General features: G+C 59.1%; 57 protein-coding genes (1 of these 57 running past the window's edge). 27 read left to right on the forward strand and 30 right to left on the reverse strand.

Annotated features, from left to right (window positions below; translation table 11 throughout):
• From BUA54_RS17460 to BUA54_RS17470, 3 genes are all read left to right on the forward strand, one after another.
• A partial coding sequence (locus BUA54_RS17460; protein WP_072858557.1) for a ParB/RepB/Spo0J family partition protein occupies positions 1-1,791 on the forward strand: 1,791 nt, incomplete at its 5' end.
• Positions 1,792-1,848: 57 nt separating this feature from the next.
• Positions 1,849-2,166 carry a hypothetical protein gene (locus BUA54_RS17465; RefSeq protein WP_072858558.1) on the forward strand — a complete coding sequence of 106 codons (318 nt, stop codon included), beginning with the start codon at positions 1,849-1,851 and terminating at the stop codon, positions 2,164-2,166.
• A 475-nt stretch (positions 2,167-2,641) separates the two neighbouring features.
• Positions 2,642-5,026: a hypothetical protein gene (locus BUA54_RS17470; protein ID WP_072858559.1), complete on the forward strand. Its 2,385-nt coding sequence runs from the start codon at positions 2,642-2,644 to the stop codon at positions 5,024-5,026.
• Positions 5,027-5,162: 136 nt separating this feature from the next.
• Here BUA54_RS17470 and BUA54_RS17475 read toward each other — a convergent pair whose 3' ends face one another.
• The 4 genes from BUA54_RS17475 to BUA54_RS17490 form a co-directional block, all read right to left on the reverse strand.
• Positions 5,163-5,573 (reverse strand): VOC family protein, encoded by a 411-nt coding sequence (locus BUA54_RS17475; RefSeq protein WP_072858560.1) that lies wholly within the window; start codon positions 5,571-5,573, stop codon positions 5,163-5,165.
• Positions 5,574-5,753: 180 nt separating this feature from the next.
• The gene (locus BUA54_RS17480) at positions 5,754-6,002 is read right to left on the reverse strand and encodes a hypothetical protein (protein WP_072858561.1); all 249 of its coding nucleotides are present in this window, start codon (positions 6,000-6,002) and stop codon (positions 5,754-5,756) included.
• A complete protein-coding gene (locus BUA54_RS17485; RefSeq protein ID WP_072858562.1) occupies positions 5,999-9,055 on the reverse strand; it encodes an efflux RND transporter permease subunit in 3,057 nt (1,018 codons plus the stop codon). The genes BUA54_RS17480 and BUA54_RS17485 overlap by 4 nt, the downstream gene beginning before the upstream one ends.
• Entirely contained in the window at positions 9,052-10,332 is a 1,281-nt protein-coding gene (locus BUA54_RS17490; protein ID WP_072858563.1) for an efflux RND transporter periplasmic adaptor subunit, read from the reverse strand. The genes BUA54_RS17485 and BUA54_RS17490 overlap by 4 nt, the downstream gene beginning before the upstream one ends.
• Before the next feature lie 146 nt (positions 10,333-10,478).
• Between BUA54_RS17490 and BUA54_RS17495 the strand changes: the two genes are divergently transcribed.
• From BUA54_RS17495 to BUA54_RS17505, 4 genes are all read left to right on the forward strand, one after another.
• Positions 10,479-10,937, forward strand: a complete 459-nt coding sequence (locus tag BUA54_RS17495) for a GbsR/MarR family transcriptional regulator (protein ID WP_072858564.1) — start codon at positions 10,479-10,481, stop codon at positions 10,935-10,937.
• 64 nt (positions 10,938-11,001) lie between these two features.
• On the forward strand, positions 11,002-11,748 hold the full coding sequence (locus BUA54_RS21580) for a TolC family protein (protein ID WP_245810761.1): 747 nt from the start codon (positions 11,002-11,004) through the stop codon (positions 11,746-11,748).
• Positions 11,749-11,837: 89 nt separating this feature from the next.
• The gene (locus BUA54_RS21585; protein WP_245810767.1) at positions 11,838-12,359 is read left to right on the forward strand and encodes a TolC family protein; all 522 of its coding nucleotides are present in this window, start codon (positions 11,838-11,840) and stop codon (positions 12,357-12,359) included.
• A gap of 80 nt (positions 12,360-12,439) precedes the next feature.
• The gene (locus BUA54_RS17505) at positions 12,440-12,904 is read left to right on the forward strand and encodes a GbsR/MarR family transcriptional regulator (RefSeq protein WP_072858565.1); all 465 of its coding nucleotides are present in this window, start codon (positions 12,440-12,442) and stop codon (positions 12,902-12,904) included.
• A 463-nt stretch (positions 12,905-13,367) separates the two neighbouring features.
• On the opposite strand, the gene BUA54_RS21285 is transcribed toward BUA54_RS17505, so the two are convergent.
• The 3 genes from BUA54_RS21285 to BUA54_RS17515 are packed head-to-tail and all read right to left on the reverse strand — an operon-like array spanning position 13,368 to position 14,437.
• On the reverse strand, positions 13,368-13,535 hold the full coding sequence (locus BUA54_RS21285; RefSeq protein WP_178352778.1) for a hypothetical protein: 168 nt from the start codon (positions 13,533-13,535) through the stop codon (positions 13,368-13,370).
• Entirely contained in the window at positions 13,526-13,912 is a 387-nt protein-coding gene (locus tag BUA54_RS17510) for a thermonuclease family protein (RefSeq protein WP_084114523.1), read from the reverse strand. Before BUA54_RS17510 ends, BUA54_RS21285 begins: the two co-directional genes overlap by 10 nt.
• A 3-nt stretch (positions 13,913-13,915) precedes the next feature.
• A complete protein-coding gene (locus tag BUA54_RS17515; RefSeq protein WP_072858566.1) occupies positions 13,916-14,437 on the reverse strand; it encodes a DUF2726 domain-containing protein in 522 nt (173 codons plus the stop codon).
• A 587-nt stretch (positions 14,438-15,024) separates the two neighbouring features.
• Here BUA54_RS17515 and BUA54_RS17520 point away from each other — a divergent pair.
• From BUA54_RS17520 to BUA54_RS17540, 5 genes are all read left to right on the forward strand, one after another.
• Entirely contained in the window at positions 15,025-15,276 is a 252-nt protein-coding gene (locus BUA54_RS17520; RefSeq protein ID WP_072858567.1) for a hypothetical protein, read from the forward strand.
• Positions 15,277-15,331: 55 nt separating this feature from the next.
• Positions 15,332-15,805 (forward strand): hypothetical protein, encoded by a 474-nt coding sequence (locus BUA54_RS17525; protein ID WP_072858568.1) that lies wholly within the window; start codon positions 15,332-15,334, stop codon positions 15,803-15,805.
• Positions 15,802-16,155, forward strand: coding sequence for a hypothetical protein (locus BUA54_RS17530; protein WP_072858569.1), 354 nt, complete (start codon positions 15,802-15,804; stop codon positions 16,153-16,155). The genes BUA54_RS17525 and BUA54_RS17530 overlap by 4 nt, the downstream gene beginning before the upstream one ends.
• A gap of 171 nt (positions 16,156-16,326) precedes the next feature.
• Positions 16,327-16,839 (forward strand): hypothetical protein, encoded by a 513-nt coding sequence (locus BUA54_RS17535; RefSeq protein WP_072858570.1) that lies wholly within the window; start codon positions 16,327-16,329, stop codon positions 16,837-16,839.
• A 66-nt stretch (positions 16,840-16,905) separates the two neighbouring features.
• Complete coding sequence (locus BUA54_RS17540; protein WP_143155482.1) at positions 16,906-17,163, forward strand: hypothetical protein; 258 nt, start codon at positions 16,906-16,908, stop codon at positions 17,161-17,163.
• Between the two features lie 409 nt (positions 17,164-17,572).
• On the opposite strand, the gene BUA54_RS17545 is transcribed toward BUA54_RS17540, so the two are convergent.
• Entirely contained in the window at positions 17,573-18,043 is a 471-nt protein-coding gene (locus tag BUA54_RS17545; RefSeq protein ID WP_072858572.1) for a hypothetical protein, read from the reverse strand.
• Positions 18,044-18,567: 524 nt separating this feature from the next.
• Here BUA54_RS17545 and BUA54_RS17550 point away from each other — a divergent pair.
• The 4 genes from BUA54_RS17550 to BUA54_RS17565 all read left to right on the forward strand — a co-directional run bounded on the left by BUA54_RS17550 (position 18,568) and on the right by BUA54_RS17565 (position 24,427).
• Positions 18,568-19,488: an ArdC family protein gene (locus tag BUA54_RS17550; RefSeq protein WP_072858573.1), complete on the forward strand. Its 921-nt coding sequence runs from the start codon at positions 18,568-18,570 to the stop codon at positions 19,486-19,488.
• Positions 19,489-20,861: 1,373 nt separating this feature from the next.
• Positions 20,862-22,064: a plasmid partitioning protein RepA gene (gene repA, locus BUA54_RS17555; protein WP_072858574.1), complete on the forward strand. Its 1,203-nt coding sequence runs from the start codon at positions 20,862-20,864 to the stop codon at positions 22,062-22,064.
• The gene (gene repB, locus BUA54_RS17560) at positions 22,054-23,007 is read left to right on the forward strand and encodes a plasmid partitioning protein RepB (protein WP_072858575.1); all 954 of its coding nucleotides are present in this window, start codon (positions 22,054-22,056) and stop codon (positions 23,005-23,007) included. Before repA ends, repB begins: the two co-directional genes overlap by 11 nt.
• Positions 23,008-23,242: 235 nt before the next feature.
• Complete coding sequence (locus BUA54_RS17565) at positions 23,243-24,427, forward strand: helix-turn-helix domain-containing protein (protein ID WP_084114527.1); 1,185 nt, start codon at positions 23,243-23,245, stop codon at positions 24,425-24,427.
• A 319-nt stretch (positions 24,428-24,746) separates the two neighbouring features.
• Here the strand turns inward: BUA54_RS17565 and BUA54_RS20915 are convergent, their stop codons facing one another.
• The gene (locus BUA54_RS20915; RefSeq protein WP_143155483.1) at positions 24,747-25,043 is read right to left on the reverse strand and encodes a hypothetical protein; all 297 of its coding nucleotides are present in this window, start codon (positions 25,041-25,043) and stop codon (positions 24,747-24,749) included.
• Positions 25,044-25,468: 425 nt separating this feature from the next.
• Between BUA54_RS20915 and BUA54_RS17570 the strand changes: the two genes are divergently transcribed.
• Positions 25,469-26,392 carry a nucleotidyltransferase family protein gene (locus BUA54_RS17570; RefSeq protein WP_245810776.1) on the forward strand — a complete coding sequence of 308 codons (924 nt, stop codon included), beginning with the start codon at positions 25,469-25,471 and terminating at the stop codon, positions 26,390-26,392.
• Positions 26,393-26,639: 247 nt separating this feature from the next.
• Here BUA54_RS17570 and BUA54_RS20920 read toward each other — a convergent pair whose 3' ends face one another.
• Together BUA54_RS20920 and BUA54_RS17580 are read right to left on the reverse strand one after the other, a co-directional pair.
• Positions 26,640-27,053: a hypothetical protein gene (locus tag BUA54_RS20920; protein WP_143155484.1), complete on the reverse strand. Its 414-nt coding sequence runs from the start codon at positions 27,051-27,053 to the stop codon at positions 26,640-26,642.
• Positions 27,046-27,825, reverse strand: a complete 780-nt coding sequence (locus BUA54_RS17580; RefSeq protein ID WP_178352779.1) for a ParA family protein — start codon at positions 27,823-27,825, stop codon at positions 27,046-27,048. The genes BUA54_RS20920 and BUA54_RS17580 overlap by 8 nt, the downstream gene beginning before the upstream one ends.
• 432 nt (positions 27,826-28,257) lie before the next feature.
• On the opposite strand from BUA54_RS17580, the gene BUA54_RS17585 reads away from it, so the two are divergent.
• From BUA54_RS17585 to BUA54_RS17605, 5 genes are all read left to right on the forward strand, one after another.
• Positions 28,258-28,809 (forward strand): hypothetical protein, encoded by a 552-nt coding sequence (locus BUA54_RS17585; RefSeq protein ID WP_072858580.1) that lies wholly within the window; start codon positions 28,258-28,260, stop codon positions 28,807-28,809.
• Positions 28,806-30,725 (forward strand): relaxase/mobilization nuclease domain-containing protein, encoded by a 1,920-nt coding sequence (locus BUA54_RS17590; protein WP_072858581.1) that lies wholly within the window; start codon positions 28,806-28,808, stop codon positions 30,723-30,725. Before BUA54_RS17585 ends, BUA54_RS17590 begins: the two co-directional genes overlap by 4 nt.
• 104 nt (positions 30,726-30,829) lie before the next feature.
• Positions 30,830-32,740 carry a type IV secretory system conjugative DNA transfer family protein gene (locus BUA54_RS17595; protein WP_178352780.1) on the forward strand — a complete coding sequence of 637 codons (1,911 nt, stop codon included), beginning with the start codon at positions 30,830-30,832 and terminating at the stop codon, positions 32,738-32,740.
• An 89-nt stretch (positions 32,741-32,829) separates the two neighbouring features.
• On the forward strand, positions 32,830-34,923 hold the full coding sequence (locus BUA54_RS17600) for a YecA/YgfB family protein (RefSeq protein WP_072858583.1): 2,094 nt from the start codon (positions 32,830-32,832) through the stop codon (positions 34,921-34,923).
• A gap of 273 nt (positions 34,924-35,196) precedes the next feature.
• Positions 35,197-36,591 (forward strand): sensor histidine kinase, encoded by a 1,395-nt coding sequence (locus BUA54_RS17605; protein ID WP_072858584.1) that lies wholly within the window; start codon positions 35,197-35,199, stop codon positions 36,589-36,591.
• Positions 36,592-36,683: 92 nt separating this feature from the next.
• On the opposite strand, the gene BUA54_RS17610 is transcribed toward BUA54_RS17605, so the two are convergent.
• On the reverse strand, positions 36,684-37,061 hold the full coding sequence (locus tag BUA54_RS17610) for a response regulator (protein ID WP_072858585.1): 378 nt from the start codon (positions 37,059-37,061) through the stop codon (positions 36,684-36,686).
• Between the two features lie 178 nt (positions 37,062-37,239).
• On the opposite strand from BUA54_RS17610, the gene BUA54_RS21405 reads away from it, so the two are divergent.
• Together BUA54_RS21405 and BUA54_RS21410 are read left to right on the forward strand one after the other, a co-directional pair.
• Complete coding sequence (locus BUA54_RS21405) at positions 37,240-37,374, forward strand: fasciclin domain-containing protein (protein WP_218588305.1); 135 nt, start codon at positions 37,240-37,242, stop codon at positions 37,372-37,374.
• Between the two features lie 175 nt (positions 37,375-37,549).
• Complete coding sequence (locus tag BUA54_RS21410; RefSeq protein WP_218588306.1) at positions 37,550-37,651, forward strand: hypothetical protein; 102 nt, start codon at positions 37,550-37,552, stop codon at positions 37,649-37,651.
• 157 nt (positions 37,652-37,808) lie between these two features.
• Here BUA54_RS21410 and BUA54_RS17620 read toward each other — a convergent pair whose 3' ends face one another.
• From BUA54_RS17620 to BUA54_RS17630, 3 genes are read right to left on the reverse strand one after another with little or no spacing between them, the layout of a single operon-like run.
• Positions 37,809-39,515: a bifunctional sulfate adenylyltransferase/adenylylsulfate kinase gene (locus tag BUA54_RS17620; RefSeq protein WP_072858586.1), complete on the reverse strand. Its 1,707-nt coding sequence runs from the start codon at positions 39,513-39,515 to the stop codon at positions 37,809-37,811.
• Positions 39,512-40,039, reverse strand: a complete 528-nt coding sequence (locus BUA54_RS17625) for a hypothetical protein (protein ID WP_072858587.1) — start codon at positions 40,037-40,039, stop codon at positions 39,512-39,514. The genes BUA54_RS17620 and BUA54_RS17625 overlap by 4 nt, the downstream gene beginning before the upstream one ends.
• A complete protein-coding gene (locus BUA54_RS17630) occupies positions 40,036-40,494 on the reverse strand; it encodes a MarR family winged helix-turn-helix transcriptional regulator (protein WP_072858588.1) in 459 nt (152 codons plus the stop codon). Before BUA54_RS17630 ends, BUA54_RS17625 begins: the two co-directional genes overlap by 4 nt.
• Before the next feature lie 470 nt (positions 40,495-40,964).
• Between BUA54_RS17630 and BUA54_RS21590 the strand changes: the two genes are divergently transcribed.
• Positions 40,965-41,063: a hypothetical protein gene (locus BUA54_RS21590; RefSeq protein ID WP_245810784.1), complete on the forward strand. Its 99-nt coding sequence runs from the start codon at positions 40,965-40,967 to the stop codon at positions 41,061-41,063.
• Positions 41,064-41,140: 77 nt separating this feature from the next.
• Positions 41,141-41,839: a 5-formyltetrahydrofolate cyclo-ligase gene (locus tag BUA54_RS17640; protein WP_342742735.1), complete on the forward strand. Its 699-nt coding sequence runs from the start codon at positions 41,141-41,143 to the stop codon at positions 41,837-41,839.
• A 173-nt stretch (positions 41,840-42,012) separates the two neighbouring features.
• Here BUA54_RS17640 and BUA54_RS17645 read toward each other — a convergent pair whose 3' ends face one another.
• From BUA54_RS17645 to BUA54_RS20940, 15 genes are all read right to left on the reverse strand, one after another.
• Positions 42,013-42,999, reverse strand: coding sequence for an ATPase, T2SS/T4P/T4SS family (locus tag BUA54_RS17645; RefSeq protein ID WP_072858589.1), 987 nt, complete (start codon positions 42,997-42,999; stop codon positions 42,013-42,015).
• Entirely contained in the window at positions 42,999-44,297 is a 1,299-nt protein-coding gene (locus BUA54_RS17650) for a TrbI/VirB10 family protein (protein ID WP_072858590.1), read from the reverse strand. The genes BUA54_RS17645 and BUA54_RS17650 overlap by 1 nt, the downstream gene beginning before the upstream one ends.
• 4 nt (positions 44,298-44,301) lie before the next feature.
• Positions 44,302-45,003, reverse strand: a complete 702-nt coding sequence (locus BUA54_RS17655) for a TrbG/VirB9 family P-type conjugative transfer protein (RefSeq protein ID WP_072858591.1) — start codon at positions 45,001-45,003, stop codon at positions 44,302-44,304.
• The gene (locus BUA54_RS17660; RefSeq protein WP_084114537.1) at positions 45,000-45,755 is read right to left on the reverse strand and encodes a VirB8 family type IV secretion system protein; all 756 of its coding nucleotides are present in this window, start codon (positions 45,753-45,755) and stop codon (positions 45,000-45,002) included. The genes BUA54_RS17655 and BUA54_RS17660 overlap by 4 nt, the downstream gene beginning before the upstream one ends.
• A gap of 33 nt (positions 45,756-45,788) precedes the next feature.
• Positions 45,789-46,865 (reverse strand): TrbL/VirB6 family protein, encoded by a 1,077-nt coding sequence (locus BUA54_RS17665; RefSeq protein ID WP_072858592.1) that lies wholly within the window; start codon positions 46,863-46,865, stop codon positions 45,789-45,791.
• 4 nt (positions 46,866-46,869) lie between these two features.
• The gene (locus BUA54_RS17670; RefSeq protein WP_072858593.1) at positions 46,870-47,427 is read right to left on the reverse strand and encodes a hypothetical protein; all 558 of its coding nucleotides are present in this window, start codon (positions 47,425-47,427) and stop codon (positions 46,870-46,872) included.
• Positions 47,428-47,444: 17 nt separating this feature from the next.
• On the reverse strand, positions 47,445-48,230 hold the full coding sequence (locus BUA54_RS17675; protein WP_072858594.1) for a type IV secretion system protein: 786 nt from the start codon (positions 48,228-48,230) through the stop codon (positions 47,445-47,447).
• The gene (locus BUA54_RS17680) at positions 48,227-49,330 is read right to left on the reverse strand and encodes a lytic transglycosylase domain-containing protein (RefSeq protein ID WP_143155486.1); all 1,104 of its coding nucleotides are present in this window, start codon (positions 49,328-49,330) and stop codon (positions 48,227-48,229) included. The genes BUA54_RS17675 and BUA54_RS17680 overlap by 4 nt, the downstream gene beginning before the upstream one ends.
• Positions 49,331-49,485: 155 nt before the next feature.
• Positions 49,486-51,819: a VirB4 family type IV secretion/conjugal transfer ATPase gene (locus tag BUA54_RS17685; RefSeq protein WP_072858595.1), complete on the reverse strand. Its 2,334-nt coding sequence runs from the start codon at positions 51,817-51,819 to the stop codon at positions 49,486-49,488.
• Positions 51,812-52,105 carry a VirB3 family type IV secretion system protein gene (locus BUA54_RS17690; RefSeq protein WP_072858596.1) on the reverse strand — a complete coding sequence of 98 codons (294 nt, stop codon included), beginning with the start codon at positions 52,103-52,105 and terminating at the stop codon, positions 51,812-51,814. The genes BUA54_RS17685 and BUA54_RS17690 overlap by 8 nt, the downstream gene beginning before the upstream one ends.
• A complete protein-coding gene (locus BUA54_RS17695) occupies positions 52,105-52,404 on the reverse strand; it encodes a TrbC/VirB2 family protein (protein WP_072858625.1) in 300 nt (99 codons plus the stop codon). The genes BUA54_RS17690 and BUA54_RS17695 overlap by 1 nt, the downstream gene beginning before the upstream one ends.
• Positions 52,405-52,415: 11 nt before the next feature.
• Positions 52,416-53,039, reverse strand: coding sequence for a lytic transglycosylase domain-containing protein (locus BUA54_RS21595; RefSeq protein WP_245810780.1), 624 nt, complete (start codon positions 53,037-53,039; stop codon positions 52,416-52,418).
• 34 nt (positions 53,040-53,073) lie between these two features.
• Positions 53,074-53,442 carry a hypothetical protein gene (locus tag BUA54_RS20935; protein WP_143155487.1) on the reverse strand — a complete coding sequence of 123 codons (369 nt, stop codon included), beginning with the start codon at positions 53,440-53,442 and terminating at the stop codon, positions 53,074-53,076.
• A gap of 173 nt (positions 53,443-53,615) precedes the next feature.
• Complete coding sequence (locus tag BUA54_RS17710) at positions 53,616-54,566, reverse strand: alpha/beta hydrolase (protein WP_072858599.1); 951 nt, start codon at positions 54,564-54,566, stop codon at positions 53,616-53,618.
• A 444-nt stretch (positions 54,567-55,010) separates the two neighbouring features.
• Positions 55,011-56,159 (reverse strand): hypothetical protein, encoded by a 1,149-nt coding sequence (locus tag BUA54_RS20940; RefSeq protein WP_143155488.1) that lies wholly within the window; start codon positions 56,157-56,159, stop codon positions 55,011-55,013.
• A gap of 283 nt (positions 56,160-56,442) precedes the next feature.
• Between BUA54_RS20940 and BUA54_RS20945 the strand changes: the two genes are divergently transcribed.
• Positions 56,443-56,447, forward strand: partial view of a hypothetical protein gene (locus BUA54_RS20945; RefSeq protein WP_143155489.1) — the 5' end (the start) only. The gene runs 196 nt beyond the window's last position; the window shows 5 of its 201 coding nt (coding positions 1-5); the start codon lies at positions 56,443-56,445; the stop codon falls past the right edge of the window.

A 56,447-nucleotide genomic window follows, 5' to 3' on the forward strand; every position in this document is an offset into this window, starting at 1 on the left:
CTCTACCTGTCCGACATCAACCCCCGCACCATCGTGAACGACGACGCCATTGTCGCCTTGGCCGCGAATATCCAAGAGCATGGCCTCATCCAAAGCCCGGCAGGCCTGCGCGATGCCACTGGTAAGGTCGGGATCGTGGCGGGCGGACGCCGCTACCGCGCCTTGGCCCTTTTGCAGGACGACCCCCGGTTTCAGATCGTCACCGTCCGCATGGCCCCCGATCAGGCGACCGCCGCGTTTTGGGCGACCAGCGAGAACGCGCAGTGCGAGGACTTGCACCCCGCAGACGAAATCCGCGACTTCGGCGCGATGGAGAAGCGCGGCGTGAAGGTCGCAGACATTGCCGTCGCCTATGGCGTCACCGAGAAGCACGTTTACCGCCGCTTGGCACTGTCCAATCTGCCCGCCCCGGTACTGGACGCTTTGCGGGAAGGCAGCGTGAGCCTGTCCCAAGCCGCCGCGTTTACGATCAGCTACGACGAGGCCCTGACCTTGGAGGTGCTGGCCCTTCACATGGAGCAAATCGCCAAAGGCTATGGCGGGTTGAACGACTACACCATCAAGACCCGCTTGAAACCCGGCAGCGTCAAAGGCACTGACCGCCGCGCCGTGTTTGTCGGTCTGGACGACTACAAGGCCGCAGGAGGCCGCATCGGTGGCGACCTGTTTGCCGACGTGACCACCTTTGACGACCCCGCTATTCTGGACGAGGTTTTTGCGGCCAAGCTGACCCAGACCGCAGCCGACTACCCCGCCGCGCATGGCTGGAAATGGGCCGAGGCGATCACCGAAAGCTACATCAGCTATCAATTCGATCAGGATCGCAAATTCGGCAAGGTCCATCCCGTCGAAGGCGAACTGACCGAGGCCGAGGCCGAGCGTTACGACGCACTGGCAGAACTGGCGAACGGCGATGCACTGGACGAAGAAGGCACAACTGAGCTGGACGCATTGCAGACCAAGAGGAACGGCGACTTTACCGCCGAGCAGCGGGCCACAGCCGGAGCCGTGATCTATGTCGCCAGCGACGGCAGCTTGAAGGTCGAGGCCGGTTTCTTCCGGGCCGAGGACAAGGCCGCAGCGGTCCAAGCGGGTATCTTGCAGCCGTCGCGCCATGCCTCGACCGAGGCCGCGCCGAAGTCGCCTATCTCTGACACCTTGCGCGGCGATCTGGACCGGATCGGCATAGGCGCACGGCAGAACGCGATGCTGGACGACCCGAAATTGGCGCTTCACCTTCTGGCCTTCCAGCTTTGCGGGAAGATGGGATACGACCGGGCCTTTGGCGTCCGCACCGACGAAGTGCCGAACGTCCCGACCACGGAAACAGGCTATGTGCTGGACAGGCGCCTGACCGTTTCTGACACCGACGACCGCAGCCCGTTCAATCGCGATCATGCCGCCGAATTTGCCAAGTTTCGCAAGCGGGGCGATGCAAAGATCATGGACCTGTTGAACCGTTATCTGGTCGCGCATCTGACCAGCAGCAGCCCTGACCTTGGTGCGATGATCGACAAGCTGACGAGCAAGCGCACCCGCGACACCTTCACACCGACCGCCGAAAACTTCTTCGGTCGCGTGAACGGCGCTTACCTTAATGACCTGTGGAGCGACCTTCTGGGACTGGCAGCAGACCACCCTACCGTGACCATGTTCGAGAAGTTAAAGAAGGGCGAGAAGGCCGCAAAGCTGGAAAGCCTGTTTGCAGACCCGGTGACACGCACAGCCCTTGGCCTGTCGGAAGATCAGACCTGTCGGATCAACGCATGGCTTCCCGAAGGTATGGCCTGACCAAAGCCGCAGGGCGGACACGCGCCCTGCCCCACCCATCCCGACCGGAGACAGACCATGTCAGTTAAGACCTACACCGTCGCCATGCGGAACGGCCCGCCCGTCACCCGCAGGGGCCATATCGTCACCTTTACCCGCGCCGGTCAGCCAGCCGTCGCCGTGGCGCTTTACAAGACACGCGGAGGCTACAACGCCGACCACCCCCGCACTGGCCGCTCGATCAGCACGTTCGACCAAGTGTGCCGGTTCGGAAAGGCCGTCACCTTGAAGGAGGCGAAAGACAGCCTTTTGATGATGCTAGACGAGTTGAAGGGCGACGAAGCATTGCGCCGCGTGGTAGACGGCTATGACGTGTTGAACCCAGATTTTCCGTAGGGCCGTGGCCGGTTCAAGACCGCCGATAGCGGTTGAACCGGCCCGCCCAACCTGCGACCGTTGACCCAGAGTTTCAGACTTTCCTTGTGGTGAGGAACGACCTGGCCCCGCATCGCGCTGACGCATTCCGTCCGGTGGGAGGCCTGAACAACCTGACCTGTCGCGCAACGCGCGGCAGGTTCTTGTATTTTAAGCGGATTTTCTGAAGGAATGAACAAGAAAAAGAGGCCGTAAATCCGAGATTTTTTTCTCGGACTGCCGCGTCAGCTGTGGCGGAGCGGAGGACTCCCTCCCACGTTGGAAAGTTTTCTGCTTCGTTTACAAACGATACAGCCAATATTCATTGACGACAAGCTTGACCCTCGCGCAACCGCGGGACTGCGGACGATTGTCCGTATCAACTTCAATTCATGCGGATTATCTGGTCTATGGTCGAAAACACCTTGGGGCAGAGCCGCGGAAATCCGGGGTTCTGATGGCAGGCTTGGCAACTTTTAACTTCAAGCTCTCGCAGCTCTATCCGGGCGCGGGGGAGCACCGCATCAACACTTGCGCAAACCCGGACTGTTCGAACTTCGGACAACCGTTGACCGCTCGCGCGAACCGTATTTCGAAGTGGAAAGAAAGGCGGCCGGACGCTACTCCCGAGCAGCTACATCTCGTCGAGACGCACGGGCCCGGGGCCTACAAGCTCGCTGGTGCCGACAAGAAGCACCGCCGAGTTTCTTGCGTGTTCGCCTATCAGGACGAGCCACATGTGTGGTCCGATCAGCGCACGGTCCGGTGCCTCGGCCAAACCCACGAAAGCAGAGTCTGCAACTCCGGCTTTTCGATCCTGTCGCCGGAGCACCTGGAAGAGGAGATTGAACGGCTTCGGAACTTCAATGGCGTTCTGGACGGACCCTCCTGCGGAGCCTGTGGCAAGCGGTTCTTGGATGATCCTGACGAGTTCGCGCTCGATGGCGTCCACGAGCGAACGAAAGACCACGAAGGAAATCCCCTTCATAGGAGGAAGACGCCCTCGTCTCTTCGCGTGCTTCACAAACCCTGCCGTGGGAAGAAAGGTGCGCGGTTTTCTGTTGCGCTGCCGCATGCTGGGCAAAAAACGACCGCCGACAATCTCAAGATACTCGGCGCAGTGCTGAACAGCGCAGGGATCGTCGATATCCAGCGGATAATCGGGACCGCCGCAACCGGCAAGAAGATTGGCATGTCCCGGATCTACGACAGGATCGAATGGCTCGAAGGGGTATTCCTGGCCTACGAGCGCGAGATGCTCCGGCGGTGGAAGAAGAAGGTCGAGCAAAGCGGTGAAGCGATCGAGCACCTACTCAGCCACGATGACATGGTCCTCACGGTAAACTGGGAGACCTCGACAGACCGGCGGAACACGCAACTTAACTGTGCGGTCACAGCTGACGCCCGAAGTGGCTTTGTCTACCGTCTCGATGTCGACTTCGATCCCAGTGCTACGCCTCTGGACATGTTTAACGCCACCTACCTCGATGAGGCCGGGATGCCGCAAAACCTCGAACAGCAATATCCCAACAGCGACGTGCAGACGGTTCCGAAGTTCTCCTGGCAACGGCCGACTGGGCGGTATCACGAACCGCAGTTCTTTGCCGCCTGCGTCAACGAAATCAAGGCATTCCAGAGCCGGGCGAGACGTCGAATGCCGAAGAAAGGCAAGCCCCAACGGACCGAGAGGGACGAGGTGATCGCCCGCACGAACGGCATGATCGCCAATATCCGGATGATCTCAGAGGGGTGGTTCGGCTTTCCGATCGACAAATCCGAGGAGCGTGGTTCTTTCAAGGGGGTCACGACCAAGGATATCTATACCAAGGCCGCCCATTTCGCGCTTCTGAAGGAGCTGCTCCCACGCGGGTCGATTGTCCTGACCACGGAACAGGAAGCGACCCTGCCGCTCCTGCTGCCGCATATCTTCGACGAAGAAATCCGGGAAGACCGCTTCGCGTGGCTGGCCATGACATTCAACAAAAAGGCCACGAAGCCGGAAAAACTCGGAAAGGTAAAAGAGTATCGCAAGGCGCGACGGCGCTTTCACAACGAGGGTATGTATGCCGGGCGCTTCGACCCCGGGACGGATGCGCAGATTGTAAGCGAGGCATTCATCGCTGACCGTATGGAGACAGCTCTCCGTGGCACCGCTGCGCACTATCAGATCTCGAACTTCCGGTCCAAGGCATTCCCATTGCTCTGGGTCCGATCCATGACTCAGGCAAGTGGAGAGATTGACAAGACCGTCGGTTTCCCGATCTTGCCACGCCACCTGCGCAGGAGGCTGAAGAAGGTGCCGTTCGACCAGGAAGACCTGAGCCAAGACCTGCGCGAAGAGCTCGCGCCTTGGGTCTACAAGGCCACGCTTCAGCCGGTCAGCTCCTTCATGAACTCTCTGCGCGAAAGGATGAGTGTCGCCGCCCGGGCTGGCAGTGGAGGTGCCCGCGTCGGCGGCTCTTACATCCAGGGCGCGATCTTCAATCCCAAGACGCTGATCGCGCTCCTGAACATCTACCGCGTTCACTACAACTTCTTCGAACCGCGGCCCTACGCATGTCCCTACGAGGAGATCGACGACATTATAGATCCACCAAAGCTGACACCGCGCGCCCTCAGGATACCTGGGACTGATGAGTTCGTGGATCTACCGCCACGGGCGCGGCGCTCGCGTGCGCGAATGACGCCAGCCATGCGACACGGGATGGATGCTTACACGAAGCGCAAGGATGGAACGCTGGACCCGCCCGACATCTATCGACTGCTGTATCGCCCATGGCTCTACATGGGAACCAAGATCGGGACCAGGTTCGAGCAATCTCGCAAAAGCACAGCGACTTAAGCCATGAGAGGTTTATAGCTCATCGCCAGCTTTCGAAAATCAGGGGACCATACAAAATGTATCAGGCAGCTATGCGGGACAAAGCTGCCGTTCACCTTCTCAAACGAATGTCATGTCAGCATAATGAGGCAGCCATTCAAGTTGCCTCGACGGATGTGATTTCCGCCATCTCGATCAACTGGATCAGATTGCCGCAGGTGTCGTTCAAAATGGCCATACGGACATTTCCTGCATCGAGCGGCTCCTGGACGAATATCACTCCCAATCCAGCCAGCCTCCGCCACTCTTGGTCCAAATTCTCCACTTGGAATGAATGCGCAGGAATGCCTTCGGACAACAGCGCATCCTTGTAGGGCTTCACAGCCGGATGATCGCTCGGCTCGAGAAGGAGTTCGGTCCCATCCAGAGCGTCGGGTGAGACCACGGTCAGCCAGCGATGATCGCCCAACGGAACGTTATTTTTCACCCTAAAATTTAAAATATCCGTGTAGAATTTTTCTGCCTTGTTCTGATCATCGACAAAGATGCTGGTGACATAGATCTTCATGATGCCTCCAACTCCTGTTGTTCACCTATCGGAGTGCGCTTCCGGAGTAAGCGCAAGATTTGGTCAAGAGCTGTCCAGGGTGCGGCCCGCAGACAACTCGCATTCGACCCGGGGGGAGGCCATTCCGGCGTCGGCCCCCCGACCTTGGCGCTGACCCTGCATTTGAAAGTTGTTCAGCAATCACAAGTTTTCAGCCAGCCGGTCCAGTGCGTCGGCGATCGCTTTATAGGAAGGATGCGTGTGCATCCGGGACATCCGACGATAGAAGCGCTTGTAATGTGGCAGACGGTAAAGCGGGTGGGCGACTCCGGAGCCGCGGGCAAAGTGCAGTCTGAAACTCACCCCTTCCACCCGTGCCATCACCTGCGGCGTGCCGTCTGGATCGCCGGCGATCTCCGCTGATACACTTGAAGGCTGTGCCAAGGTCATGTTGCCTTCTCCGGTGCGGGTTGGTTCGCGCCAAGCGTGTTGACCAGCATCCTGCGGGCCTTTGCCTTCAGACTGTCGATCACGCTGAACAGCGATGGCACGAAGAGCAACGACAACACGGTGGACAGGAGCAGACCACCAATGACGGCGATGGCCATCGGTGCACGGAACTCGCCACCGGTCCCGACGGCCAGGGCCGAGGGCACCATGCCTGCCGTCATTGCGATCGTCGTCATGATGATGGGACGGGCGCGCTTGTGGCAAGCGTCCAGCATGGCGGCAGACTTTTCGACACCACCGGACATCGCCTCCAGCGCGAACTCCACCAGCATGATCGCGTTCTTGGTCACGATCCCCATCAGCATCAGGAACCCGATGATGACCGACAAGCCAATGCCGGAGCCGTAGATGTAAAGCGCGAAGATTGCGCCACCGATGGCCAGCGGCAGGGACAGCAGAATGGTGATCGGTGTGACGAAGCTGGAGAAGAGCAGCACCAGCACGACGTAGACCAGCAGGATGCCCGCCCCCATCGCAATGGCGAACTGGCCGAAAATGTCGCCCATGACTTCGGCGTCGCCGGCGCTCTGGATCTGGGTGCCTTCGGGCATGTTCTGTGCGATGGGCAGCGCGTCGATGGCCGTTGTCGCCTGACCCAGCATCGCCCCACCCGACAGGTCAGCCTCGACGGAGGTGCGGAACTGGCGGTCATAGCGTTCGATGGAACTGGCGCCGGTCGCCAGCGCAACGTCAGCCACGGCACCCAGAGGGACCGGCGCACCGGTGGTGCTGGGCACGCGCAATCCGCCCATCAGAGTCAGATCGTTGCGCACGTTTTCCGACAAGCGCACGAGGATCGGCACCTGACGGGTGCCGGTGTTGAACTGCGCGACATTCGCTCCGCTGTCACCGATGGTGGCGACACGGATGGTATTGGCCAGTGCGGCGGCGGTGACACCCATTTCGGCGGCAAGCTCGGGCTTTGGCGTAATCTGGATTTCCGGCCGGGTCAGCGCGGAGGTGGTCGACGCACCGGAGACCTGCGGCAGATCGTTCATCGCTGCGGCCAGTTCTTTAGCCGCAGCGGCGGCGGCCTCTTCTGTATCACCCAGCACGCTCATTGCGATGTCACGCGCGCCGCTGTCGTTCAGCACCGTCAGACGCACGTCGGGGAAATCCGTCAGCATGGCGTCGATCTGATCCTGGATTACGAAAGACGTGCGGTCGCGGTCGCCCTTCTGGCCCAGATTGACGACGATATTGGCCTTGGTGTCTGAACTGCCGTCCACGAAGACATTGGTGACTTCGGGGATGTCGCGCACGATCGCGGTAACTGCACGGGCGGCGGCACGGGTATCGTCCATGCTGGACCCCGGCGGGAGCTCGAGCGAGATGTTGGTGCGGCCGGTATCCGCAGGCGGCACGAATTCCGTCGGCAGCAATGTGGCGGAAAAGATCGAGCCTGCGAAAATGCCGACGCCCAGCAGAAGGGTGATCGTGCGATTGCGCAGGGTCCAGCGCAGGATCGCCATGTAGCCGCGCATGATGAAGCCGTCCTTTTCCTCTTCCTCTGGTGCTACGCCATCGCGCAGGAAATAGGCGGCCATCATCGGTGTGATCAGGCGTGCGACGAGCAGCGAGAACAGGACCGCAACAGCGACCGTCAGGCCGAACTGCTTGAAGAACTGGCCTGCGATGCCGGACATGAAGCTGACGGGCGCGAAGACCGCGACGATGGTAAAGCTGATCGCAATGACCGTCGTGCCGATCTCCGAGGCGGCTTCCTCCGTCGCCTCGTAAGCCGGTTTACCCATGTGGATGTGTCTGACGATATTCTCGATTTCCACGATGGCGTCGTCGACAAGGATGCCGGTCACCAGCGTGATCCCCAGCAAAGATACAGTGTTGAGCGAAAATCCAAGATAGTTCATCACGATGAAGGTCGGGATGATCGACAGCGGCAAGGCGACAGCGGTGATGAGCGTTGCGCGCCAGTTCTTGAGGAAAATGAACACGACGATAATCGCGAGGGCCGCCCCTTCGTAAAGCGTGTCCATGGCCGAATGATAGTTGCCTTCGGTATAGATCGTGGCGTCGTCGATCAGCGAGAACGTGACACCGGGATAGGCGGCGGTCAGATCCTCAATGACGGCCTTGGCGTTGTCGGCAGCCACAAGATCGCTTTTGCCGGTTGCGCGAAACACACCAAAGGCCACGACCGGATTACCGTCGAACATGGCAAAGCTGGCGGCGTCGGACGATCCGTCGCTGACCTTGCCCAGATCGTCCAGACGCACGGTGCGGCCGGACCCGAGGGTAATGGGCGTTGCTGCCAGTTCCTCCAGCGTGGCCACGGCCCCCAATGCACGGATCGAGAATTGCTGACCCGCAAGGTCGCCTTCGCCACCGCCCATATCCACGTTGACCTGGCGCAGCTGCGTGTTCACGTCAGCCGCCGTCAGCCCCAGCGCCAGCAAGCGGTTGGCATCAAGATTGACCTCGATCGCCTGTTCGGCGCCACCGATGCGGGTGACCTTGCCAACGCCTTCGACAGCGCTGATCTCACGGGCGGCGACCTCATCGACAAAGTAAGAAAGCTCCTCGATGGACTTGGTGGTGTCGCTGACGGCATAGGTCAGGATCGCCTGCCCCGTGACATCGACGCGCTGCACCTGCGGTTCCTGTGCGCTGTCGGGCAGTTCGCCGCGCACAGATGCGACGGCATCTTTGGTATCATTCAAAGCGCGGTCGGTATCGGTTTCGATAGCAAATTCGATGGTGATGTTGGCGTAGCCATCGGTTGCGGTGGCCGTCACATGCTTGACGCCGGGCACATCCGACACTGCGCTTTCAATAGGCTTGACGATCTGGGTGGAAATTTCCGATGGGGCCGCACCGGGCTGACTGACGCCGACGGTGACAATGGGAATATCGATGTTGGGCATCTGCGTGACCGGCAGCGAGAAGAAGCTGACCATGCCAACGATGCACAGCACCAGGAAAAGAGCGAGCGAGGGGACGGGGCGACGGATCGCCCAGGTGGACATATTCATTGGTCATCACCTTTCACGGCGGTCACATTCGTGGCGTCGGCAGTCTGTGGTGTCGGCGTCGTCGCTGACGCGTCCGTGATCGCGTTCACTTCGTCCCCGTCGGAAAAGAAGGCACCGGCACGGGCGATAACCATATCGTCAGGTGAGAGACCTTCGACGATTTCGCGGTAGTCTTTCCAGATCAGGCCACCAACCACAGGGCGGCGTTCGACGATGCCATCAGCGACGCGCAGAACGTAGGTGTCGCCACTGTCGTTCAGAACGGCCGTTGTCGGCACCGTGAGGCTCTCGCGGCGGGCGGTCTCGATCGTGCCGCTGGCGAACAGACCTGGCCGCAGCCCGGTTTCGCCCGCGACTTCGACGGTCACGATGGCCAGACGGTTTGTCCGATCAACGGTGGGCGAGATGCGCGACACCGTCCCCGCGACCTGGCCGACACTTGCAATGTCGAGCGCAACGGGATCACCAAGCGACACGTCGCCAAGCGCGGATTCGATGATTTCAAGTTCGACATCGACGGCACCGTCCGTGATGATGCGATATATTGGTTCACCGCCCGAGGCGGCAATGGCCCCGATCTGCCCACTGCGCGCCGACACGATCCCATCGACGGGGGTCGTGATCGCGGCATGATCGAGGTTCAGCAAAGCCAGGTCGAGCTGCGCTTGCGCTTGATCCCGCTGCGCCTGCGCGACCGCCAGACCGTCCGTGGCAGATGCAAATCCGGCGCGGGCCGTATCGGCAGCCGCGGTGGCATCGTCCAGATTGGCCTGTGTCCCAGCCCCGCGATTTTTCAGCTGCTGCACGCGGGTCAACTGTCCCTCGGCCTGTGTCAGACCGGCCTGCGCCGTGTTGATTTGGCTTTCGGCCTGCCGGATAGATGCTTCCACCCGCGACACCTCTGCCCGCGCCTGCGTGACCTGCACCTCAAGATTGCGGGTCGCCAGAGTCGCCAACACATCACCTGCGGAGACAATATCGCCGACCTTCGCCGCCAGCGTGTTGATGGTGAAGCCACTGACTTGTGGATAGATCAGCACTTCCTCGCGCGCCACCAGCGTCCCTGACACGGACACCTGCCCGATCACCTCGGCTGTCGTCACAGGGGCCACGGTGACAGTCGGCACCTTCACTTCGGTCACGACGGCGGCTGCCGCAGTCTCGGACAGGACCGGTGTGGCAAAACTTGCAAGCGCCAATGCAACGACCATCGGGGTCAGCCGCAAGATCGATGTCCGTCCAGAGCGTTCACGCAGGGCCTGATCCAAGATGTGCATTCTATCTCTCCTGATGCGACCGCGCGGGACGCCTGATCCATAAAGTTAAAACCCGCTACACTGACGAACCAAACCGGTCAACCTGTTTGTTTAGTATTGACTGAACAGACAGGTAAAAGATAGGTGGCTTTGCAAAGGAGACAACCATGAATGATGCCACCTCAGCCCTGCGCCTCGAATTCATCGAAGCGATAGGCTTGAGACTGCAAGCCTTTGGCCTCCTGCGTGCGTCGGGCCGCATCCTGGGATTGCTGGTGTTCGACGGAACGGACATGTCGGCACCGGGCTTGGCGACCGCCCTCGGGATCAGCAAGGGCAGCGTCAACACGGGCTTGCAGGAACTTCAATCGCGGTCCGTCATTCGCAAGGTGTCACACCGCGCAGATCGGACGACCTACTATCAACTTTTGCCTGACCCCTACGCCGATCTGCTGCGGCAAGCCGCACAGCAATCCCGCACCTCGGCCTGCGTTGTGAACGACACCCACAACCAGATCGCTGCCCAAGAGGTCGAGCGCCGACAAAGGCTTTCGCAGTTCTCCGCATTCTACGCCGAGATCGCCACCGCGCTTGAAGCTGCGGGACTGCGTCTGGACGACCGCTGACCTTCGCCTGATCAAATCATCGACCACAGATAACACGACAGCGATGCTGTCGATCGGAGTTTCCATGCTAAAATCCATCCTGCTTTCCGGTGCTGCCCTTTGCACCCTGACGGCCTGCACCGTCGTTGGTCCTGACTATACTGTTCCGCAAACAGCGATGTCGGCGTCCTTTGTTGGCGGAGGGGCCGATGCCGGGAATGTCACGCAGGACGCATGGTGGAAGCGTCTGGACGATCGACAACTGAACGAACTTATCGCACGCGGTCTTGCGCAGAACATCGACATCGCCACGGCCGTGCAGCGCATCACCACGGCAGAAGCCGGCCTGCGCCAGACCGGAGCGACAGCACAGGTCTCCGGCGGGATCGACGCGCAGATCCAACGCGGGGGTGGAGAGGCTATCCCGACGACCACCACAGAACGCGGGACATTCGGGGCCAACTACATCCTTGATCTGTTTGGCGGTGTGCGACGCAACGAAGAGCAGGCCCTTGCAGGGGTGGCTGCGGCACAGTTCGATGTCGGCACGGTGCGTCTGGCGTTCCTTTCAGGGATCACCTCGAACTACATCGACGCGCGTTACTTTCAGCAAGCTCTCGCCCTGTCCCGCCAGAACATTGAAAGCCGCAGGCAAACCTTGTCACTGGTGCAAAGTCAGGTGGAATTCGGCGTCGTATCTGACTTGAACCTCGCCCAGGCGCAGGCGCAGGTCGATACCGCCGTCGCGGCGTTGCCACCGCTGGAGGCCGCTTTCGATGCGCGCGCGTTCGCCATCGCGACATTGCTGGCCGAGCCGGCTGGCCCCTGTTGAATACAATGCAAAAAGGTGCAGCGCAGCCCTATCCCGGCAAAGACGCAACCGCAGGCGTGCCCGCAAATCTGCTGCGCAATCGTCCTGACGTGCAGGCCGCCGAACGTCGGTTTGCCGCGGCCGTCGCCGGCATTGGCGTTGCCGAAGCACAGCTTTACCCTTCAATCACACTGGCCGGATCGGTCACGGCAGCGGATGCATCGACATGGTCATTCGGCCCCGCTCTGTCGTTTCCAGTCCTGAACCAGGGATCACTGCGGGCGCGCAGAGACGCTGCCGTTAGCACAGCCGCCACCGCACAACTGGACTGGCGGGCCCAGGTCTTGACTGCTGTGCAGGACGTGCAGACCGCGCAAGGCAATCTGTCACGCAAGCGCCGCGAAATCGTGGCCCTGCGCGCTGTGCAGGCCTCGAACGATCGTGTCTTATCGCTCAGCCGGACCAGTTTCGATCTTGGGGAATTGAGCCTGCTGGATCTGCTGGACGCTGAACGCGCCGCTGACGCGTCGCGCACATCGCTTGCGGCCGCGGTCCGAGATGCGGCCCAGTTCTGGACGGCATTGATGGTGGCAACAGGTCGGGGTTGGCTACCGGCAGCGGCACCCAGCTGACACAAGGGCTTGAAGTTCAGTCGATAACGAACGAATTATTGTAACAAGAAAATACATCCGATGCGATCAAAGGGTCTATTATGACATTGCGCGATCAGACTGAGGTCAGGGAAGAGTTCATCGAGAGGATCGGACTGATTTCCCAAAACGATGGCCTGCCGCGGATCGCCGGGCGTGTGCTTGGCATGTTCATGTTCGACGGCGGTGTCAGATCGTTCGGCGAGATCACCGAAGAACTCCAGGTCAGCAAAGCCAGCATCAGTTCTGCAACGCGCATCCTGGAAGAGCGGTCTTTGATCAAGCGGGTCGGACGGCCGGGGCAAAGACAGGATTTTTTCCAGCTCGTCGAGAACCCGTTTCCTGAAATGCTCGAAACGATCACGGTGGGTCTGAAAAAGGCGAAAGCAGAGGTCGATGAAAGTCTGGTTCAGATCGATCCTGCGAACGAAGGCGCCCTTGCCCGTGTCGGACACTATGTCAGGTTCTATGATACGCTTATTGCGCTGACCGAAGCCGCTGCCAAAGACCTGGCTGAAAATCGATAGTCTCGGCTGCTAAAGCTGCCCTTCGCTGCGGTTCACTATCGGGTAAGTCTGGACTCAAAGCAGACCTTTACCGTGGAGGGCACCATGGCTGGCAGTAAGGACATCGTTAGCGTATCAAAGCAATGAGCGATGATGTCCGGATGACGTCCGTCGGCCAAACCGTTGCGTTGGGCCTCAAATGAGCCAACACTAGTCGCGGACTACGAAAATCACAGAGATAAGGTCGTGCTCGCGAGAAGCACGGCCTTATAGGTTTCATTTTTAGCGACTTTGCACGCCTCCCACCGCGCGGAATGCGTCAGCATCGCGCGGGGCCTTTTTTCTATTCCCGCCCCACTTCCGGCAGAGGTCGAGTAATGCCCCTTCGGACCAGGACGACGCCCTGCCCCGAACGGCCCTGTGCTCTGCGCGCGGCACCCGCTGCCGCGGTGGGTTGCCGCTGAAAAAGAACGGACCTGCGATCCTACTTTTTCAGCACCCCGGCATCCCGCAGCAATTCATTCAGCCTGCCTTCTGCGAAGCGCGCCAGCGCCTCCGCATCGTTCGCGGCATCGACGGGATCACGCTTAAGAAGATCCAGCTTGGCTTGCGCCAACCAGTAAGATTCAGCGGGGTTCTGCATCACTTGCACCACCCCGATCTTTTTCCACCGTCATACCGACGTGCCAGCCGTTCGGAGACAAGCGTGTCAGCCACATCGACCTGTTGCACGATCAGCCGCGCCAAGCCGCGATCATACCGGTCACGGCCCGGCAGAACGACCAGATCGACCCGCTGCACCCCATCCAAAAGATTCCGCAGCCGCGAAGTCGCGGCGCGGCCGAGGGCCAGCTCGAAGTCGCACTTGGGCCGATAGGTTTCCGGCGTGTCGAAGCCGACAAGCCGGAAACGGTCGCCCTGCACGTCGATGGTGTCGCCGTCCACGACGTAAATCGAGGACGCGGGGATCAGTTCAGCAGTCGCGGCCACCGGCCAAAGAAGGACGCAGATAGCGAGGGTTTTCAGCATGGGTTACGCCTTTTCAAGTTCTGTAGCTGGGGCGGGGATCAGTGCGTCAAACAGTCGGGCCACATGATCGGGGCCGCAGTTCTTGGGAAGTTCAAAGAAATGGATACCGGCTTCAGTCGTCGCCGTGCGTTTGATCCTGTCGCTTTTTTCCGCCCGGTCGCGGCCCTGCCTTGAAGAACCATAGTGACCGCTGCCCTGATACTCGATCACGGCAACCACATCGGACCCGCCGTCCGTGATGATGAAATCCGCCCGCTTGGCGTTCACTGTCCAATATCGCTTGCGACTCTTGTTCGACAAAAACGAACCATAGGATACTTGACACATCACCACCCAACCCGCAGGCGCGGCTTTGACGAGCTGGCGATAGACCGCGCTTTCTGCCTTGTTCATCAGTGGCCGCAGTTTGAATTGTGGGCGCAGAGCCGCGCCCACAATGTTGAGCAGCAGGACCACGAAGATCAGACCGCCTAAAATCGCGATGCCACTCAGTGCTAGGAATGGCAGGTTTAGGTCTTGGGTCATGCGGTCGTTTTCCGGCTGAAGTGATGCTTGCGATTGGCGTATCATAGGCCACAGAAGATTGAATCCCCGGTAAGGCGTCATGGCCCCTGCCCCGCCCTTTGGGCGTGTCACCGCGCTCTAGGCTCCAGCCGGCGGACCGGCTTCCGCCCGCAACGTCCCGGCCCATCCTCCCTGTCCGAATGGCCCGCCCCCTGTCTCTCCGAGCCAGTGTGCGGGCCTTCGGCCATGGTCGTCCTGGTCCGTGCCGATGCGCCCTTGCGGGAAACGATCGCTGTGGCGCGGCGCGGGGTTCGGACTACGCCGAACGCCGCTGCACCGCCAAGAAAAGAAAGAAAGAAGGGGACCGCCGGTCCCCCACCACAACAGTAAAATACTGCGCGTCCTGCGGGGCCGTGTCCTCGCCTACGGCTGCGGGCCGCACCACCCCCTTGTCCGCTTGATTTTCCCATTGCGGCGGTTCCCCCCCAGCCCTCGCCGGGAGGCAAGGTTTCAGAAGAGGGGCGCGCTTCGCGCTTCCTCGTCTGACCCCTCGCCCGATTTTCGGCACCAGACCGGAAACGCGGCACCACCACAAAGGACTGAAGATCATGGCTTACCAGATTGTCACGAAAAGCGACGACGGCGAGACCGCAGTTTTCACGGATTGCCTGACGACATGGGCGACCGAGAACTACGCCGAAATCACCGGCACGTCCGCCAATCCCCGCACCCGCGCCGAGTTGCAGGGACACCCGACAATGGCGGGTTTTGTCGGCCCTTGCTGGGGCGGCTGGACCGCAACCGGCGATCCTATCCTGCGCTACGAGGATACCGCCGCCTACGCCGCGAATTGCATCTGATCCCCCCATTCAGCCCCGCCCACATAGGCGGGGCAACGCCACAGGAGCTTAAACCATGACCGCACGTCTTTTCACGCTGCACCTCGACTATGAAGGCCGCACTTTCCCGCAGGCTATTTATGGCACGAACGAATTTGCCTTGAGGATCGTCGGCCTCGATCACCACCGCGCAGCCCCTTCCAAGCCCAATCTGACCTTGAAAGACCCCGAAGGCGTGACCCTCGCCACGATGGACGTTTGGGCGACTGACTGGACCGAGAGCGTAGCGGTCAAGCGCACCACCGCCGCGCAGCCGACAGGCAGCCGCCGCAGCATCCACCACTTCGACAACGAAGCCGAGGCGATTCAATACCGCGAAGACCACGGAACGGGAGGCTGGATTTTCGTCTGCAACGACAAAGGCGAAGCAACAATTTTCCCATGGAACATGACGCCGAGCGACATTCTCAAAACCGGCATGACCAGCCAGTCAGGGGGGCGCTTTATCGGGGCGACCGGCAAGATCACCAAGACGGAGGATCTGGCATGACCAGCACCAAGAAAGCCGCCGTGTCGCTCATTAAGGGGCGGCACATTACCGCCGCCGACAAGCGCAACATCGTGGAGGGCATTGCGTATCTGCGGAAAGACTTTGCCCCCTACGTCGCAGCCATGCCCGCCCAGGTTCCCGACTATGGCGCTATCTGGATCAAGCGCGGCACATCGGCCAAGCGATACAGCATCGCGCCGACTGGCGACCTTGCCACCTATAGCGTCACGATCCGCGAGAACTACCGCACCGACGCGGGCGAAATCCGCCAGCGCGACATGGCCGTGATGGTTCAGATCGCAAACATCGAACCGCTTTACATGCCCGCAGCCGAAAGGGCCGCGTCATGAAAAGAGGCACGGATATCCCGACCAGATCTTGCGTGAAACACGTCCCCGGAAAAGGCCAAAACAGACCTCGATCTAAGGTTTTAAATCGCCTTAGACCCCTTATTTTATTGAGTGAACTCAGGCTTTGTGCTAGATTCAACCTACGGTAATTCAGCCAAAAAGGCCGCGCTCATGTCCCTTACTTCCACGTCCGTTCAAGCTGTCTGGCAGTCCACTGAGCTGTTGATTGCCTTCCATAAGAACAAGAACCAGACCAAGCGGGACGCACCCTTTTTCTGGCGTCCGAAGGAGGCATTTGCCCGCCTGCTGGCGAAGCCCGAGGATCAGGAGGCCGTCGTCGTCATGCGTGCCGCAGACGACAACGGCGCCGACGTTCAGATCAAGATGCACTCCGATAAAATCGTGGTCAGGCGCGACCGCGAGCTGGGCTGGTCAGGCGTCATTATTGACGAGCATCAGATTCAGATAAAAGTCGATGGTGCAATGATCCGCGTCGATGCGGACGGTAGCGTTGTCGTCGAGAGGGACTTTCAAAAGACCCACCTTGAAGGAACCGGCGAGATTTTCCGCTTCACACCCGATACCAAGATTGTCGTGTCCGCTGATGGCGGCCGCATGTCCCGAGAAACCGAGGCCACCTTTGACGGCTTTACACCAGACGGCGTTGTGTCGCGCCGCAAGTGACCGCCGAGGTTGGGCCGCCCCATGCGGCAGGCCTCACCCTTTTCTGATCCGATGGAGCCAGACGCCATGACCTCGATCTATCTCCGCGCGTATCTGCATGGTTATGCCCGGAAGCCAGCGCCGCGCTGGCTGCGCCGGTTCATCGCGCGATCCGAGATCCACCGCGCTTGGCTGGCGGGCTATCTTGGTTTCTTTGAAAGTGACGGCGTGGCCTACGGCCCCGCCTACCCTTACCCGCAGTTCCCCGACTATGACGCAGACGTGGACGCCGCCGCGCCGCAATCCTTTTACGAGGTCTTTCCCTATCATCCCGACCGCGCCTAGTCTTGTCGATCCTTGGCAAGTGACCAAGCGATGCGCAGTCCGTAAGCGTCCGACTTGACCCGCGCCCCACACTGCGCACATCGCGCCGCCCGTTTAACCTGCGCCACGGTGTGAAGGTTCTTTTCCTTCGCTACAGCAACCCGCACCGGCACGACATTGCCGCAGGTATATTCAAGCCAAAGGGTATGATCTGGGATTTGCATTAAGTCCGTCATGGTGGGAACAAATGGCAAACATTGGAGGCAATGGTAGGCCGTCGATTTAGACAGGACCTCGTCCAAGGTCATAGCACGAAAACGGCCGCGCGAGGCGCAGCGCATGCTTCCGAGGCGCGACCGCGCCCCGGCACCACGCCCATACTTCTTTGTTCCTTTGGCCCAAATTGCACCACTCGCACGGCCCGCGCAGATTAAAGCGCCAGTGCCACCAACGCCGCGGCAAACACCTTTGGGTCTAGGTCCACCGCCCATTGCAGTTGGGCCTTCAACTCCCCGGCAATCTCATTTTTTGCGAGGTTCGCAAGGATGCGTTGCGTCTCAAACGGACTGCCCAGCAGCGCCCTTGCGCTTCCAGTCGGCGTGTTGGCGGCGGCGACCATGAACGCGCTCAATATCTGCGTCCCTGTTTCCATCCACTTTCTTGTTCCTTGCTCACGAGCAACAAGATCCGTCGATCCGAAGGCGAGAGCTGCGCTTTGCAAGGCATCCTCAACGTCGGTTTCATCATCCAAGCCGCCAGCCAGACGCGCTTGAACGATCCACTGATCCATGCGGATTCGGAGGTCTTTCTTCAACATCGACAGCCTCTTTCTGCACTTTCTGCGTTCTTGGTTTTCTACCACGAAATCATTGATCCGTGAATCTGAAAGCGTGATGAACATGGCCCCTGCCCCGTCCTTTGGACGTGTCACCGCGCTTCTCAGGCTCCAGCCGGCAGACCGGCTTCCGCCCGCAATGGCCCGGCCCATCCTCCCTGTCCGAATGGCCCGCACCCTGTCTCTCTGAGCCAGCGTGCGGGCCTTCGGTCATGGTCGTACTGGTCTGTGCCGATGCGCCCTGACGGGTTCCGATCGCTGGGGCGCGGTGCGGGGTTCGGGCCAAGCGCATACGCTGCTGCACCGCTCAGAGAAGAAAGCAAGACGGGGACCGCCGGTCCCCCACCGCAACCCTGAAATACGGCACCCAAAGGGGTGTCCCCGTACTTCCTCCGCCTGCGGTTGCGTGCAGGCCGGGTGATCCCCCTCCCCTTTCGCTTCGATTTCAGCATTGCGGAGGTTCCCCCCCTGCCCTCGCCGGGAGGCAAGGTTTCAGAAGAGGGGCGCGCTGAAGCGCTTCCTCGTCTGACCCCTCGCCCGAGTTTCGGCACCAGACCGGACACGTGGCACCACCGCAAAGGATCGAAAAAATGGCTAAAGAGCGTTTGGACATTCACCAGCACGTCACCGACACAATCATCGCACAGATTGAGGCAGGCACCCCGCCGTGGCGCAAGCCGTGGACAGGTGGCGCAGTTGGCGCTTGCCTGCCCGTCCGTCACAATGGCGAAGCCTATCGCGGCATCAACGTCCTGATATTGTGGGCTGTCGCATCGGATCGTGGTTATGCGTCCGAACGCTGGATGACATTTAATAAGGCGCAGCAGCTTGGCGGCACCGTGAAGAAGGGCGAGAAATGCGCCCGCAGCGTTTTCTATGGCACCTTCGAGCAGAAGGACGACGGACAAAGCGACGGCAGCACCGAAGGCGAGAGCAAGGCCCGCATCGGCTTTGCGAAGGCAAACAACGTCTTTAACGCGGATCAGATCGAGGGCTTGCCCGCTGAATACTACGTTCAGCCCGATCCCGCCCGCGACCTTGGCACCGAGGCCGACCCGGCGCTTGAGGCATTTTTCGGCAGTATCGGGGCCGATATTGTCAGCACTACAGACCCCCGCGCCTACTATCGCCCCGCAACTGATCAGGTTCACATGCCGCCCGTTGGCACTTTCACCAATGCCGCCCGCTACTATGGCGTCTTGGCCCATGAAATCACGCACTGGACTGGCGGGGAAAAGCGGCTAGACCGGATCAAGAAGTTTGGCAACAAGGCCGCCTACGCTTTCGAGGAACTTGTGGCCGAGATTGGCGCTTGCCTGTTGGCCGTGCGCCTTGGCGTAGAGCCGGAATTCGACCAAAGCGCGGCCTACATCGAGGGATGGCTTGAAGCACTGAAAGCCGAAAAAGGGCTGATTTTCAAGGCCGCCGCAGAAGCACAAAAGGCGGTGGATTTTGTGCTGGCAGCAGCCGACGCCGAGACAATCGCAGAGGACGACCGCGCCGCCGCCTGACCTTATCCTGACAGTCTGCACCATCTTGAACCCCGGCTTAAATGGTCGGGGTTATTTGTTGCCGGCGTTGCAAGAGGTGACGCGGCAGTGCGACGTGCTACGCTCGCCCCCCTGCCCCGCCTTTTTTTAACGGGTTCCCCGTTGAAAAAAGCCAGCCTGACGGTCAGGACCTTCGCCCCCGCGTCAGGCGGAGTTGGATCACTTCAATGCAGCATTAAGAGAAGACAAAATTGCAAAGGGTTCGTCATTGTCCGTCATGAACAGTCTCAACAAAATGAAGGGCATAGCAACAGTGCGGGGCAGATTGAGTTCACATGAGCGGCGTCTGCCGCATTTGAACCTCAGGCGAAGTACTCTGCGTTTCAATGGCCACCGATTTCGCACCGGCTTCGTCAGCTCATGCAGCACGGAGGACATCGACAATAGGACATACGAACTCAGCTTTTGAACCGAACGAATCGGGTCTAAGCCCGAGATCACGCGCTGCCATAGAGACACAGCGCTGCAATCCACCCGGGAATCAGAAGGCCTGCATTACTCTTTCTCGTTCTTAGTAAGCCACATGCGGAAGTCGCTGACATCGGGCTTATCGATCGAGACGTAGGGGCCAGTCAGGTCGCCCTTTACCTTTCGCAACTGCCCGATCAATAACAAGTCGATCGGCTCCGCCGAACGAAAGCAGTAGCCTTCCTCTGCGATCTCGGCCGCAACCTCGCCGCCGCAGGACAGGCGCTCAAATGTACCGTAGATCTGGGCGACCTATTGCGTGGTAAACCGCAGCGTCTTGCCCAAAAGGTCCAAGGGTCGTTCTTCCCCCATTCATCATCCATATTTCTGACCTCATCACTCTTTCATGCCATAATCATTGCGACTCCATGCGAAAGCCGCGCCCATTTTTACGCAGTCATCTCGACATGCGTGCGCTTGCGTAACGCCAAGGCGCCTGAAGTCGTCGGAATTGAGCGGAGCCTTCCTGTGCGGTAAAGAATCGTGTTCACCGCAATCCAAAACCGGTTTCGTCCCAATCTATCGCCAAACGCGTTACTTGCTTGTACGGACGAACATTCAAGTCAAAGTACCAGAAATCGAACAAACGACGCCTGTGGACAACCTGTGGATAAAATTACCTTTTGAAATCAGCTTTGTGAGTTGCAAGGCTCATGTGCTGCATAAAGATAAATAGCTTGTTCTGACTGTTTTTTTCGAGATGAGCGGTATCGTGGCGTAACTTTTTTCTTGAGTTCATCAAGTTGGGCAGTCATAGCTGTAACGCAATACGACACAAAAATAAGTCCTACGCGTTTCTGGTGTCTAGCAAGATACTCTGTGGTTCAGTAACGCCGGTTGGGACACATTGAGCGGGGCCGACCATAATGCATTCAGTGCTGCACGATAAGTTGCGCGAAGACGCAGAGCGCCTTTCCGAAGCTTTGGAACACATGTCGAAGTTGTTCCTCGCCCCCAAAGAGCAAAAGTCTCTCCGGAGCTTTGCAACGCCTGAAGTGGCTGAACTGCTGCGCGTCAGTGACGGGTACCTTCGGAAAGCGCATTTCGATGATCGCATTCCAGAGGTCGAGCAGGGGGCTAACAACAAGCGCCTTTACACGGCAGAGAACATCATCGAGATCCGACACATCTTGGCGCAGAACGCGAAGGATCCTCTCCAGTTCCTCCCGGGCCGGCGGCCCGGTGATAAGCTTCAAATCTGGTCCACCGTGAATTTCAAAGGCGGTTCAAGCAAAACCACCACGACGATTAGTCTCGGCATGCGGCTCGCCATGCGCGGGTATCGTGTACTTTTGCTTGATAGTGATCCGCAAGCCTCCCTGACCACGTTCTTCGGCTATCAGCCGGAAATCGATTTTAGGAAGGGTGGTACTCTCTACGACGCAATTCGCTACAATGACGGTGACAGTGTGCGCGTCCCGATCGTTGATGTGCTCAAAAAGACCTATTTCCCCAATCTCGATATTGTCCCTGGCGGCATCATGCTGTCGGAGTTCGAGACAGAGACGCCGATGGCCCTTAGCCGCGGCGAGCAGCCTGTTTTCTTTAATCGGATCCGGGACTCGCTACGGCAGGTTGAAGACGATTACGATATCGTTCTGATCGACTGCCCGCCGCAACTCGGATACCTGACAATGTCGGCGGTGTGCGCGTCAACCTCACTTCTGATGACCATCATTCCCGAGCGTGTCGATCTGGCCTCTGCGAGCCAGTTCTTAACGATGGCCTCAGGCGTTCTCGAAGTGCTTCATACGAATGGCGGAATCGGCGCCTACGACAACTTCGCCTATCTTCTTACGCGGTTCGATACGGCCATCAGCACGCAGCAAGACTTATCAGAGTGGATGCGGGAACTTTTGGGCGACAGTGTTATCAAAACGCCGTTCGTCAAGTCTTCCGCGGTCAGTGAAGCCGGCCTCTCCCAGAAGACGATCTTCGAAGTTGATCTGTCGGCCGTCAAAAACCGCAAGACATACGAACGCGCATTGGAATCCGTCATCGGGTTTTCCAACGACATTGAAATCATGATTCAGAAATCATGGGGACGAGGAGTTAGCAATGAAACGTGATCTGCTGTCACGCAGCCTTGCGCAGATGGGGTCCAAGACCGCAGCTGCCCCTGAGCCGTCCGGAACGGATGAGGGTGCTCCGCGCGCGCTCAAAAGTATGTCGGATGTTCTGGCTCAGGTCTCTTCACAGTCGGCGCAGGACGTCAATGTCAACGACATTGCCGACTCCGATATCGCCGACCGCTTCGATGTCAGCGTCGAACTCGACGCCCTTGTCGAATCCATCAAGACATCGGGCCAGCAGCTCCCTGCCCTTCTGAGATACCGCCGAGGAGCAGGACCGCGCTACGAAGTTGTCTATGGTCGTCGCCGTATTGCGGCGTGCCGCAGGCTCGGTATTCAAGTCAAAGCCTTCATCAAAGAAATGGAGCCACGGGAAGCGCTGGTCTCCCAAGCCCTCGAGAATTCGGCCCGCCTCGAACGCAGTTTCATCGAGCAGGCCATCTTCTCCGTCAAACTTGAAGACCAAGGGTTTACGCGTGCTGAGATCTGCGACGTGTTGGCCGTGGACAAGGGGACGTTGAGCAAACTCATTGGCGTTGCCAAGGATGTTCCACAGGATGTCATCTACGGCATCGGCGCGGCCCATGACGTAGGCCGCAGGCAGTGGTTGGAACTCCGCCGTCTTTTCGGCTTAGAAGGCCGACCGACCGATGAAGATGCGATAGCGCTTCTTCCTACTGTGGGATCAGGCGCCGAAAAGATTGCCGCGATCATCAAACACATGCAGGCATCAGAACATACAGTATCTTTGCAGGCGCCCAAGAGTGTGGCTGTCCCCCCTGCCCCGCCACGAAAGATCGGTGACACACCCGTCGCATGCACTGCTATGGGGCGTCGCCTCACGATTGAAATAGCGGATAAAAAGGAACATGGCTTCATCGGCTTCGTCGAGGATAATCTCGAAAAGCTATATGCGGCCTGGAAGGATGAAAAACAGTGAACATGCGGAGTTTTACCCCGTAACCCATTGTTTTCATTTAGTTGGCCATGGCCAACTTCCCCAAACGAACAAGAAACCCAGTTAGAGGAGGCAGACACCACACAAAAAGAAACCCCCCGAAGGCGGTTAAGCGCTCCAGAGGGTCCCGATCTACTGCAATTCATTGGTACCCCCAAATTTTGAACGCTGCAACACCGATTTCGGTGACCGGTATCATTTTGTCGTCTGAAAATGTATGTACCACCATCCAGCAACGGCTCTTGAAGCCGGGGCACAGTCGATCTGTGCAGTAAATGAAAGCACCGCATTTGATGGTGTGGGAACGGTTGCGCAGCAGCCATATTTTCATCCTATCAGGCGCCGTGATCTGTTGGCCGCGGTCAATACCGCCGCGAAAGATCTTGGGTTGCGCCCAGCATCGGTTGTCGTCATCGACGCTCTTTTGAGCTGCCTACCGTGCAGGGATCCCAAAACGGGTATCGACAATCCAATTACGCCGCTGACACTGCTCACAGTCTACGCCGCCAACGCGACCCTTTGCTTCAGGGCGAAAGGCATCACTGACCGCCAGTTGCGTCGGCATTTGGAGACACTCGAAAATGTCGGCCTGATCTCAAGGAAAGACAGTGCCAACGGGAAACGATTTCCAATCCAACGATCTGGCAAGGTCATTGGTGCCTTCGGGATCGACCTGTCACCTCTTCTGGCGCGGTCGGCGGAAATTATCGACTTGGCGCAACAACGTCGCGACGACGCGGCCGAGCTGCGCGGGATGCGGTCCTGTATCCAGTCGCTTCGTATGGCCTGTCTCGATCTCGACGTCGACAAGGAAATCACAAGCTTTCTCGACAGCATTCGCAATGTCCTGCGTCGTGCTACAACGACTGTCATCGAAGCACGCGCCATCATCTTTAAACTCAAAGGCATCATCGCTGACACCTGTGCCGTAAAAAAACCGGATCAGACTTTGAACGAAACTACGGTCAACGTTCCGGTTGAACCCTCCTGTGTCGCCCAAAAACAAAATGCAGAACCGCAGGAAACGTCCGCCACAGACGGACGAAATGACCGGCACAAAGAACCTCCAAAATCATATACAAAAAAAACACTTCAGTCGCTGACCGATCTCTGGCAAGAGCTAACACATATTCGAAGTTTCTACCCCGAAATACCGAGATCAGATCATCACGCGCTTCAAATTGTTCATGAGTTCGGGAAGATACTGAGAATTAACCCGAACGTTTTGGCAAGTGGTATTGCATCGAATGGCTGGCGATCTGCGCTTGAAGCTCAAAATGAGATCGCTGCACGTGTTGCAACCATTGCCGACCCCACAGGTTATTTTAGAAGTTTGTTAAAGACTGGCGCAAGACTAAGTCAAATGTTCATTCCCGATATGAGATGGTATACCTCTGAGTGATGCAACCTACAGATCTCTGCTATGTTGATATCCCTTGTATCGCCCCAAAAGTCGGGAGTTGGCCGCGGCCAACTCCTACGGAGCGAAGGTTAGTGAAAGCGCTTCTCATTTAGAACAGCCCCACAACTACAGCTTCCCATCCCGGGCAAGCAAATGGGTAGATGAAGTTGGCACCGGACAGCTTTATTTCAGAGTTTAAAGGAGAGAGGATCCGATCTGCATTTTTTTGATCACGGCCCTGTGTACTGAAATGGGCCATTGCATCTGTGTCATAGCTCTGACCCGACTGCACCATGGCGGACCCCACCAGGACGCCAGCCTAAGCTGTCATTATCAAATAAACTGAAAGCAGTCCAAACCCACTGTAGCCAATGGTGTTTTGATCAAGCTTTTCGATACACGTCTTACGTTCAAAATGAAGCCAGCAAGCTTTAAGAATGCGCGCCAATATTTCTCCACCTATTAATGCTCTGGAAAATGATCCCCGACTGGGTGATTCATTTCTTAACCACAGATTTGCTCTGCCTTTCAGATAAACAGAGGCGTCTGCCTCATCGTCAATGGTCTTGGAGCCCACCACATCAATTTGCATTAATAGGATGTTGGCCGCGGCCAACTTTTGATCAGTACCCTATGTCCCAGGCCGGATAGGTGGTATATCTAAAGTCATCTTTAAATTGAGATTGGCAACCTCACTTCGCGGGAAGCATTGGTGGTATCAAGGATGACGATCTGAAGGGAATCTTTTGAGGTGATATCGGTCGTGATCTGATGGAGCGACTGAACGCCTTCGAACTGATCGGGAAGGGCTCCGCACCCTGCGCCGAGACTCGTCTTATACGCACACGGAATATTGTGATTTCGATTGATGGAGTGTAATAATTTTGCCAATGATACTTATATTTTCAACATTAATTGGCAAAAATGAGCAATATCAAATCACTAGATGGCGACAGCGTCCGAGATCTAGTTGATGCGCGAGAACGCTATAGCCTGTTGCGCACGTCACAGCGTGAGGCACGTCACAGCTACGGTGGGTCCATGAAATTCGAAGCCCGTGGGGATGCTGAGTATCTCATTCGGCGGCCCTATGCGAGTTCGACACGTAAGTCTTACGGTCGTCGCACGCCCGAGACTGAAGAGACGTTGCGCGCCTTCCTCGCTGGGCAGGCACGTGTGCACGATCAGATCGCAGGACTGCGCCAACAATTGGCAGACCGCGCACCGATCCTGCGCGCCAGAGGTTTGGGCCGCGTCCCGGTGCTGGCCGCACGCGTCCTGCGAAAGTTGGATGACATCGGATGGTTGGGGACCAATCTCGTCGTCGTTGGGACCAACGCTCTGTACGCCTATGAAGCCGCGGCGGCTCTACGGATCGAGAGTGCTATGCTGGCAACCGGCGATGTCGATGTGCTTTATGACGCCCGTCGCCGTCTGCGGGTGTCGGGCGATGTTGATGAGCGCGGACTCATCGGAGCCCTGCGCTCCGTCGACCGTTCGTTTAGCAGGCCATCGAACAAAACCTACACGGCCGCGAACAGGGACGGATACATGGTCGATCTGCTTGAGCCTCAGGATCATGATCGCATCATGCGTTACGGTTCCGCCCGCCTGTCTGATGACCCGGATGATCTAATCGCCACCTCAACGGACAGCAGTCGTTGGCTGTTGAACGTTCCGAAGTTCGAGACCATTGCCATTGATGAGCGCGGACTGCCCGTCCGAATTGTTACTCTCGATCCACGCGCCTATGCCCTGCAAAAATTATGGATCGCCCGCAATGACCCGACTCGGGATCCAGCGAAGCGCGGGCGTGACGAAGATCAGGCACACCTTGTCGCGCAGATTGCGACACGGCACCTTGGGCTTCCCTTCACTGACACTGCACTCTCAGCGTTGCCAGAAAGCTTCCGGGATCTGGTTGGGCAACTCATTGTCGACGGAAAGGAAGGTGTCGATTGGTGACTTCGAAGTGCAGCTCTGAAGTGACCTGTGGAGAGCGGCTCAATCTACATTGTGATCCGGTGCGATGATCCGGCAGGTTAAAGGGGGAGGGGGGCACTCTGCAGCAGCGGCAAACGGCTGATGCGGGAGTGCGCAAGAGGATCATCATGACCGCGCCCGACGGGACATGGCCCATGCATTCGTTCACGCCTTTGAACTTGGCGTGAACGGTGAGGACAATGGCGCCGGGGGTTCTTTTGTTTAGCCTTCACTTGAAGGCATTTGATTCCCGAAACATCTTCGCCAGCTCATCGTCGTGTTCAGCGAGGAAATCTTTCAACACGCTTGCAGGCTTCACGTACTTACGCGCGGCGGGGTCGAGTTTTGCGAAGACCTCGGCCATGGCGGCGGCCAGCGCGCTTGCCTGACCGATCTGCGGTCGCAGGTCGTTACGGCTGAACATGCTTTCCGGCTGGATGTCGTTCACGCCTGGAGTTGCGGCGTGCAGAGAGCCAGCCGGTGCTGCGTCGCGCGGTTTATTATCGTCGTAAGATTTTGCCGTTTCTTGCGAAGCGTTGCCGTTTGCAGATTTAAACCCTCCTCGTTCGAGTGTCCGCGACAGAATCTTCTCGTCGCTGTCGTCCATCGGCAGGGGGAGGCGGCGGCGGGGACCATCAGACATCGAACTGACCTCGCAGGCTTTGCGTCAGTTTATCCGCGGCCGCCTGCATTTTCAGGAAGGGGGCGGCATCGCTGCCGGCTGTGATGGCCTCTGCGGTCGTCATGCGACGCCCCAGAAAGCTCATGATGGCGGCGGACTGGTGGATGGCGTCAACCGCCCCGAAATGATCATAGATGAGCTCTCGCATGACAAGCATCTCCGCATTGGGGAATCCGTTCGGGCGTTGGTAGACGACGCGCAGCATGTCCATGGGCGGGACCGTGGATCCGATCTCTTGCAAAGCCGTTTCAAGATATCGCAGGGTTTTCTGAACGCCCATCACTTCAGCTTCGACCGGACCGCTTGGCGAGATCACGAGGTCGCAGATCGCGAGGGCCGCCAGCTGCCTGACATCGTCGGATCCGGCGGTATCGATGATGACCCAGTCGGTCTCGTCCTCCAGGATCGTGATGAGAGCGTTGTAGTGCTGCGCAAAACTGGCGCCGGCGATCGGTGCCATCCGTGACGTCAGAAGGGCAGGGGACCGCTGGGCTATCGGCTCCGCCCATTTGGTCAGTGTGCCCTGCGGATCGAGGTCGATCAGCTGGACGCGCGCGCCCTCACGCAGCAATCCGTCAGCGCAGAGGGCGGCGAGTGTCGATTTCCCGACGCCGCCTTTGGTGGATGCAAAAGTGATGACGCGCATGCGGGATCCTTGACTGGTGCGACCGGCTTCCTGCCGATCACCTGCTAAGAGCAGTTCTTCCTTAGATTGTTTTGGCGCATGGCGCAACGCGGATCGCGCATACGAAATGTCGCATGGCGCACTGCACATGGCTCATGCGTGATGGCGCGTATGGTATCGCGGATCGCGGGTGGCCCGCGGCGGATCAGCCAATGACCATCGTACGTGGCGCGTGCGCCATTCGCGCATCGCGCTGATTCAAATGATGAATGCGATCTGTCATTGCTGCGCCGTCGCGAAATGCCACGCCTTTCTGAGCTCATCACGCGACGGACGTCCGAAGAAGGCCGGTCTCATGTCGCGGCAAAACGCCTGCGCCAGGAAACGGAGTGGCGCGATCGGCGGAGCCGTCGCTGGCCACACTGTCCTTTGCACGTCGCTCACGCAAAACGTGTGTTTCACGTTGTGGCGCGCGTCGTGAGGGGGTAGGAAGAGGTAGCAGGATATGTTCCCTGTGATACACATTCGTGCTGAGCCGACATGACACTCAAATCCTTCACGACGCAGCACAAGACAGCGGCCGGCAATATGCTCCTGGAGGGTGCGGCACCCAAGGCTGTTGCGCAGACATTCGGCGTCCATGTCTCGACGATCTATGCGCTCAGGAAGACCCTGGGTCATGGCCACGCCAAAGCGGACCGGGCGTCTCATGTCGTGCATCTGCGGCTGTCTGACGCCGAGTTCCGCGCACTGGAGGCCTTCGTGGTCGACGCGGGTCTGCCGTCACGGACCGCTGCCCTGCGGTCGCTGATCCGGGGGGCGACTGGCTTTCTGGAACTGCGTCGCGACGAGTTCATCGATCTGTCGGAGGTGCGTGGCGAGCTGAAGGCCCAGGGTCGCAATCTCAATCAGATCGCTTTCGCGCTAAACAAGGCCGCCCGGATGGGGGGTGCCGTTCTGTCACCGGCAGACCGCGCGTTTCTGACGGGGCTGAAGCAGGCCTATGTGGCACTCGACGGCCATGTGTCTGGCGCGTTCCGGGAGGTGCGGCAGAAGGGCAGGGCGGCCTTGCACGCGGCGACGCGGCTATGAGTGCCGCGGGCTTTTACGACGAGATCCTGATCCGGGCCAACCGTGGCATGGGCCGGACGGCTGTCGGCGGCGGTGCCAAGCCGCGGGCCGAGCGGATCTGGAAAAGCCTGACCTCAGGCGGGAGTGCGTTTGTGAAGCGCATCCCGGGGGCCGGTGTGCAGCATCCGACGCAACTGGCGGGTCAGCTGGCCTATGTGAACGGCAAGGCGAAGGCGATCTTCGGGTTCGCCACAGATGTCTGCGGCGAGGGTGATGCCTTTGCGCAGGCCGACCTCGACAAGATGATGGAGGCCTGGGCGCAGGATTGGCACGGCAGGCCGCGCAACGGGCACACCAGCCACATGGTGCTGTCGTTCCCCGATGACGTCTCGCAGGAGAGCGCGGTCCTGATCGCGCAGGAGTGGTGCGCCGAGATGTTTGAGAGCGAGATCCACGTGGCCGACACCTGGGAGTACGTGGCCGCCCTTCATACGGATACGGCAAACCCGCATGTGCATGTGGTGCTGAACAACCGCGGGGCAGGGGGGGCGTGGTTCTCGATCTCCACTGCGGGTGTGTTCAATCCGCAGATGATGCGGGACCGCATGACGGATATTGCCGACGATTACGGCGTAAGGCTCGAAAGCCTGAGCCGCGCCGACCGGGGGCTTTACCGCGATCCGATCGGCAGTGCCGCGGTCTTCGCCGCCCGCGAGGGGCGCAGGTTACGGGGCGCTGACGTCGTAGAAGATCTCGCTGTCGATTGGCGTCGGGAGGACATGCAACGGACCGCGACCCTCTACACGGTGCTGGCCGATTTTGCCGAGACGATCGGTGCACCGATGATCGCCAGCCGCGCAAAACTCTCAGCCGCGGCCCTGTTCGCAGGCAAAGACGTCCCGAAAGGACAGGATATGGATATCGACCTCGACGTAACGGCGGACCGCGCGGACATTCGTGTGTCACTGATTGGCTGGGCGGAGCAGAACAGCGACGCCCTCGATGCCCTGCCGGAGGAGACCCGCAGGCAGGTCATGACGAAGATCGATGCGGCGCTGACGCTGATCGAGACCGACGGCACGGAGGATCTGTCCCAAGACAGCATTTGGGCGGGATTTGGCGTGGCACCGTCGTCCTACCTGATCCCTGATATGGACAAGCTGGAGGCTAGGGCCGCCCTTTATGCAGGTCCAGACAAGACCGACCTGCTGCGGGCGTTCGTGGGAGGGCAGGCGTTCGATGCATACCTTGTGACCGGCGAGGTTGCGCCCCGTTTCGCACCCATCCTGCCTGTTGTTGCCGAGGCCTACGCCGAGATGCACAGCCACGATCTGGCGGAGATCCCGCGCGCCATGACAGCCTACATCGACACCTCCGCAGCACTCGGACTGGACCCGGGTGACATAGCACAACGGCTGATCGCACGCCTGGACGATCCGAAGATAAGCGCGCAGCGGGAGCGGGGCGATATCACCCGCATCGTAACCCATCGCGGGTCTGATCTGTCCGACACCGCGGCGGTCGCTACGGCCGCGGAGGATTATCGCGACTTCCAGCTCGGGTTGGCCGAGGTCGAAGAGACGCTGATCGCCGCGAGTCGGGTCTACAGTCGCGCGGGCGTTGCACAGATCCTGGAGGACGCCGCACATACGGCGGCCTCAACGGGCCGCGCCGATCTCGCTGACAGCGCCACCGGCCGCCAAGTGCTGACGGCCTTCGTAGCCCTGGAGGGCAGGGGGGCCATGCAGGAGATTGCGTCCGGCAACAGGGATCCGCTCGCCGCCTACCTCACCACACCGGCCTCCCAACGTCTGGCTGCCAGGGAGCTGCTGAAATCCGCAAAGTCCCTCGATGTCGGCCTGGAGCTAGACGAGATCGAGACCGGGCTTGAGGCCGTCGATCCGACTTATTCCCGCGGGCTGGGCTACTCGATATGAGAGCGCTCTTCGCGAGCCTGCTGGCCATCTTCTGCGGGCTGGTGACAGGGTCCGCGCTGGCCAGCGTCTTTCTGACGTTCGCCTTGCGACGGGACATCCTGACCATGGACGTCCTGCTGCACGCCAGATCCGTGGCGGCGGGCGTGTGGGGGACACAGCCTTACCTGACCGGGCATCTGATCGTCGCAGGGGTCGTCGCGGTGTTCGTGGTCATCTCCATCGTCACCGTCATCTGGGACCGGCTGGTCAGTTACGGCGAACGCCGCTTCCAATCCCTGTCCAGCCTGCGCAAGAACAGGATGATCAACGCGCCCGGCTACGGGTTTGTTCTGGGCGAGCAGATCACGCCCCCGGCGCAACGACCGGATCGGCCGATTAAGGTGAAGGCCCGTCATAGAATCCTCGACAGAGCGCTCCCGTTCCGGACCCGCCGCCTGCGCTATGTCGCGTCGCTCTACAGCACCGTCAGCAACGTGCTGATGATTGCCCCGACGCGGTCTGGCAAAGGTGTCGGCTTCGTCATTCCCAATGCCCTGACCTTTCCCGGCTCGATGGTCGTGCTGGACGTGAAGGGTGAGCTCTGGGACGAGACCGCGCGGGCCCGCCAGCGGATGGGCGATGCGGTCTACAGGTTCGCGCCGCTCGACTTTGAACACCCGACGCATCAGTATAATCCACTGGCCCGGCTGCTCGACATCGAAGACATGGAAGAACTGTGGACCGGTCTGGAACGGATCGCACAGCTGTTCCTGCAATCTGACGGCAAGCAGGACTGGCTCGAAGGCTCGATTTTGTTGTTTGTCGCGGCCGGTATCCTGGCCGTGCAGCGCGGCAATCCGACGATGGGTGAGATCTACCGCATCCTATTCGGCACGGGGCAGGGCGAGGACCTCGGCAAATCATCCGCCGATCTGCTGCATGCGGCAGCCCGGGAATGCAAATACCCGCCGGCGGCGCGTGAGTTCAGTACCAAGGCGTCGCTCGATGCCAAGATCCAGCAAAGCTACATCTCGATCCTGAACGTGGCTGGCCTCGCGCAATGGGCGAACCCACGGGTCGAACGGGTCACGCGCCGGAATGACTTTGACTTCACCCAGATGCGGCGCACCCCGGCATCGGTCTATCTCGTGGTCCAGTCGGAGGACATCGAACGGCTCAATTCCCTGATCCGGTTGTTCTTTGCCGATCTGATCTCGTTCCTGCGGTCGTCAAAGCCAAAGGATGATGAGCCCTGGCCGATCTTCATGCTGCTGGACGAGTTTGACCAGCTGGGTCACATGCCGCTGATGGTGCAGGCGATGAAACAGACGGCGGGCCACGGTGGGCGTTTTGCGATCATCACCCAGTCTGTCCCCGGTCTGCTGTCGATCCCTTACACGCCGGAAGAGGTTAAAGCGATCGAGAGTGCCTGTCAGGTCAAACTCTATATCTCAGCCAGCGAGGATTTTACGGCTGGTGAGCTGGAGACAGCGCTGGGGACCCGCACGGGTGCGACCGTCAGCCGGACCCGCGAGATGACGGATGTGGGCTTCGGGGCAGGGAGTGTCACCCGCAGCACCGAGCACCGCCCGCTGCTGTCCAAGCAGGAAATCCGCGACATGGACCCGGACAAGATTATCATTTTGCCGGAACGCCAGAACCCGATCCTTGCCAACCGGATCAAGTACTACGAGTCCGCGGAAATTCTGAAGATCCATGCCGCGCAAGAGGGGCAATCCTATCCTTTCCCCCCAGCGGATCCGTCTGAAAAAACCATGACGATGACCGACGTCCGCGCCGCAGTGGCCGCGGCGCAGGAAAAGGACGCTGAGACTGCCCTGACGACCGAGGCGGCGATCGTCGAGATCCGGTCCGCAAAGACGGCAGCCTCAGTCGCCCCGCGGGTCAAGAAGGTCGTCAAACCGAAGCCGGATGGTACCTTGACCGAAGCCGGGCAGGCAGCACTACTGGGCATGGCGCAGGACATCGAAGGCCAGCTCTCACAGACGACGAAACGGCTCACGGAAGAGGTCTGAGCCCGGCCAGGTTTGCGCCGTACGTGCTGGCCTCGCAGGTGGTCATGATCTGACTTTATCCCCTGTCTGGAACGGGTAAGATCGTCGCCATGAGTCAGAATATCATAGAAGCGTGTATCGCAGAACGGCCCGGGCACGGGGATGACCACCTTGTTTATCGGTGGACTGACTTTTGGGCGCCGCGCATCGCCGCAAATCGTCACGCGGTGTCGGGCATGCTCACGCTGATGGATGATGAGCCTGAGCTTCCCGATGACCTGCTTGCACTCTTCAGCGCCGTTCTTGCCGCCATGCGCATGAACCGCGAGAACCGCGAGAAGGACGCGCAGGCCATCTTTGCACAACTCGAGGATTGGCTGGACATAAAGGTGGCAACGCAAGGTTTTGACAACCGACAAAAAGTCGGGCTGTGTCGGGCGTTCATCGAGGCGGGACTGGAGCCACCCGACGGGATCCGATTCAGCCTCGACGCTGCCGCTGACGATGCGGACATCGCAACCATGGACATGCCCGATATTGCAGAGCTGATCCGTGACCTGATCCCGGACAACGTCACGGGCTACCCGGCGTACATGATCCTGCGCGAAGCCATGGGCGCGATGCCCCGACCTGCAGCGGTCCTCTTCGTCACGCAGATGGTGGCGCTTGGCGTCCCGAAGCCGGTCGCAGTCGGGCGATATTTATTGCTCGATCCGGTGGGCGAGATGCGCAGCGCGGCGGCCCAGGGGTTCGCCGACCTCGCACAGGCTGGTGGCGTGGATGCAGGCGTGCTCTCCGATCTGATCCAGCTGCGCAAGTGGATGCCGGATCCGGACATCAGGACGGTTCTCGATCGCGGGATCAAGGATGCGCTGCGGTATGAGCCTTCCGGCGGGTCTGTCCAACGGCCATGGACGCTCCATCGACTGGTGTCGTCATTGCCTGACGGCACCGGAAGCCAGAGCATTCTCGCGAGTGTCAGCCGCGGCAGCCAAAAATGCATTGCGGCGCTGTTGCTCAAGACAGGTCACGGCATCAAGGACGCCTATGCCATCCCCTGCAGCAGTGCCAGCGATCAGCGGCGAACGCTCGCTGAGATCGAAGGGTCGATGCCGATGCACGATGTGCCGGCTGAGTATCTGCCGGCTGCACTGGCCGCGGCAATTGGCGAGGGTCTTGCTGCAGGCCTGCCTCCGGCGCCGGGTCTTCTGGATGTGGCAGAGATGCTCGGGCTCCACGACATCGCGCCATACGCTATCTCGGCAAGGTCGATCACCGACATTTCCGATCCTGACGCCCAGTTGGCCGCCATGTCTGCGGTCAAGCGTAGTCAGCTTATTAACCGCAGCATCTCGTGGGTGCGCGACCACGAAATATCGTCGAGCTGGTTTGTCAGCGATGCGGAGCTATTGTTGGCCTTGGAGGAGGTCAGAACCGAGCGTCAGGCGACGCAGGCGGTCTGGGCGCATCTGGAAACGCAACGCGGCTTCTGGTCATCGCTCTTCGCACGGTCGGCCGTAATTTTGCGCCACGGTGACGGCGACGCATGGCTGGTCTTTGCGGCGGTCGCCCAAGGTCTGGATACGGGCCGGGCGCTGAAAAAGATCCCCATCTTTGAGATGATCGTCGCGCTGACTCTGGATGTCGCAGAACAGGGCGGCGAAGGGTTGCGAGAAGACGGTGTATCCCAGTTGGACGATCTGGAAAAAGACGATGACATGGGCCCTGACATCGTGCCTGAATCAAAAGGCGAGCTGGAGCGCCTGCTCCGCAAAACCCCGCTCAGTCCGGATATGATCGATGGTTATCTGACCGCAGTCATCGTGGCGCCGCGGTTCGTCACACCGACGGACTGGCTGCCGCCACTTTTTGATGGCATCGCGTTTCCCGGCGGCAACAAAGTACATCGCGTGCTCGACATCATCATGCTGCGATACGATGTCATTCAGGACAGCGCTTTCGATGGGGACATTGGATCGGGCCTCAGGACATGCGCGGCAGAGCGGTTCAAAGACTGGCTCGCCGGCTTTGCCCTCGCCAGTACGATCGCAGCCGCCTGGCCGAAGCGGGGGCTCTCGAAAGACGATCAGAAAATCCTGCAGCTGATCAGGGAAGGGGCGAAGTATGATAACATCCAATCAACATTAATGCCGTTGCTGCCCGGCTGGCTCGTCGGCATGGCTGCACGGGCGGTCGATGGATGAGGCCCACCTTTAAATCGGTTGATCTGATCCCGTTTCGAAGCCTGTAGGCTTCGATCACCGCTAACTCTTTTCGAAGGTAGGTTTGTGCTTAATGCTCGCCATGCCACCACTCACCGAAGGTCTCCGGGGTGTCACGCTGTCAGGCCTGCAATCCGGCTTGAACACGATTTTTTTCCGCTGATACTGAGATGAGGCAATACGCCGCAGGCAAGCTGCATCGCCGGATTATGTGCCGGGGTGTGTTCCGCTGTTCCAATAACGGAGACCTTGAAGATGTTGCCGACACCACTGAGCTCCATCCCGGTTGACACGTCTTCGCCGGAGCTTCCTGTTGCAGCCCTTGAAGCCGCGGTGCGCGCGGCAAAAATCGGCGTCTGGCACTGGGACGTGCGGACGGACACAATCAGTTATTCGGATCTGGCACGATCCATCTTCGGACTTCCGGAGACCGGTACGATCACGATGGAGATGGTGCGCGCCCTGACTCACCCTGAAGATCTGCCAGTCACGCGCGACATTGCGCGAAGGGCGCTCGATCCGGCGGTCCGCAGTTCTGAGGTCTACTCCTATCGCATCATCCGACCGGATACTGGTGAGGTACGCTGGATCCAAGCCCACGGCCTTGCGCAGTTTGGAATGGTCAACGGCGCCGAGGTCGCGCTGACGTATTCCGGCTCAATTCAGGACGTCACGGAACGGCGCGTACTGCGCGAGGCGCTTGCCGACCGGGAGGCACGACTTCGTTTGGCGATCGAAGCGGGAGACCTTGCAGTCTGGGATCTCGATATTGCGACAGACATGGTCAGCCCGTCACCTGAACTGAATCGTCTGTTTGGCTTGCCGCAGGATACCATTCCATCGGCGGACGATTTGCGGCGTCTTTATGCTCCTGGGGAAGAGGAGCGTTTGCAGGCAGTAAGTGCTGCGCAAATGGCAGAGGGTAACACCAAGGTGCAGAGCGAGGTGCGCTTTATACTGCACGATGGTCAAGAACGGACTTTCTTGTTGAGGGCAGACATTCAGCCGGAACAGCCGCCGTTCAAGCGGGCCCTCGGTGTGCTTATCGACGTGACGGACCGTGTCAGGCAGGAACAACGCCTGACCACGATCGCTATGGAAATGCGCCACCGACTGAAGAACGCCTTTGCGGTCATCGCCGCCATTGCCTCTAAGAGCTGGCCGGCAAATGACCGGGATAAAGGCCTGAGATGGTTTCGGGGGCGGTTACAGGCCATCAGTGCGGCAACCGATCTCATGTTCCAACCCGACACCGAAGAATTGTTGATTGCGGATCTGGCTGACCGCATCGTCGCTCCATACAGGCACCCTGACCATGATCCCTTCATTCTTGAAGGATCAGGTGTCGCCGTCCCAACGTCGCTCGCCACACCTGTTGCAATGGCCCTACATGAGTTGGCGACTAACGCCGTAAAATACGGTGCTCTTTCGGTGCCTGAGGGTCGGGTTACAGTTCGGTGGGAGGCGATCGCAGATGCGGGCATTAACATCGAGTGGCAGGAGAAAGGAGGCCCTCCTGTAACTGCGCCCGAGCGAAGTGGCTTCGGTTCGACCTTGCTCGGCAGTGCCCTTTTCCCCGCCCCGCACCAGGTTGAGCATGACTTCGATGTTGAAGGAGTCAGATGCACCATCGTATTGCGGCCAAGCTGACGCATACTGTCAGATTACGGCCCGCGAAATCTTTAGCTCGTCCCTATCTCGTTGACCAAGTGCCCTTGCATAAGCATCAGCGACCGCCACGGTTATGCGAAGCTGCTCGCTATGTCGCGGAAGGACTGGCTGATCAGGCTGGTCTGGTAAGGCTTTGGAAAGAATGAGGCCCCTGTGGGCAACATCGTCTGATCGATGCCAGTGGCACCAGATGCGACGATGATTATAACGGGAGGCCACCGATGGCGGACATATGATGCAAGCTTCAACCCGTCCATTGAGCCAGGCATGTCAATGTCGGTAAATAAAATACCGATGTCCGGATGCAGATCCATCAATACAATAGCCTGATCCGCTGAGCTGGCATCATATGTCTTGAAACCTGCGTCACGGATCATGTCCACTGCGTCCATTCGGATGAGATACTCATCTTCGACTATCAGAGCGGCGGGCAATGTCTGACTTTGCATGAGTTCGTTTATCCACCATATCTTTGCTGATCTAAGTTAAGTTATACCGACGAGGCGTCAAGTCCAACGGGTGCTACAGCAGTCCACTGGCCCAACCTCGGTCCATCACCTTTTGCAACCTTTTTACAATTTAATCACCTTGAGCACTGGCGGCTTCGCTGCGTTTGACGTGGCTTCCATGGACATCGTCGAAACTGAAATCGATGCTGGCAAGTTCTCAACTCTCGTCGCCGCCGTCGAAGCTGCAGGTCTGGTCGAGATGCTGAAGATTGAGAGTCTGCTCACTGTCGTCGCGCCCACAGATGAAGCCTGAGCCAATCTGTCTGACAGCACGGTCAAAGGCTTGCTGGCCGATCCTGAACCTTAATCAAAATTCCGACCTTGCCATACTGCGCCGGGTGCGGTGATTTTAATGGATATGAGCAATGGCATGACGGCCACTGCGTTGGAAGGACAGGACGTTTCCACTAGGTCTCGGTGACACCGTAATGGTAAGCGATCCCACCGTGATAATACCGGAAATTGCTGCTTCGAACGGCTTGTTTCACGTGATCGACACCGCCATCATGCCGCCGCTGGAAGTCATTTAGGCGAGCAGTGGGGGACTGACATTAGCGCTGATCCTGTTGTGGAACCGACCGGGTCTTTTCGTTTCAATTTTTAAAACCGATGCGTTTGTCTGGCACCCGCATTTCGCTGTGAGGAGGGCACCTCCTTACTAAAAGGAACGCCCTCCTGGCTTGTCCTTTACCCGGATATGAGTCCCAGGCTCCCAAGCTTCAAAATCACCTGTTGGGCGCAGTCGTCGACATCAGGTCCTTCAGTATGAATGCGCAACTCGGGTGTCTGCGGAATCTCATAGGGATCTGAGATCCCCGTAAATTCCTCGATCTTTCCTTCCCGAGCAAGCTTGTAAAGGCCTTTACGGTCGCGCCGTTCGCACTCTTCCAAGCTGGTTGCGACGTGGACCTCGATGAAGGCGCCATGGTTTTCAACATCTTCCCGCACTGCGCGCCGGGTCGCCGCGTAAGGGGCGATCGGCGCGCAGATGGCAATGCCGCCGTTCTTGGTAATTTCGCTTGCCACGAAGCCGATGCGACGGACGTTCACGTCGCGGTGCTCTCGGGAGAACCCAAGCTGAGAGGAAAGGTTTTTTCGAACGGTATCGCCGTCGAGTAACGTCACCGGTCGGCTGCCCAACTCCATGAGTTTTACCCGGAGCGCATTGGCTATAGTCGACTTGCCCGCGCCTGATAGCCCCGTAAAAAACACCGTGAAACCCTGCTGTGCGCGCGGAGGACTGGTGCGACGCAATTCTCGGACGACCTCGGGAAACGAGAACCACTCGGGAAGTTCGATCCCCTCGCGGAGCCGACGCCGCAGCTCGGTGCCCGAGATATTGAGAACGGTTGCGCCTTCTTCGATCTCGTCGGCCGGCTCATATTGCACCCGCTCCTGAACGTAGACCAGGTGTTTAAAAGGGACCATCTCGATTCCCATCTCGGCCTCGTGCGTCTTAAAAAGTTCCTGTGCTTCGTAAGGGCCGTAGAAATCCTGTCCTTGGCTATTCTTCCCCGGACCGGCATGATCTCGACCGACAATGAAGTGAGTGCAGCCGTGATTTCGGCGGATGATGCCGTGCCAGAGCGCCTCGCGCGGCCCACCCATCCGCATGGCTACATTGAGCAGACTCATCGTCGTCGTCGCAGCCGGGTACTTATCGAGCACCGCTTCGTAGCAACGTACGCGCGTGAAATGGTCGACATCGCCCGGCTTGGTCATGCCGACCGTCGGATGAATCAGAAGATTGGCCTGCACCTCCTTGGCCGCGCGGAAGGTCAGCTCCTGGTGCGCGCGGTGCAGCGGGTTACGGGTCTGGAAGGCCACAATTCGTTTCCAGCCGAGTTTGTGGAACATCATCCTTAGCTCGTTAGGGGTATAGCGGTGCGCTTTGAAATCGTAGTGCGCTGGGGCCTCGATTCCTGTGACCGGCCCACCGAGATAGACCTTGCCGGCCTCGTTGTGGAGGTAATTCACGCCGGGATGGGCTACATCGTCGGCCCCGAAGACTTTTTCCGCCTCGCGCGTCTTGTCAGGCGTCCATTTGTCGGTGACGCTCATCGTGGCGAGGATGACACCCTCCTGATCGCGCAACGCGATCTCTTGCCCTTCCTCGAGGGTTGCTGCGAAGCGCTCTGACACATCGAGGGTGATCGGCATGGGCCAAAGAGTCCCATCCGCGAGCCGCATGTTTTCGACAACCCCGTCGTAATCGTTGCGAGCGAGAAATCCCTTGAGGGGATGGAAGCCGCCGTTCATCAGCAGTTCCAAGTCGCAAAGCTGTCGGCGGGTGAGGTCCCAACTGAGAAGCTGCGCAGCCCGCTCCTGATGTTCTTTGACAGTTTCTCCGGAAACGTAGAGTTCCGGGATCGCGCTGAAGTTGGATTGGATCATGTGGCCGAAGGTCCTTCGTATTTGCAAAACAGGTAGGAGGCGCGCAGCATATGTGTCCGCGCCGGGTAGTCAGGGATCAAAAGTTTCAGGTTGCTGGGGCCCGTATTCCGGCGGGATCTGATGCCCGTGGCGGGCTGACCTCCTATCCTCATGGTTATGGTCATGATCGGAGTCATCGTTGAAGCAAGGGAGGCGCAGGTGCATCCAGCAAGAAGTGGCAGCAGGTAACTAAACTGCTTCATGATCTTCTGTGCGAAAGTGAAATGAAGAAGGTCCGCGCGGCACCGGCCAAATCGTGTCCTGCCGTCGGTTTCGTGATCAATCCTGAACAGCAGCGGGAGGGCACGGGCGACAGGGACGGTTATGATCGCCATCGCAGTGCTGATTACGAGGATCAAAAGCTCCCAATGCGTCATCGCAATGGGGTATTGTCCACCCGCAGCGGGTTTTAGCGTTGATCCAAAACCGGAAGAAGCCAGAAGTGCGAACATGGTGACCGAAGTGTAGACAGACCTTCGGCTCATGGTTTCCTGTCTTCCGGACCTTCGGGCTCGAAGAACATCACGATGGGCGCATCGTCCAATCCGGCCTCCATCATCCAGGCACCCAGCCCATCAGCGAGTTCTGCGCGGGTTTGTGGTGGCAGCCGCGTCAGTGCGTTCATGAGCTCCTCCTGGATCGTCGGTTCGAGAGCTTTGGTAAGTTTTCGTCCTGCCTCCGTCAGGCGCAGCTCGACCCGGCGCCCATCGTTTTCCGATCGGGTCCGGATAAGGAAGCCGAAAGCCTCAAGACGCCCAACGACCTCGGACACGGTGCTCTGATGTGTGCAGGTCAGCCCGGCGAGCTCGTTAATGGATAGCCCCTCATGGCGGCCAATATGCCCAAGAGCGAGCGCCTGCGCTCCCGTTATGGTCGAAATCTGCTCCGTTCGCATGGAAGACCGGCGAAGCGCCTGAACAATCCGCCTGACAGAATCCATGATAATCTGATCGTTGCTGGCCAAATGATTCGGGTATCCAAGATGATATATGGGAACCGATGCATCTCATATGTCGCATCTTTTGTCTTGTCCATCCGGTCGCGGCCCCGGGCATAGGCCGATTTGAAAACTGATGTCCTGACCTGATGGTCGTGGCAACAATGACGACCTTGCCCGGACACACGGTTTGCACGCGGGACGGCCCGACAGCCCACCCATGCGCAGCGCCGCAGATCGCATTCCCCAAGCCGTGAGTTTCGAGTTCATCGGCATTGACCGTCCCGTCGATCTTCGCCAGAGCCTTCAATTACTTCATGTGTAAGATGGGATTATTGGTCGTGCTTGGCGCCACGGCTGCGACGGTGTGGCACTACGTCTTCAACCTGGTGTTATGCTACGTTCTGAATCGGCGCTGAGGGGATGAGCGCAAGACGATCGCAATTCGGATCGTTCATGCCGTGCTCTTCGAAGTGAAGCTACTGTTTCTCCTGCTGCCACTCTTGGCCTGTTGGCTCGGTGTCTCGCTGATTGCTGCCTTGATTGTAGAAATCTCCTTTGCGGCCTTTTAAATGGGCTACGCCTTCGTTTTTACCTTGGATTACGATACCCTGTTTCCATCACAACAGCACATACGGGTAGCGCAATCATGGATGACGAGACCAACGGTGGCACAACCCCCTGTTTCGCCCATCTCTTGGTGGACGGGCATCTGATCGACCCCGACACTGCACGGGACGTTGCGCGGTTTAGACGCGCAGAACGCGCGCGCCTTATCGCCGCGCGAGCCCTCGCTTCGGGAGATCGGGACAAAGCAACGTCCAGCTTGATCGAAGGTCTCGACAGGACCGTCGCACTTGAGACCCGTATGACCATTGCAATGTACTGGCCGATCAGGGGCGAGCCGGACCTCCGCCCCTGGATGCACCACGCGCACGCCGCCGGGCATCGGATCTTGCTTCCAGTCATCACCGAGGAACATGCACCCCTCGAATTCCGCACATGGTCCCTGAATAGCCGGATGATCCACGGTTTCTGGAATATCCTGGTCCCGGCCGAAGGCGAGACGCTCGTGCCCGAGCTCGTCATAGCGCCGCTCGTCGGCTTCGACGACGACTTCTACCGCCTGGGAAACGGTGGAGGGTATTACGACCGAACTCTCGTCCGGCTCGACCCGCAGCCGCGGGTCATCGGTGTCGGGTTTTCTGGATGTCGTTTGCCGAGCATCTTCCCGATGCCCTGGGATGTGCCGATGACCGAGATATTGCTATCGGATGGGACCCATCTGAAACGTCAGTTGTCCGCTCCTCCCCGCCAGGCAGTCCAAGAAGAAGACCAGGATAAATAAGGCGCCAATGCCGGCGATCAGGGCGCAAGGATATTCCTGGTGATGTAGTCGGCCCGCCTGGCACAGAAAATCCCCGCTTTGACCTGCGCAAGGGATCTAAGTTCGCGACCGACGAAGCGCTCGGGCTCAAAAAATTTTACTCCCTTGAGGCAGCGATGTGCGATATCTATCAGCTATAAAGGATCAAGTGGCGGCACAAATATCTCCACGATACCCCTCTCATTCCCCACCCGACCGGCCTGAATCACCAAGTCGATTGTCGAACGCAGATACCGCATGACTTCCGCGTATTGCAGTTGCGTTCCCGTCCCCATCACCATCAGCGCCAGCCGATCCATTGCCTTGCGGGCGGTCTGGGCGTGCAGCGTGGTGAACGATCCGCCGTGGCCGGTGTTGATCGCTTCCAGAAACGTCGCCGCCTCTGACCCGCGCAGCTCGCCCACGATGATCCGATCAGGACGCAGGCGCAGGGTCGCTTGCAGCAGTTTTTCCGCCGTGCGCGGGCTGGCCGGGGATCTGTCTGCGATCAGACCGACCACGTTGGGCTGACGCGGGCGCAGTTCGGAGGAATCCTCGATTGTTACCAGCCGTTCGTAATCAGAGATCAAGTAGAGCATACGCCGCCCCAATTCTGTTTTCCCGGTGGACGTACCGCCCGCGATCACGATGTTTAGTTCCAGCCGCAGCACTTCCTTCAAAAAATCATCGACGCTTCCCGCACGGGCGATAACCTCAATGTGGCGCAGCTTTCGGGTCCGCTCTTTAACTTGAGACGCCGTCACATCATCCCGCAGAAAAGAGAAGGTGCGCGGCTCCCCGGTATGGCCCGGTCTGAATATCCGAAACGATAGGACCGTGCCGCTGGCCGATGCGGGCGGGATCACCGCCTGGACGCGCAGCATCATCCCCGCGTGTTCAACGGACGTGGACAGCAATGGCGCTTTTTCCGTCAGCGCCACAGCGCTTGCATTCGCGCTTTGCTGTGCAATGTCCTTGGCCGCTTGCGGCGTAATGTCGTGTTCAGAGGCTCGCACCATCTTAGCCAAGCCCTGTCGTTCGACGTAGCACTGACCGTCGCCATTTATGACGACCTCGATCACTGTCCGATCCTGAAAGAGAGGATCGAACGGCTTGAGATATTCCGCGAGATAGGAGGACACTAGAACAGCTCCATATCGTTCGTGACCATGACCATAATCACCGAGCCATGCTCGACCGTGACGATCGGCGCCAGTGACAGGTATTCTTCGATCACCGCACTGGCGTTGTCGCTGGCGTCCGTGCTGATGGCCTCTGCCGGTATCGCGCTTTCGTCGTTCTGGACACTGGCCGCAGCAGCAGCCGGGGCCGCGCTGAATATCGAAATCAGCGCCGCAGACCCGAACCGTTGCAGGAACCGACTGTCGACCTTACCCGTCAGACCAGACCGTCCCAGCCGATCCGACCCGTAGGCTTCAAGGTCCACAACCTGTCCATTTGGCGTCACAACCCGGTCCCATGCGACCAACACCCGCTTCTGACCAACGGCCACCTCGTTCGCGTAGCGCCCGAACATCTGCGACCCGCGCGGGATCAGCACCCGGCTCATGTCGAATGACCAGATATCGTAGGAGACCGTGCTGGTGATCGTGCCAGACAGTTGCGAGTTGATGCCGGTGGTCAGCGTGGCCTCGATCACGGTGCCTTGCATGACGGTATTAGACGGCGCACCGATCACGCGCGATTGCGTTGGCGCGATCTTGTCCGACCCGGCACGGATGAACGCCTCATCGCCGGTATAGTCGCGGCCTTCGCTTTCCGTCCCGCCGCCTGACATGCCGTCGATGGGACTGTTGATCTGGGCTTGCCGCACGGCTTCCGCTTCGGCACGTCGCCGTTCGAGTTCCTGTTGCCGCGCTGCCCGTTCTTCCGCCATCATTTGTTCGGCCAGAGAGTCGTCAGTGGCCTGATTGACTTGCAGCAGCAGACTGGAATTTTCCGCTTGAGTGCGCGCCAGGTCGCGGTTGAGCTGGTCACGCTTTGCAGCAAGATCCTGCACCTCCGCCGACCGTGCCGCCATGTCGGCCGCCAGACTGTCGAGTTGTGTCTGTAGCGTTTCAAGTTGCGTCGTATCGACCACAGGGGCGGCGGGTTCTTGATTGCGGGCCGCGTCCAGTTGCCGGGTCACTTCGTCCAGACGCCTTTGCAGTTCAATTTCCGCCTCCGACGGGCCGCTCTCTGTCACTGGAAAGGCGGGGGCAAGGGCGATAACCGGCGTGAAGCCGTCTGACGCCTTACGCTGAAATTCGGACGCATCCGACGTGTCGCGTTGCGGGATCGTCACCGAACCATCGCGCCCCACCAGATAGGATACGCCAGCCCCACCGGCTGCGAGGCCCGTTATCAGCGCCACACCAATCAGGGCAGGGACGTTTGACTTTTTCTTGCCACCCTTCAAGCGGGCGGCGCGGTTTTCCATTTCATCAGCCATTGGTAATTCTCCCGCTTTGAACACAAATATATTCGCCGCCGTAGCGAATGACCCAGCGGTCAGACCGCGACCCGACGGTCACACGCGTTCCATCCGTACGCCCGTTGACGATGTATTCCCGGCCTTGAGCGTCGGCCCGGTAGATGCTGGGGATCGGCGCGTCGGGGCTGAAGGTGAAGAACGTCCGCCTGCCGTCGTCAGACACATTCACCGGCTGAATCTGGGCGTCCTTCGTGGCGGCCGAAATCACATAGGTTTGCGGTTTTCCCGCAGGGACCGAGGATTGCGCCGCCACAGCATGGCTTCCGGCTGGCGATTGAAAGCTGACCGAATAGTGCGGACGCACCGAGGCGCTTTCGTGCAGCTCGACCAGATAGAACCGTTGGTTCGTGACGATCACGCCGTTGGTCACGGCCCCCGCGATCACCGGCTTGACCAGAATGGCGTTGCCGCCGTCCGTGTCGGCAAACTGAAAACTTTCCGTGTCACCGGCTTTGAAATCCACAAAGCGTTCGCCCTGGGCCAGCGTTATCAGCGTGACCCGGCGCAGCTGGGTGTTGATCTTGTAAACCTGACCTTCCTGATAAATCGCGACAGCACTCCGCGCATCGACACGCATCGACCGGGGCGTTGTCTCCGCGAGGGCAGGGGTGGCAAGGGCCGCCAGCAAGGCGGCGCACAGCAGCTTGTTCATTCGCTCGTTCCTTCCGATGCGACACGGTATCCCGTGACCTGAAACCCGAACGGGTTCTGCCAAAGGAGCAGGTTGTTATCGACCGTGCTGGGATTGAAGTTGGTGGTGACGGTTGCGACGAAATCGCCGCGCTGGACCGGGGCGTTGGGACGCCGCAGCGTCTTGGTGAACCGGACCTGTGCCGTGTCGTTGTCGATCATCAGGACGTTGTTGATCGACACATCGACCTTGCCGTCCACGCCGTAGCTTTCGGGCGGATAGTTAGAATTGCCCGGCGTCCACAGCTGTTCGAGGGACTGGCGGACCGGGATCGCGGACCGCTTGAACACGGACAGAATGCGATATTCGTTGTCGTCTGCGTCGTAGGTTTCGCGGTCCATGACGTAGGCGTAAATCAGGCTTTCCACGACCGCCTGTTGCTGGTCCACGCTGGCGCGGTCCACGCTGACGCCGCGCTCTACCACGCCCGTGTCCTTGTCCACGATTGCGAGGTAGGCTTGGGTCTCATTGTGGGCCAGCCCGTAGGCCCCCATGCCCACCCCGGCGAGCCCCAGAACCATGCCTGTGACGGCCACGGCCCAAGCCCGCTTTTCCCGCTGACGCATCCCGAGGAGCGTTTCAGCGATGAAGTAGGACCCGCCCGCTTCACTGGCCGCAGCGACCGCTTTTTCCACGTCGGCGCGATCATGCGGCTCGACCTTGGAAAGTGGGCTTTTGAGAATCTTTCTCTGTTCAGCAGTGAGCGAGGTCATGCCGTTCTCCAGTCTATGAGGTCGCGTTTGCGGTTAAGTTTTAGCTTTGGCCCGGAGGCGTTCGTTGGACGCGCGGGCAAATTGCACGTCGCGCCGTCTCTGAATGAGACGTCCAGCCGCGTTGTCTGAAAGTTTCGCGCCGACGTTCGCCAGCTTCATGTCCATGGCCGATCCGAAGCGACGGGTCTGGGCGGCACGCTGGGCGGTTTCGCCGCCAGTGGTGGCACCGCTTAGAACCTGCGCACCCGACCGCTTCATAAACCCACCCGCAGCGATTGCCGGACGGCTGACGATGCTCAAAGCCTGCGGGGCGATGCCGCCGAGGTTAAGTTGTCCGGTGATGTTCGAGGCGACTTGCGGGATCGTCAACAAGCCGTAGATGCCGACGATGATAACAACCACCACGCCGGTAATGCCGATCAAGGTTTCTTCGCTTCTGGTTGAGAAAGCCCGTTCCGCCACCGTCGCCACAAACCCCATCACACCGGCAGCGGCGACCGGATACATGAAGTAGCCGATCAGCGCCGACACCCACGCCTCAAAGAGAAATTGCGTCCGGTTCAGGCATGTCGCCGCAATGGCGAAGGGTGCCAGCCCGACCAGAATACCGATCATGATTTTGGCAAACCCTGCCACCAGAATGTAGGCAGCTTGCAGCAGGGCCAGCAGCAGATACATGATCGCCCCAAGGAAACCCCGCGCAATGGCACTTTCCGCTTTGATCACTGACCCGGCAGTTTCTTGTGCCTGCGCTGCAAAGCCTTCTGCTAGATCAATAGACGAGGACGCAGACCCATCCGTAGCAGCGGAGAACAGGGCAGTTACGAGGCCGTCGCCCGTATTGGTCAGTGCGTCGTAGATCACTTCAAAATTGGCCCACGACAGCCCAAACGTGAAGATCAGCACGATCCTAAGAACCAGTTGCGTCATATCACCGGCGCGGGCGGTCACGACACCCAGCGCCACAGCGACACCAAATACCATGAACGCCATGACGGCCAAGACCGTCACGATTCCGCCATAGCCGTTCGCCACGGCGACAAAGGTATCTTCTGCCGCACCGCTGACGGCGGTGTCGATGAAACCCATAATTTCCGCGACGATTGCCATTCAATTATTCCAGTTCGAGCAGCATGGTAATGTCGCACATGCGGTCATAATCGTGTTTGATCTGGTCCCGCATCCGACCCGGCACCTTCGTAAAAAGGCGGAAGTTTTCGACGCCTTCGGTCAAGGTATCGAAGGCCGAGACGGCTTCGGACCAGTCCGCTTTGAGCGTGTCGCAAGTGCAGTCTTTGGCCTTGATCGCGTTGCCGTAGGCCATCCATTCATAGATGAACGCTTTGGCAATTTTGGTATTTGCCAGCCGCCAATCGCTGACCCCCCCAAGTTCATGTGCTGGAATGTAATCAGGATCGTGGCCGGAGCAGTTCGACACCTGACGCGGGCGGTTTGCATGGTCGGCAGCGACTTTTTCCGTGGGGATCGGCCAGCTAAAAAAGCCCATGTCCATCGCCCGCGACTGGATCAGGTTGGCAAATTCAGTCTGCGTGCTTTCTTCAGCAGGCACCAAGTAGCGCACACCGTCGCGGGCTTCGGTCTGGAACCGCTGGGCCGCAGCAGGGGAGGCCAGTGCGGCGACAGCGGCACAGATCAGCAGTATGGTTTTCACGGTGGAGTTCCTTTCCATTAATCCGACGTTTCCGATGGGGTCAGGTCGAGGTATTTTTGTTCGTCCGCAAGCGTGGCCGCCGTCATGACACCCGCTTGACCGAGGCCGATGGTCTGGGCCGCTTCGAGTTGCCAGATGTTCGCCAGCGCCATGCCCATTTCGGCAGTCATGCGGGTGTTCAGGTCGATTGCCGCCTTCATGCCCTGCGTGTCGGGAATGTTGCTGGTCAGTTCTTCGATCCGTGCGAGGCTTTTTCCAGCCGCCTCTTGCGAGGCTTCCGCAGCCACTCCCATCATCGCGCCAGTGTTGCCCTGCACACCGATCCGCGCCGCCCCAGGATCTTCGCTGTTGGCGAGGTACGTCATTTGCGTGGTCGAGGTGCCGGCGCTCTCAAAGATGCCGCCCACAATGTCCGTGGTCGAACGTCCACCGATTTTCCCGCCCGCACCGATCGCACTCCAGTTGCCAGCCATGGCGTCCTGCAATGACGCTTGAAGGTCAGGGATTTCCGGCAGCAAGTCTTTAAACCAGTCACCGGACAGCAGCAGCTTGCCTTCGGCAAAGCCGTCCGTCAGCGCCTTGTATTGATCTTCCATCAGCCGAATTTGCGCTATCAGCTTCAAGGTCTGGTCGTCCAGCTTGAGGTTCTGGGAGACCGCCTCATTCAGTTGCAACCGGGCTTCTGCCAACATCTGTTGCAGTTGGGCGATGGAGGACACGTCAATCGTCGGAACACCTTGCGCCGTGGCAGAGCCACCAGCCAGCGCGAGAGCCACGGCAACGGTCGAGAGCAGCTTGTTCATTCTGTGATCCCTTCGAAAAATTCACGGTCGCGGGCGTAGGCCGCAAAGAGCGTTCCATACTGCGCCCATTCCGCCTTGCGCTTCACCGCCAGTAGCCGGGTCAGGACACCGGCCATGCGCGTGACGTCCGCCTTGGCATAGCTGTTGAGGTCCATCGCTTCCTTGGCCGAGGCCGAGAGCGAGATACGCCGCAAAATCTCTTGCAGGCGCGAGAGCGACTGGATCAGAATTTCTTGGCTATAACCGGCGTAGGACATGGCCGCGTCCGATATGTTTGACATTTCAGAGATCGAAATATCCGCCAGCGCCAGTGTCCCGGTCTGGTCTGCGCCGCTGATCTGGGCTGCATAGACGTTGTAAAAACCGCTGATCTTTTTGACGTAATCCTGCGTTTCCCGGTAGGGCGGGATGCCGTCATATTTCATCACCGCGCCGGGGCCGGCGTTGTAGGCGGCCAGCGCCAGCGGCATCGACTTGAACTTGCGGATTTGCTGCATCAGGTAGCGCGCTCCGCCGTCCAGTTGCAGGTGCGGGTCGGTGTAGTAAGCCGGATAAATGCCGAGGTCTTTGGCCGTGCCGGGAATGATCTGCGTCAGCCCGAAGGCCGCAGCAGGCGACCGCGCCCCGATCTGGAACCGGCTTTCCTGTTTGACCAGCGCCTGAAACCAGCACCGAAACTCGACCGGGTTGATCCCAATTGCTGCCAGCGCCGGGTCACTTCCAAACTTCACCGCCGTCTGGGCAATCATCGACTCGATGGTTTCGCGCGCGTCACCGAACAAGCGCCCCGCGTAGGGGTTGTTGTCCTCAATCGAATAGACCGCACTGGCGACCATGCCGTCCAAGCCTTCGAGGTCCGTCGTCATGGCCGACGATCCGCGCAGCATATTGATGGTGTCCTGCAGGGCGGCGATCTGATCCGCCCGCGATCCGAGGTTTTGGGTCAACGTGGCGCTGATCTGGGCCTGTTGTTCCATCTGGGCTTGCTCGCCCGCGTTGATCGACTGCATCTGGGCTAGCGCAGCCACATCAATTTCTGGCACGCCTTGCGCCACCGCCCCGGAGGCGGCCAGCGCAAGCGCCATGGCGGGAAGGCGCACCAGTTTACCCACCGATTTCGACCCAATCGCAAGCTGCGGTCGCAGCGTCAGACGCTGCAAATGCCAGAGCGTTCGAGGACCAGCAGTTTGTCTGGCGACCCTGATTTTCTGCACAGGCCGTGAGACTGGGCAGAAGGAGTAAAGCCAAGATTGCCTTAGACATGAGCGAGCCTTTCAAGGGAGGTTTCAAGATCATCGGAGGTGTTCTGGTCACGCCAGAAGTCGGGACGGTCGCGGTAGTCGTCGCCAAACCGGGCAGACCCCGACCGTCCGCCACCCAGCACGGTCAGCAGCGGGCCGAGCCGCCCCAGGTCCACATCGAGGATGGTCGATCCGGTATCCGTGCGATGCAGCGCCTTGCGGCCCTGCAACGACTTGGAGAGGATGAAGGACAGCTCGCCGTCCGACATGGACATGCCGTCATAGTGGCCGGGTTCGGCGCGATGGTTCGGAAAGATCAGTTGGTTCGGCAGACCTTCAAGGATCGACTTCGCAGCCGATTGTTGAATCTGTGACGGGAACTGCGTCAGCATCATCACGACCACATTCATTTTCCGTGCCGTGACGAGCCACTTTTTCATTTCCTCCGCGAAGTAGGGATCATCGAGAACCTGCCACGCTTCATCGACCAGCAGCACCATTGGCCGCTTTTCTTCCATGACCATTTCGAGGGCGCGGAACAGGTAGGCCAGAATGGCCGTGCGTTCGGTCCCTGCCGCCAGCACGTCCGTCAGATCGAGGGCTGTCACATCGTTTGCCCCTAAGTTGACAAGCACATCGTCACTCTCACCAAAGACCCACGCATAGCGCCCGTCAGGCCCCCACTCGCGGACCCGCAGGGCGAGGTCGTTGCCGTCGTCGGCGTCACCGATCAGCGACACGAATTGCGAGAAATTCTTGAGGCTGTCAGGCGCGGAGGCGTTCTGGCGAATGGCGGTTTTGAGGGCTTGGCTCTGTGCCGGCGTCAGGGGCTTGCCGGTGTTTTCCAGCAGGGCCGAGAGCCAGCCGAGAAGCCATGCTTCACCACGCGGGCCGGTTTCGGTCAGCAGGGGATTGAGGCCAGTCGGCTCGCCCACCTTCACCGCGGCATAGGTGCCGCCCATCGCGCGGATCGGCATTTCCATCGCCCGGTCCTTGTCCAGTGCGATCAGCCGCCCGCCGTGCCGCAGAGCTTGCGCCGCGAGGAACAGGGTGGTCGTCGTCTTGCCGCCGTTCGACGGTCCCAGAACAAGGGTGTGGCCGTTCGTCGGTTCGGCATCAGGCAAACCGCGCGGGTGAAGGTTGAAGCGGTAGGGTGTGCCGCGTTCGGTTTCCAGAACCGTGATCGGTTCGTTCCAAGGCACTTCACCAACGCCTGCGCCAATGTCAGCGCCGTGCAGGCTCGCCAGATCGGCAAAGGTCTCCGAGGTCACATAAGACGATCGCGCCGTCATGTGACCGTTGCCGGGGTGGCAGGACAGAAGTTCTGTGGCCGTCGCCGCCCGATCACGCAGCATCCGAAACCCGGCCCGCTGGCAAATGCTCATGACGTCAGACATGCGGGCGTCGAGTTCTTTGCGGTCGGGTGCGCGGACGAGGATCGTCAGGCGATACTCACCTACACCGAGTTCGCCCGACTCGATCCGGTCAACGGTGTCGATAAGCTGATTTTCCACACGTTGCGCCAGGTCGTTGCTGGCCTGCATCTGAAGGATGCGGGTGCGGGCTTGTTCTACAATGTTGTCCCGGTGGATCGGGGCATAGTGCTGCACCACAACAACGTCGTCCAGCGCACCCAAGGCATCGAGGGCGCCGGGTGTCGTGGCCGTCGGGTTTTCCTTGACGCTAACAACCGCCGCGACCGTTTCGCCGTCGTTCACATCGACAATGCCGTCCAGACCAAATTCCAGCGACACGTCGCTTACGTCTTGCGCCACGAGCGTCATAAGACCCCGGCGCATGGGCGCGTAGGGCTGGAAGTTCAGCACCGCCATGGCCGACCCAAACGCACCGTCGGAGATAGACAGCGGCGACAGGGTGACGTTCAGGGCGTCGGCAAACACAGACGTAATTTCAGAGAGCGACCCGGCCAGTTCCGCCAGATTTTTCCGACCGACCCGCTTGAGGGCTTTGCCGAGCAGCGGCACCCGCAGCGCATTATTGTTCGCCCGCACAATCGTCAGGACGATCACGGCCTCTTTCGGCTGGCTGGCGTTCAACCCGTCGAACCACGCATCATCGACCGCATGGGCGAAGGGATGCACCGGCTTGGTGTAGCCGCTGATCTGCACGTCGCGGCGAAAGCGGTGGATGAAGAAGCTGAAACTTTCGTCCAGACCGTTGAGGATCTGGGACACGCGGGCGCGCAGGTCCAGAACGTCGGAGGAATCCGACGTGTCCGCATCAATGCCATTCACCTCGAACGCAGCGCAGACCGACCCGTCGCGCAGGATCATGGTCGTGTCGTCAAATTCGACCCCGTAGGGCATCTTGCGATAAAGTTCATACATCGGCTGCACGGCCCTTTGTGGAGCGTTGGAAACGGATAGGGGTGCGGCCAAAACTCTGCGGCAAATGACGCAACCGCATGGCAATCAGTCTGTGACCGTTGGGGTTGATCGCGGTGATTGACCGTGCGCCGAAATACCAGATCGCGAAGGTTGGCAGCCACAGCAGCGCCTTCGTGACCATGAACGGCAGCACGGTCAGCCCGACCACCGTCATGAAGTAGGGCAGGGGCAGGCCAGCCATTTTGGCCTGCCGGGTCAGCCCTTTTATGACGACGGTTTCTTCCATTACGACAGGATCGACCGGAGGCTATCGACGAACGCAGGACCGCCGAACACCAGCACGGCACCGAGGATCACGGCACCGGGCCACGCCCAGCTGATGCGGTTCATCGCAGCCATGAAACCCGCCGCCGCAAGTGCTATCACGAACGCAATGGTCGCCAGAGGGCCACGCATGAAAGCAACGACCTGGTTGCCCGCGTTTTCGGCCTTCGTGAAGTCAATATCTTGCGCCGCAAGATCTGTGCCATAGGCGCAAAGGATCAGGGCGCCGGCGCAAAGCGCGCCCGCCCGGTAGGCATTCATGTTCACGATGGTTACTCCTGTGAGGAAATGCGCCGCCACTGGCGCTCGAAGTTGGACATGACGTTTGAGACATGCCGTTCGGTCTCCCGGTAAGGGGGGACGCCGTTGTAAGTCCGCACCGCGCCGGGGCCTGCGTTGTAAGCTGCCACAGCAAGCGAGAGCGTTCCAAATTCTGCGATTTGCGCGATCAGATACCGCGCACCACCGTCAAGGTTTTGAGCCCTGTCGTTGGGATCGACACCCAGCATCCGCGCCGTTCCCGGCATCAGCTGTGCCAGACCGATTGCACCGACAGGGCTGCGGGCCAGTTCGTTGAAACCGCTTTCCGTCTGGATCATCACGTCAAAGAAAATGATGAACTCGCGCGGGTCTATCCCAGCAGCTTTGACGATGGGATGCGAGGCATAGCGCGATGCAACCGCCCGCGTCAGTGCCCGGTTCGTGCCTGCCACGGCCGGGACAAAGGATAACGCCGCAGGCAGGACTTGTCCCTCTGACGATGCACCGATGACAGACGAGGGTGCATTTGATGTTGAGATTGCAGGCCGCGGTTCTGGATCACCGCCGATGGATTTCCAGCCGCCGCCGATGCCGCCCCAAGCATTATCTGCCAGCGCGGGGCTGGTGAATGACAATAGGAAACATGCAATCAGGCAATGACGCGGGAGGTTAGCTGTCGCTGGTATCCTTAGATCCACTGGGTAGGGTATGGTTCGACTGCCCCCCCTCGAAAAATGGGACGGTGAAGTCTGCGAAACCCATTCGGTGCATAAACGATGCGCAGCCGTTGATCGTCCGGAAGACTTTAATCTTGATTTCTTGAACTTCGCCCGCTCGGCGCGGAAATACGACCAGTGTTTTTGCGACGCTTCCATCATCGCTGACGACGCGGACTGTCCACTCGCCATACCAGACAGCTGCTTTGTAGTAGGCATCTCCCACGCAAAGGACTTGAGCTTGATACCCCATCCGAAGCAGCTGTCGAAACTCTGGTTCCATGACCACATTTGGCGCTTCTCTTTGTAAATCTACATCCACGCCTGTGGTCCTTCTGTCTGAAGGATCAGGCACCCTACCTGGGCACCTTCAACCTACATTCTTATAAATATGCGCACAACCTATAAATTCCGCAGAAATCTATGAGTACGCCAATTGAGTCTGGTTCGTCTTCCAAACTATGCATAAAGGGCAAAACTCGCGAATCAAAGCTATCACGGGGTAATGTTACCCGAGAGATTGAGAATCTGGTGGATCACCGCCTCACGGATCTCCGGTTTTTCAGATAAAAGATCGTGGCGACCTTTCGGGATCAGGACGTAGTTGCCGTTCGGCCAGTCCGCCATGCGGGTGCGGATCGCTTCTTTATCCACATCCCCATCATCCTCTCCGCAGAAAGCGAGACAGGGAATCGCTGGTGAAGGCATCGAAGCGAGCGCACGACACTCTTTCAAAGACTCGTTGAGCCAGCCGAAGCTCACGCCACCGATCATCAGCTCCGGATGAGCCTTCGCCTGCGACTGCCAGTAAGCGTATTCTTCTGCGTTCCCCGTCATCGTGTTTTCTTCGAAGGGGGCTTTTGTGACATAGGGTTGCCCGCTTTGTCCCGGTGCAAAGCGCTTTCCGAACCCGCTCAGTCGCGCGCCTTTAGACAACACACCAGCAATCGAACGAATGGGCGGCGGCAGGGTGATCCCCCACATCGGCCCAACGAAGGCGCAAGCCTTCAGTTCGATTCCCTGGACCAGACCGCGTAGCGCGATCGCCGCGCCCATCGAATTGCCGATCAGCGTCCAAGGCCGCGGCAGGTCAAGATCGCGGGCTGCTTGGATCATCGCATCAAGATCGTGCTGGTAGTCGGTGAACCGCTCGACGTGGCAGATTTTCGGATCATCTGTCAGCCTGTCCGACAACCCATGACCACGCCAATCAATCACAAACGTACCGAGTCCTGCCTCTCCCAACCGCTTAGCCAAATGGCCATACCGCTCGATGTAGCCGGAACGCCCCGGTGCGATGAAGACAGTCCCTTCGCCACGCCGATCCGCGCTTGAAACCGGCCAGTGAGCAAGCCGTAACCTCAGCCCGTCTTCAGCATGCGCCCAAAAGGCTTGACCGCCCTCCGGACCTTCAGCGATTTCCGTGAAAAACGGTGCTTGTTCCATAATATTTCTTCCCAGAGCGAGTGCGGCGTCTTGTCAGACACCCGACCGAAAGCACCAGAGAGCCGACAAGCGCAAGCGAAAAGCCTTGGATCTGGCCTATAGACAGAAGGGTGCAGACCAGAACAAATTGAACAATGACGAACGTCTTCCACGGAACATATCCGAACCGGGGACGCGCCGCTATGTTACCGTCTTGTGCGATTTGGCGAAGCGCCATTTGGCCCCTACTGACCCGTGACGCACACACAAAGAGCGCAAAATTGGCGACCGCAATCAACAGAAACGTCGTAAAATGTGAGACGGACGTATTAGGCAGGCTCCCGTTGACGTCCGCGGACAACCCCAGGACGCTGGTCAGATCGTGGAAAATCCAAAGCGCGATATTTGGCGCATCCGATGATAGATATGCCGCCTGAAGTTTGATCGCAATCGCTGCCCAGCCAATCAAAGTGCTGCATCAAAGGCTGACATCGCGATCCATGACCCCTCCTGGATCGCATCCTCGTGTTCGGTTTCACCGTCATTGATGTTGCGGGCCAGCCATTCATAATCCCCGGCCATGATAAAAAGGAACATGAGCGCAGTCAGAAATATGAACACGTAGAGAGCGGAGTAGAGATAACCAAACATGGAAACGACAGCCGACGCACCCTGACCAACAAATTCCGGCCGAACGAGGGTCAGAAGGTTTCTGTCAATTTGGTATATCCCAGCCTCACCTTCCGCATAAAGCCGAAGACATATCCCGACCCATTGGGCAAGAAAAACGCCACCCAGACACAGCACGAGGATCATCCAGAAAGGGAAGGCGGTCCTGTCTATTCGAGCGTCCCATAATGACGCATCTTCTTCTGTGCGCGTATCGCAAGACGATCCATCAAACAGACGACCGCGCCCATACGACCGCCAGTGCGTCAGACTAAAGCTCACCCGCATGATGAACAGCGGCAGGATCAGTGCTGGCAAAACGGTCCAAGTTGGTGCCCAAAGAAATCCGACCTCTTTGGAAAAATCGGGTGTCACGCTGTAGCTGACCGACAGCAGACCCAAGATTCCGTTCACTAGCCCGTTCACGGCATAGGCCGCCCAGATCAAGATTGATAGCTTGAGCGTGTCATCGCGACTGAACCAAGCCTCCCATGATCTTGCCAGACCAGGTGTTCGGATCGGCCCACCGCCTGCTGGGATCGCGGCTGGATCATAACCTGGATCATCGGGCGAGCTATCATCTGCACCATTGCGCGGTTCGGCTCTTGTGCGCTCACGCGCCCGCATCAAAGCCACCTGCCACGCGCTTGCTTTGCGGGCATCGCCGCACCCAAAGACCATTGCCAATCGGCGCAAGTTGGGAACGCTTATGCCACCACGACCCTGCGGAGCGAGCCACCTCTGCACGGTTCGTAGGTCGATCATACTTCGACCCGATTCAACCTGGTTGATAGCCGCCGTGAGCGTTTCTGCCGTCCAGGGTTCAGCTGGTTCGCCATTCGCCGACACATCCCGGCCAACACCAGCGGCGATCGCTGCCCGAATGAGCGATCTGAAATCCTGATCGTCGTTGGGTGGCTCGATGTAGTACTTTCCGTTTACCATCAACACTTTCCGGTCTGATGCGTCGTTTCGTGTCGATGTGAAGGTCTTCTATACCACGACATAGTTCGCGGCTTCATCCCCCGAAGGTCAACATTTCTTTCACAAGACCATTTTATTATTTCTATTAACTTCAGCGTCTTAACGTGAGTTATGTCGTTTCCTGTCGCTGAACGTTTCACTTCATGTCGTTCGTGTCGTCGTGTCACTAGCTATTGGCGAGTCCGCATGTCTTTTTCACCCCCACCGGTAGAAATCACGCTGCGTAACATGAGAGGGCACCATAATGAC

This window comes from Loktanella atrilutea (assembly GCF_900128995.1).
Taxonomy (GTDB): domain Bacteria; phylum Pseudomonadota; class Alphaproteobacteria; order Rhodobacterales; family Rhodobacteraceae; genus Loktanella; species Loktanella atrilutea.

What these genes read in the sequence shown, in the direction of transcription:
- BUA54_RS17465 (WP_072858558.1), top strand. Translation starts at nt 1,849, where the DNA reads ATGTCAGTTAAGACCTACACCGTCGCCATGCGGAACGGCCCGCCCGTC.
- BUA54_RS17470 (WP_072858559.1), top strand. Translation starts at nt 2,642, where the DNA reads ATGGCAGGCTTGGCAACTTTTAACTTCAAGCTCTCGCAGCTCTATCCG.
- BUA54_RS17475 (WP_072858560.1), bottom strand. Translation starts at nt 5,573, where the DNA reads ATGAAGATCTATGTCACCAGCATCTTTGTCGATGATCAGAACAAGGCA.
- BUA54_RS17480 (WP_072858561.1), bottom strand. Translation starts at nt 6,002, where the DNA reads ATGACCTTGGCACAGCCTTCAAGTGTATCAGCGGAGATCGCCGGCGAT.
- BUA54_RS17485 (WP_072858562.1), bottom strand. Translation starts at nt 9,055, where the DNA reads ATGAATATGTCCACCTGGGCGATCCGTCGCCCCGTCCCCTCGCTCGCT.
- BUA54_RS17490 (WP_072858563.1), bottom strand. Translation starts at nt 10,332, where the DNA reads ATGCACATCTTGGATCAGGCCCTGCGTGAACGCTCTGGACGGACATCG.
- BUA54_RS17495 (WP_072858564.1), top strand. Translation starts at nt 10,479, where the DNA reads ATGAATGATGCCACCTCAGCCCTGCGCCTCGAATTCATCGAAGCGATA.
- BUA54_RS21580 (WP_245810761.1), top strand. Translation starts at nt 11,002, where the DNA reads ATGCTAAAATCCATCCTGCTTTCCGGTGCTGCCCTTTGCACCCTGACG.
- BUA54_RS17505 (WP_072858565.1), top strand. Translation starts at nt 12,440, where the DNA reads ATGACATTGCGCGATCAGACTGAGGTCAGGGAAGAGTTCATCGAGAGG.
- BUA54_RS17510 (WP_084114523.1), bottom strand. Translation starts at nt 13,912, where the DNA reads ATGCTGAAAACCCTCGCTATCTGCGTCCTTCTTTGGCCGGTGGCCGCG.
- BUA54_RS17515 (WP_072858566.1), bottom strand. Translation starts at nt 14,437, where the DNA reads ATGACCCAAGACCTAAACCTGCCATTCCTAGCACTGAGTGGCATCGCG.
- BUA54_RS17520 (WP_072858567.1), top strand. Translation starts at nt 15,025, where the DNA reads ATGGCTTACCAGATTGTCACGAAAAGCGACGACGGCGAGACCGCAGTT.
- BUA54_RS17525 (WP_072858568.1), top strand. Translation starts at nt 15,332, where the DNA reads ATGACCGCACGTCTTTTCACGCTGCACCTCGACTATGAAGGCCGCACT.
- BUA54_RS17530 (WP_072858569.1), top strand. Translation starts at nt 15,802, where the DNA reads ATGACCAGCACCAAGAAAGCCGCCGTGTCGCTCATTAAGGGGCGGCAC.
- BUA54_RS17535 (WP_072858570.1), top strand. Translation starts at nt 16,327, where the DNA reads ATGTCCCTTACTTCCACGTCCGTTCAAGCTGTCTGGCAGTCCACTGAG.
- BUA54_RS17540 (WP_143155482.1), top strand. Translation starts at nt 16,906, where the DNA reads ATGACCTCGATCTATCTCCGCGCGTATCTGCATGGTTATGCCCGGAAG.
- BUA54_RS17545 (WP_072858572.1), bottom strand. Translation starts at nt 18,043, where the DNA reads ATGTTCATCACGCTTTCAGATTCACGGATCAATGATTTCGTGGTAGAA.
- BUA54_RS17550 (WP_072858573.1), top strand. Translation starts at nt 18,568, where the DNA reads ATGGCTAAAGAGCGTTTGGACATTCACCAGCACGTCACCGACACAATC.
- repA (WP_072858574.1), top strand. Translation starts at nt 20,862, where the DNA reads ATGCATTCAGTGCTGCACGATAAGTTGCGCGAAGACGCAGAGCGCCTT.
- repB (WP_072858575.1), top strand. Translation starts at nt 22,054, where the DNA reads ATGAAACGTGATCTGCTGTCACGCAGCCTTGCGCAGATGGGGTCCAAG.
- BUA54_RS17565 (WP_084114527.1), top strand. Translation starts at nt 23,243, where the DNA reads ATGTACCACCATCCAGCAACGGCTCTTGAAGCCGGGGCACAGTCGATC.
- BUA54_RS17570 (WP_245810776.1), top strand. Translation starts at nt 25,469, where the DNA reads ATGAAATTCGAAGCCCGTGGGGATGCTGAGTATCTCATTCGGCGGCCC.
- BUA54_RS20920 (WP_143155484.1), bottom strand. Translation starts at nt 27,053, where the DNA reads ATGTCTGATGGTCCCCGCCGCCGCCTCCCCCTGCCGATGGACGACAGC.
- BUA54_RS17585 (WP_072858580.1), top strand. Translation starts at nt 28,258, where the DNA reads ATGACACTCAAATCCTTCACGACGCAGCACAAGACAGCGGCCGGCAAT.
- BUA54_RS17590 (WP_072858581.1), top strand. Translation starts at nt 28,806, where the DNA reads ATGAGTGCCGCGGGCTTTTACGACGAGATCCTGATCCGGGCCAACCGT.
- BUA54_RS17595 (WP_178352780.1), top strand. Translation starts at nt 30,830, where the DNA reads ATGGACGTCCTGCTGCACGCCAGATCCGTGGCGGCGGGCGTGTGGGGG.
- BUA54_RS17600 (WP_072858583.1), top strand. Translation starts at nt 32,830, where the DNA reads ATGAGTCAGAATATCATAGAAGCGTGTATCGCAGAACGGCCCGGGCAC.
- BUA54_RS17605 (WP_072858584.1), top strand. Translation starts at nt 35,197, where the DNA reads ATGTTGCCGACACCACTGAGCTCCATCCCGGTTGACACGTCTTCGCCG.
- BUA54_RS17610 (WP_072858585.1), bottom strand. Translation starts at nt 37,061, where the DNA reads ATGCAAAGTCAGACATTGCCCGCCGCTCTGATAGTCGAAGATGAGTAT.
- BUA54_RS21405 (WP_218588305.1), top strand. Translation starts at nt 37,240, where the DNA reads ATGGACATCGTCGAAACTGAAATCGATGCTGGCAAGTTCTCAACTCTC.
- BUA54_RS21410 (WP_218588306.1), top strand. Translation starts at nt 37,550, where the DNA reads ATGGTAAGCGATCCCACCGTGATAATACCGGAAATTGCTGCTTCGAAC.
- BUA54_RS17620 (WP_072858586.1), bottom strand. Translation starts at nt 39,515, where the DNA reads ATGATCCAATCCAACTTCAGCGCGATCCCGGAACTCTACGTTTCCGGA.
- BUA54_RS17625 (WP_072858587.1), bottom strand. Translation starts at nt 40,039, where the DNA reads ATGAGCCGAAGGTCTGTCTACACTTCGGTCACCATGTTCGCACTTCTG.
- BUA54_RS17630 (WP_072858588.1), bottom strand. Translation starts at nt 40,494, where the DNA reads ATGGATTCTGTCAGGCGGATTGTTCAGGCGCTTCGCCGGTCTTCCATG.
- BUA54_RS17640 (WP_342742735.1), top strand. Translation starts at nt 41,141, where the DNA reads ATGGATGACGAGACCAACGGTGGCACAACCCCCTGTTTCGCCCATCTC.
- BUA54_RS17650 (WP_072858590.1), bottom strand. Translation starts at nt 44,297, where the DNA reads ATGGAAAACCGCGCCGCCCGCTTGAAGGGTGGCAAGAAAAAGTCAAAC.
- BUA54_RS17655 (WP_072858591.1), bottom strand. Translation starts at nt 45,003, where the DNA reads ATGAACAAGCTGCTGTGCGCCGCCTTGCTGGCGGCCCTTGCCACCCCT.
- BUA54_RS17660 (WP_084114537.1), bottom strand. Translation starts at nt 45,755, where the DNA reads ATGACCTCGCTCACTGCTGAACAGAGAAAGATTCTCAAAAGCCCACTT.
- BUA54_RS17665 (WP_072858592.1), bottom strand. Translation starts at nt 46,865, where the DNA reads ATGGCAATCGTCGCGGAAATTATGGGTTTCATCGACACCGCCGTCAGC.
- BUA54_RS17675 (WP_072858594.1), bottom strand. Translation starts at nt 48,230, where the DNA reads ATGAACAAGCTGCTCTCGACCGTTGCCGTGGCTCTCGCGCTGGCTGGT.
- BUA54_RS17685 (WP_072858595.1), bottom strand. Translation starts at nt 51,819, where the DNA reads ATGTATGAACTTTATCGCAAGATGCCCTACGGGGTCGAATTTGACGAC.
- BUA54_RS17690 (WP_072858596.1), bottom strand. Translation starts at nt 52,105, where the DNA reads ATGGAAGAAACCGTCGTCATAAAAGGGCTGACCCGGCAGGCCAAAATG.
- BUA54_RS17695 (WP_072858625.1), bottom strand. Translation starts at nt 52,404, where the DNA reads ATGAATGCCTACCGGGCGGGCGCGCTTTGCGCCGGCGCCCTGATCCTT.
- BUA54_RS17710 (WP_072858599.1), bottom strand. Translation starts at nt 54,566, where the DNA reads ATGGAACAAGCACCGTTTTTCACGGAAATCGCTGAAGGTCCGGAGGGC.
- BUA54_RS20940 (WP_143155488.1), bottom strand. Translation starts at nt 56,159, where the DNA reads ATGGTAAACGGAAAGTACTACATCGAGCCACCCAACGACGATCAGGAT.